Source organism: Streptomyces sp. NPDC032745 (assembly GCF_055579465.1).
The window spans coordinates 205384-259265 of the sequence record NZ_JBVING010000015.1; the positions used below are offsets into that span (position 1 = coordinate 205384).

The window sequence follows — 53882 nt, forward strand, 5'->3', positions numbered from 1 at the left end:
AGGAGCGCAGCCGGGTGGTCTCCATCGCCGACTACGAGGCCGCGGCCAAGGGTGCGCACCAGCTGTGGGTGCGCCCGGACACCGCCGACCTGACGTTCCTCGCGGAACTGGCCGACGCGGGGAAGCTCACGGTCAACGTGGAGCACGCACTGCCGCTCGCCGAGGCGGCCAAGGCCTGGGAACTCAGCGCGGCGGGCCGTACGCGCGGCAAGATCGTCCTGACGGTCTGACACCCGGCCGCGGCGGAACGCACGGGTGTGCCCCGGAGCAGCGGGCTCCGCAGGCACACCCGCGTTCAGGAGGTGATCGGCGGCGCCGTCGGGCCCAGCGGCGGGCCGATCGCCCGCAGCGCCCCGGGCGTGCGCCCCTCCCCCCAGCCGATCTCGCGCCGGTAGCTGCCGAGCAGCCCCCTGCGCACCAGCCCCGCCTCGTCCCGTACGGCCGTCTCCTCCGGCATGGGCCGGGTCAGCGGCGCCACGAACAGCGCGTCCACCGGGCAGTTGGCTTCGCACAGGAAGCAGGTCTGGCAGTCCTCCTGGCGCGCGAGCAGCGGAATCCCCTCGGGGCCCCGTTCGAACACATCGGTGGGACAGACCTCCACGCACTTGTCGCAGGCGATGCAGCGCTGCGCCGAGACCAGTTCGATCACGCCCTCACCCCGGCCTTCGGGGCCGGCCTGGTCCACACCCGGTCCAGGCCGCCCACCAGGATCCGGTGGTGCAGCCGGGGGTCCTGGTCCGGATGGTCGAGGCGCCTGGCCATCCCGCGGGTCTCCGGCCGGGCCAGCGCAGCCGCGTACATCCATCGCGCGTGCGCCGTCATCGCTGCCGCCTGCCGGGCCTTGACCAGGTCCGCGCCCTCTCCGTGCAGCCCCGCCCGCAGCTCGGCCCAGCCCGCGTCGAGCGCCCGCAGCGACGCGGCCAGCCGGTCACCGCGGCGCAGGTAGTTCTTGTCGTACGGGAGGACCTCCTGCTGTACGAGTTCCACGGCCGCCCGGTGGCCGGCGGCCGCGTCCGGACGCCCCGTCGGGCGCAGGCCCGCTCCGCCCGCTCCGGTGACGGGCCGGCAGGCCGCCCGGCCCGAGCCGATGGAACGGGCGTGGGCGGCGGCGCCGGCTCCCGCCCAGCTTCCCGAGGAGATCGCCCAGGCGGCGTTGTGGCTGCCGCCTCCGGTGAAACCCCCGCAGATCTCCTCGCGGGTGGCCGCGTCCCCTGCGGCGTACAGGCCGGGCACGCCGGTGGCGCAGTCGTCGCCGGTGATCCGGATGCCGCCGGTGCCGCGCACGGTGCCCTCGGCCAGCAGCGTCACCGCGAAGCGGTCGGTGAAGGGGTCGATGCCGAGCCGGTCGAAGGTGAGGAAGAAGTTGGGCTGCGCGCGGCGCATCGCCGTCCGCGCCGCGTCGTCGGCGCGGTCGAGGCGCGCATACACCCTGGCGCCTTCGAGGAGCGTGCGGGCGATGACCGAGCGGCCGCCCTGGCTGGCTGCGCCTTCCAGCACACTGCCGTCCTCCTGGTAGAAGGTGGCGAAGGAGTAGAACGCGGTCTTGGTGACCGAGGTGCCCTCGGGGGCGATGCCGTAGGCGTTGGAGAACTCCATGCCGGAGAGCTCCGCGCCCGCCTCGGCGGCGAAGAGGGCGCCGTCGCCGGTGTTGGTGTTGGTGCCGAGCGCCCCGCTGAGGAAGGCGCAGCCGCCGGTGGCGAGCACGACCGCCCCGGCCCGGACGCGGTAGTGCTCGCGGGCCTGGCGGCGGTAGCCGGCGGCTCCTGCGACCGCGCCGTCCGCGTCGGTGAGGAGCTCGGTGACCGGGCTGTGGTCGAGGATGCGGACTCCGGCGCGGCGGATCCGGATGCGCATCCGCCGCATGTACTCGGGGCCCTGGAGGCCGCCCCGGAGCGGCCGCCCGTCGGGGCCGGTGGGGAACGGGTACCGGCCGTCGGTGGCCAGCTCGTTCATCCGCGCGTACGTCTCGTCGAGGACGCGGGCCATCCAGCGGCGGTCGGCGAGGTACCCGCCGAGGCCTTCGCGGCTCGCCATGGCGGCCTCGCGGGCGGCGGGTTCGGGGGGTACGTACCAGACACCGGTGCCGCCGGCGGCCGTCGCACCGCTCGTACCGCAGTAGCCCTTGTCGGCGAGGACGACACGGGCCCCGGCCCGGGCCGCCCCGAGGGCGGCCCAGGCGGCGGCGGGTCCGCCGCCGACGACGAGGACGTCGGTGGCGAGGTCCGTCACGAGGCGGCCTCCGCATACCGGTTCGCCGGGCGCGGGAGGCCGTAGTTCTCGCGCAGGGTCGTGCCGGTGTACTCCGTACGGAACAGGCCGCGCTCCTGCAGGATCGGCACGACGTGGTCGACGAAGGCGGTCAGCCCGGTCGGCAGGACGGGCGCCATGATGTTGAAGCCGTCGGCGGCGCCCTGCGTGAACCACTCCTCCAGCTGGTCGGCGATCTGCTCGGGCGTGCCGGCGAAGACGCGGTGGCCGCGGCCGGCGCCGAGGCGTGCGATCAGCTCGCGCAGGGTGAGGCCGTCGCGGCGGGCCAGTTCGGCGACGAGGGTGAAGCGGCTCTTGTTGCCGTTGATGTCCCGCTCCTCGGGGAGCTCGGGCAGCGGGCCGTCGAGGGGGTGGCCGGTGAGGTCGGTGCCGAGCATGCCGGAGAGCTGGGCGAGCCCGTACTCCGGCACCTGGAGGTCGGTGAGCTCCTGCTCCAGGGCCTTCGCCTCGGCCTCGGTGGAACCGATGACGGGTGCGATGCCGGGGAGGACGAGCAGGTCGGACCCGGTGCGGCCGTACTTGGCGAGGCGCGACTTGAGGTCCTTGTAGAAGGTCTGCCCGTCGGCGAGGGTCTGCTGGGCGGTGAAGACGGCCTCGGCGTACTGGGCGGCGAACTCCTTGCCGTCCTCGGAGGACCCGGCCTGCACGAGGAGCGGGTGGCCCTGCGGCGAGCGGGGCACGTTGAGCGGGCCGGCGACGCCGAAGTACGTGCCGCGGTGGGCGGCGGGGTGCAGCTTGTCGGTGTCGGCGTAGATGCCGCGCTCCTTGTCGAGGACGATCGCATCGTCCTCCCAGCTGTCCCAGAGCTTGGTCGCGACGTCGAGGAACTCGCGGGCGCGGTCGTAGCGGAGGCTGTGCTCGAGGTGCTCGTCCTGGCCGAAGTTGCGGGCCTCGTCGACGGTGCCGGAGGTGACGATGTTCCAGCCGGCGCGGCCGTTGCTGATGTGGTCGAGGGAGGCGAACTTTCGGGCGAGGTGGAACGGCTCGTTGAAGGTGGTGGAGACGGTGGCGATGAGCCCGATGTGCTCGGTGACGGCGGCGATGGCGGAGAGCAGGGTGAGCGGCTCGAACCCGCCGAGGGCGTTGTAGCGGGCCTTGCCCCAGAGGGCCAGCCCGTCGGCGAAGAAGATCGAGTCGAGCCGCCCGCGCTCGGCGGTCCGCGCCAGCTCCTGGAAGTACCGCAGGTCGGTGACCCGCTCGGGGCTGCTGCCGGGGTGCCGCCAGGCGGCGTCGTGGTGCCCGGCGTTCATGAGGAAGGCGTTGAGGTGGAGGGTCCGGGGTGCGGTCATGGTTCTGTTCCTCGGGTCGGGGAGACGGATGCACGGCGGGGCGGGGGCCGAGGCCGGGCGGGGCCGGCCGGGGCCGGGCTGGCGAGGGCGGGGCCGGGCTGGCGAGGGCGGGGCCGGGCTGGTGAGGGCGTCAGGCTGCCGGAACGCGCCAGAGGCTGAGACGGCGTTCGACCGTGACCAGGAGCTGGTTGAAGCCCACGCCGATGGCGGAGATGGTGACGATGCCCGCGTACATCTGCGGGATCGCGAAGTTGTACTGCGAGGCGTTGATCAGATAGCCGAGGCCCGCCTTGGCGCCGATCATCTCGGCCGCCACGAGGACCAGGATCGAGACGGCTCCGGCCAGCCGGATGCCGGTGAACACGGCCGGTACGGAGGCCGGGAGGATCACCTTCTGGAACAGGCGGGGCGTGGAGAGGTCCATCGACCGCGCGAGCCGGATCAGGGTGGGATCGGCGTTGCGGACCGCGCTGATGGTGTTGAGCAGCACGGGCCAGACGCAGGCGTAGACGACGATCGACACCTTCGAGGTCTCGCCGATGCCGAGGAGCAGCACGAAGACCGGGAGCAGCGCGAGGGCGGCGGTGTTGCGGAAGACCTCCAGCAGGGGCCCGAGGAAATCGGCGAGGGGCCGGTACCAGCCGATGAGCAGTCCGAGCGGGACGGCGACGGCCACGGCGATCCCGAAGCCGCCGAAGGAGCGGATCAGGCTGGCCTGGGCGTGTTCGGCGAGCTGGCCGTCGCCGGCCAGCTCCCACCAGGCCACCGCCACCTCGCTGACGGGCGGCAGGAAGGTGGCGTCGACCAGGCCGGCCCGGGGGGCGATCTCCCAGAGGGCGATCAGGGCGAGGATCGCGGCGCTGCGGAGGCCGATGGCCTTCAGCACCCGTACGACGGCCCGCGCACCGGTCGCGGCACGGGCGCGGCCGGAAGCCTGGGCGTTCCGGGCCGGAGCCTTCTGGGCCGGAGCCTTCTGGGCCGAGGCCTTTCGGGCCGGAGCACCGGCCGCGGCCGGGTCGGTCCCGGTGGTGGACCCGGTGGTGGACTCGGAAGTGGCCGGGGCGAGCCCCGCGGCGCCCCCCGGCACGGCCGCCGCCTTGCGGGTCGCAGCGCCCGCCCGAGCGGGTTCGTCCGGGGCCGTGAGGCCTGCCGCGGCCAGGGCGGTGGTGTCGGTTCCGGTGGTCATGCTGCTGCCGCCTCCTTCTCCAGTTGCTGGGCTCGGGCCACCTCGTCGTGGAGGAGGTTCCAGATCTCGTGCCGGTAGCGGGCGAACTCCGGGCTGGACCTCAGGGCCTCGCCCACCAGTCCGTCGCTGTCGGCGAAGGAGACCGGGACGACCTCCTTGACCCGGCCGGGCCGGGAGGTCATGACGGCCACCCGCTGCCCGAGGTAGACGGCTTCCTCGATGCCGTGCGTGATGAACACGACCGTCTTGCCGGTGCGCTGCCAGATGCGGCGCAGCTCGTCCTGGAGCGATTCGCGGGTCTGCGCGTCCAGCGCCGCGAAGGGCTCGTCCATCAGCAGCACGTCCGGGTCGTACGCGAGCGAGCGGGCGATCGCGACCCGCTGGCGCATGCCGCCGGACAGCTGGTGCGGGTGCCGGTCCTCGAACCCGGTCAGTCCGACCAGGTCCAGGAACTCCCGGGCGCGGGCGGCCCGCTGCCGGCGCGGCACGCCGGTGGCCTCCAGGCCGAACTCGACGTTTCCCTGGGCAGTCCGCCACGGCAGCAACGCGTACTGCTGGAAGACGGTGCCCCGGTCCAGGCCCGGCCCGGTGACCGGCTTGCCGTCCAGCAGGATCCGCCCCTCCGTCGGCTTCGACAGCCCACCGAGGAGGTCCAGGAGGGTGGACTTGCCGCAGCCGCTGGGGCCGACGACGACGAGGAACTCGCCGCTGCCGATCTCCAGGTCGATGCCGTCGAGGGCGGTGAAGTCCCCGAACGCCTTGTGCACTCCCTCGAACACGATCTTCGCCATTGCGGCCGTCACCCCTTTCCGTATGCGTTGAACTCGTTGGTGTAGAGGTCGGACGGCTTGAACTGGCCCTGCTTGATCTCGCCGCGCTCGCCGAGCCAGTCGAGCCAGAGCTGGAACTCCTTGTCGGGTATCCGGCCGCCGGTCTCCGCGATCCCGTAGGAGCGCCAGTACTGCAGGGCGGCGGTGTCCTCGTTGCGGCCGCGCTTCTTGACGATCTCGGTCATCCGGGCGACGGCCTCCTCGCGCGGGGTGGTGCGGGACCACTCGATGGCCTTGGCCACGCCCGTCACGAAGGTCCGTACGGTGTCCGGGTTCTGCTTGATGAAGCGCTCGGTCATGATGTAGGTGCCCGCACTGAACGGGCCGAGCAGATCCACATCGGTGAACAGCGGGCGGATGCCGCCGGAGGCGACCGCCTTGTCGCGCAGGATGCCGGTGAGCACCCCGACCTCGATCTGCTTCGCCCGCAGCGCCTGTTCGGTGTTGACGGGCGGTACGACCAGGGCCTCGACCTTGGCCGCGTCCGCCTTGGAGAAGCCGTTGCGGCTGAGGTAGGTGTCGAGCAGCGCCTGGTAGTGGGCGCCCAGGGTGTTCATGCCGACCTTCTTGCCGATCAGGTCCCGGGCGGAGCGGATCGGGCTGTCCTCCAGGACGAAGTAGCCGGCGTAGGAGTACTGGTCCGAGCCGTAGGAGGAGATGACCGCCTTGATCGGCGCCTTCCCGGCGGCGAGCTTGATGACCGCGCCGTTGAAGGCGCTGCCGAAGTGGGTCTGGCCGGTGGCGGCGGACTGGATGTCCTGCGGGCCGCTGATGGTGTTGCCGACCCATTCGAGTTTGACGTCCTCGAAGTAGCCCAGGTCGGCGGCGAGTTCGGGGAGCGTGACCGCGCCGACGGCCCCCTGGTACTTCAGGGTCTTGATCTGCGAGCCGGAGCCGGAGCCGGAACCGCCGCCGGTGGCGGTGGCCGTGCCGCAGCTCACCGCGGCCGCCGAGATGCCGAGCAGGGTGAGGAACTGGCGTCGGGAGGTGCGCGTGGAGGTGAAGGCTGCGGGCATGGCTGTTCCTTGTCCGGTGTGCGGGATCGCGTGGTCGGGGGTGTCGTTACGGGGCGGTCGCGAGCGCGGCACGGGCGACGGAGACCGCGGTGTCCAGCGCCTCGGCGAACTCGTCCACGGCCTGGAAGAGGTCCAGCTCCGCGTCGGGCCGCAGCCGGTCGGGGCCGGCCCCGCGCTCCACGGAGGAGTCCAGGACGAACCGCCCGGCGGTGACGTGCCGGGCGCCGAGGGCGGCGAGCACCGGGCGCAGGGCGTAGTCGAGGGTCAGGACATGGGCGAGGCTGCCGCCGGTGGCGATCGGCAGAACCGTTTTGCCGGCCAGCCCGTCCTGCGGGAGCAGATCGAGGAAGGCCTTGAGCAGGCCGGTGTACGAGGCCTTGTAGACCGGGGTCGCGACGATGATCCCGTCGGCCTCGGCGACGGCTTCGAGGGCCCGGCGGATCTCCGGCTCACCGCGGCGGGCGGAGAGGAGGTCGGCGGCGGGGAGCTCCCGTACGGCGAGGTGGGCGGTGTCGTACCCGGCGTGGGAGAGGCGGCGCAGGACGTGGTCGGCGACGACGGCGGTACGGGAGTGCGGGGAGGGGCTGCCGGAGAGGGCGAGCAGGGTGGGCACGGGGCCTCCTTGGGGCGTCGTACGAGGGGGCGGGCTGGGTGGGTCAGGCGCGGGCGGATGCGCCGGAGGGGATGCCGAAGGACGGGTCGGGCACTATCTCCGGGCTGATCAGGCGGGACGGGACCCCGTCCGGGCCGACCGGGACCTCTCCGTCCACCGTCACGCGGCGCAGGGTGCGCTCGTGCTCGTCGGAGTCGTCGACGCCGTAGTGCTGGGTGGCCCGGTTGTCCCAGATCGCGACGTCGCCGACCCGCCACTGCCAGCGGACGGTGTTCTCCGGGCTCTCGATGTGCGCCTGGAAGAGGTCGAGCAGGGCACGGGAGTCGCGGCCGGTGAGGCCCTTGATCCGCTGGACGAAGTTGCCGAGGAGCAGCGTGCGTTCGCCGGTCTCGGGGTGGACGCGGACCACGGGGTGCTCGGTGAGGAACTCGGTGGAGGTGAACACGTCGCGGTACTGGGCCAGCGCCTCGGGGAGGGCGTCGGGCTTGAGGGCGGCGTAGTCGTACGCGTTGGAGTGCTCGGCGCGCAGGCCGTCGGCGAGGCTGCGCAGCGGCTCCGGGAGGTTGGCGTAGGCGGTGGCGGTGTTGGCCCACAGGGTGTTGCCGCCGTACGGGGGGATCGTGACGGCACGGAGGATGGAGAAGGCGGGGTAGGCGGGGACGAAGGTGACGTCGGTGTGCCACTGGTTGGCGCGGGCGCCGTGGTGGGAGTCGATGCCGAGGGCGTAACGGCCGTCGGCGGAGGGGACGGTGGGGTGGGCGACGGGCGTGCCGAGGAGTTGGGCGAAGGCTTCGTGGCCGGCCTCGTCGAGGTGGTCCTGGTCGCGGAAGAAGACGACCTTGTGGGCGAGGAGCGCGGCGCGGATCTCGGCGACGGCATCGGCGTCGAGCTCGCCGCCGAGCCGCACACCGCCGATCTCGGCGCCGATCCGGCCGCCGATCCGGGTGACGGTGGGCTGGGTGTGGAGGGCCGTGCTCATGGGGACTCCCTGGGGTCTGTTTCCGCAGCGGAAGGAACGGAAGTACGGGTACGGGTACGTCTCGGCGCAGGGCCGCCGGGCCGGCCGCGCGCCGGGGCAACCGGAGGACGGGACGGGACCGGGGTCGGCCGTAGGGCGGAAGGAAGGGGGACGGGGTGGGCCGGGGACGGGACGGACCGATGGGCGGGACGGACCGGTGGACGGGACGGACCGGTGGGAGGGGTCGGCCTCGGGCCGGTCGGGTCCGCAGCCGGGCGGCCCACGGCAGGGGTGACCAGGGCCTGTTGGCTCGGGTCGTGAGGTCTGCCGGAGGCCGTCGGCCGGAGCAGGGTCAGGTTCGGGACGGGTCGGCTTCGGGACGGGTCGGCCGGAACCGGATGGCCGCGGCGGTACCGGCCGGAGGCCGGCCGGCCGGAGGACCGTGGGGCAGGGCAGGCCGGGAGGCTGCTCACCCCGGGTCCCCCGAAGGCCGGTCGGCAGGAGGCCTGGCGGCGGTCTTCGTTCGGGGTCCGGGGTGGCCGGAAACCGAAGGCCTCGGTCGGGGCCGGGTCGGCCCGGGACCGAGCGGTCTTCGGGCGGGGCCGGGCCGGCCGGGCGGGGGGCCGGGTTGGTCGGGGCGGCGCCTAGGCGCGGCGCGGGGCCGGACAGCGGCCCGGACACGAACCCGGCGCGGTACAGGAGCCGGGAGTGTGGAGCCGCGGGGCGGGAAGCTCGAACGCGGACATGGCTCGGAGCCTGTCAGCGGCTCCAGCAGGGGTCAACCCCCGCCCGGCCTGCCGCAGAGACCCCCGCCCGACCCTCCCGGCCACCCCGGCACGCCCAACCTGACCTGGCCCTATGCCGTCCCGGGAACACGCCGCACGACAATCCCGAACGGCCGAAAACCGTGGCCGGATTTCATGCCCCTGCAACGCGACCGCCACGCATGCGCGCGGGGCGCTCTTTCGTGCCCCCTCCCGTCTCACATGAGAGGGCGAGATCACATGCTGTCGTTATAGTCGTTCCCAAGGTGACCCCCCTAGCATTCGAGCCATGACGGTCCTGCCTGATGACGGGCTCTCCTTGGCCGCCGAGTTCCCTGACGCGACGCATGAGCAGTGGCAGCGCCTGGTAGAGGGCGTTCTACGCAAGTCCGGCAAGGATGTATCCGGCGATGCTGCAGAAGACGCGTTGTCCACAAAGCTCGAGGACGGGCTCACCACCCGCCCGCTGTACACCGCGCCCGAAACGGCCGACGAAACCGGTTTCCCCGGGTTCGCGCCGTTCGTCCGGGGCGGCAGCCCCGCCGGCGGTGCCGCCGGCGGCTGGGACGTGCGCCAGCGGTACCTCGGCAGTGATCCCGCCCGGGTGAACGAGGCCGTTCTCACCGACCTCGAGAACGGGGTCACCTCCGTCTGGCTGTCCCTGGGCGGACCCGGCGGACTCCCGGTCGACGCGCTCCCGCGCGCCCTCGACGGCGTCTACCTCGACCTGGCCCCCGTCTCCCTGGACGCCGGAGCCGCATACGCCGACGCCGCCCGCGCCCTGCTGAGCCTGTACGCCGAGCGCGGGGTGGCCCCCGAGGCCGCCCGTGCGAGCCTCGGCGCCGACCCGCTCGGCCACGAGGCCCGTACGGGTGAGGTCCTGGACCTGGCCGGCGCCGTCGGACTCGCCCGGGACGCAGCCGCGCACTGGCCCGGCGTCCGCGCCCTTGCCGTCGACGCCCTGCCGTACCACGAGGCCGGCGGCAGCGCAGCCGAAGAGCTCGGCCTGTCACTGGCGACCGGCGTCGCCTACCTCCGCGCCCTCACCGAAGCCGGCAACGGCAGCAGTGCCCTCGGCGTCCAAGCCGCCCTCGGCCAGCTCGAGTTCCGCTACGCCGCGACCGCCGACCAGTTCCTCACCATCGCGAAGTTCCGCGCCGCCCGCCGCCTGTGGGCCCGGATCGCCGAGGCCTGCGGGGCCCCCGACGCCGGCGCCCAGCGCCAGCACGCCGTCACCTCGCCGGTGATGATGACCCGCCGCGACCCGTGGGTGAACATGCTGCGCACCACCGTCGCCTGCATGGCGGCGGGCGTGGGCGGGGCGGACTCGGTCACCGTGCTCCCCTTCGACCACGAGCTGGGCCTGCCGGACGCCTTCGCGCGCCGCATCTCCCGCAACACCTCCACCATCCTGCTGGAGGAGTCGCACCTGGCCCGCGTCATCGACCCGGCCGGCGGCTCGTACTACGTCGAGCAGCTCACCGACGAACTCGCGCACGCCGCCTGGGAGTTCTTCCAGACGATCGAGAAGGCCGGCGGCCTGGCCGCCGCCCTGCGCTCCGGGCTGGTCGCCGACCGGCTCGCCGCGACCTGGGCCGAGCGTTCCAAGAAGCTCGCCAAGCGCCGCGAACCCATCACGGGAGTCAGCGAGTTCCCGCTGCTCTCGGAGAAGCCCCTCGACCGCGAGCCCGCCCCGGCGGGTCCCACCGGCGGGCTGCCCCGCGTACGGCGCGACGAGGCGTACGAGGCGCTGCGCTCCCGCAGCGACGCACACCTGGCCGCGACCGGGAACCGCCCGCGGATCTTCCTCGCCGCGCTGGGTCCGGCGGCCGCGCACACCGCGCGTGCCACCTTCGCCGCGAACCTGTTCCAGGCGGGCGGCATCGAGGCGGTCCACGACCCGGTGTCGGTGGACGCGGCGACGGCCGCCGCGGCGTACGCCGCGAGCGGCGCGGACGGCATGGCCGTGCTGTGCTCCAGCGACGCGCTGTACGAGGAGCAGGCCGAGGCGGTGGCCGAGGCCCTGCGCGCGGCCGGTGCGACGACCGTGTTCCTCGCGGGCAAGCCCGGCACGTCGGCCGGCGCCGTGGACGAGTACGTCTTCGCCGGCTGCGATGCGGTCGCCGTGCTGTCCTCCGTACTCGACCGGATGGGAGTGTCCTCGTGAGCGGCACCGCAATCCCCGATTTCTCCGCCCTCGCTCTGGGCGGCGCCTCCGCGGCCGGGTCCGAGGACCAGTGGCGTGCGGCGGTGAAGGAGTCCACCGGGACCGCCGCCGGCGACCTGCTGTGGGAGACCCCCGAGGGCATCGGTGTGAAGCCGCTGTACACCGGGCGCGACCTGGAGGGCCTGGACTTCCTGCGGACCTACCCGGGCATGGCCCCGTACCTGCGCGGCCCGTACCCGACCATGTACGTCAACCAGCCCTGGACGATCCGCCAGTACGCGGGCTTCTCCACGGCCGAGGAGTCGAACGCCTTCTACCGGCGCAACCTCGCGGCCGGCCAGAAGGGCCTGTCGATCGCCTTCGACCTGCCCACGCACCGCGGCTACGACAGCGACCACCCGCGCGTCACGGGCGACGTCGGCATGGCGGGCGTGGCGATCGACTCGATCTACGACATGCGGCAGCTCTTCGACGGCATCCCGCTGGACAAGATGACGGTGTCGATGACGATGAACGGCGCGGTGCTGCCGGTCCTCGCGCTGTACATCGTGGCGGCGGAGGAGCAGGGCGTCTCCCCCGAGAAGCTCGCCGGGACCATCCAGAACGACATCCTCAAAGAGTTCATGGTCCGCAACACCTACATCTATCCGCCCAAGCCCTCGATGCGGATCATCTCCGACATCTTCTCGTTCACCTCGCAGAAGATGCCGCGGTACAACTCCATCTCGATCTCCGGGTACCACATCCAGGAGGCCGGGGCCACGGCCGACCTGGAGCTCGCGTACACCCTCGCGGACGGCGTGGAGTACCTGCGCGCCGGGCAGGCCGTCGGGCTGAACGTGGACGCCTTCGCGCCGCGCCTGTCGTTCTTCTGGGCGATCGGCATGAACTTCTTCATGGAGGTCGCGAAGCTGCGCGCCGCGCGGCTGCTGTGGGCGCGGCTCGTCAAGCAGTTCGACCCGCAGAACGCCAAGTCGCTGTCGCTGCGCACCCATTCGCAGACCTCCGGCTGGTCGCTGACGGCGCAGGACGTCTTCAACAACGTGACGCGTACGTGCATCGAGGCGATGGCGGCGACCCAGGGGCACACCCAGTCGCTGCACACCAACGCCCTCGACGAGGCGCTCGCACTGCCGACGGACTTTTCGGCGCGCATCGCCCGCAACACCCAGCTCCTGCTCCAGCAGGAGTCGGGGACCTGCCGGTCGATCGACCCGTGGGGCGGCAGCGCGTACGTCGAGAAGCTGACGTACGACCTGGCGCGCCGGGCCTGGCAGCACATCCAGGAGGTCGAGGCGGCCGGCGGCATGGCGCAGGCGATCGACGCGGGCATCCCGAAGCTGCGCGTGGAGGAGGCCGCGGCCCGTACGCAGGCGCGGATCGACTCGGGGCGCCAGCCGGTGATCGGCGTGAACAAGTACCGGGTGGCGAACGACGAGCAGATCGACGTGCTCAAGGTCGACAACTCCTCGGTGCGCACGCAGCAGATCGAGAAGTTGCGGCGGCTGCGCGAGGAGCGCGACGAGGCGGTCACGCAGGACGCGCTGCGGGCGCTGACGAACGCGGCCGAGCGGGGCGCCGGGCAGGGCATGGAGGGCAACCTCCTCGCGCTGGCGGTGGACGCGGCGCGGGCCAAGGCGACCGTGGGTGAGATCTCGGACGCACTCGAGAAGGTGTACGGGCGGCACGCGAGCCAGATCCGTACGATCTCGGGTGTGTACCGCACCGAAGCAGGCGAGTCCCCGAACGTGGAGCGCACCCGTGCGCTGGTCGACCGGTTCGAGGAGGCGGAGGGCCGCCGGCCGCGTGTGCTGGTCGCCAAGATGGGCCAGGACGGCCACGACCGCGGCCAGAAGGTCATCGCGACCGCCTTCGCCGACCTGGGCTTCGACGTGGACGTCGGCCCGCTGTTCCAGACCCCGGCGGAGGTGGCCCGCCAGGCCGTCGAGGCGGACGTCCACGTGGTGGGCGTGTCGTCACTGGCGGCCGGCCACCTGACCCTCGTACCGGCGCTGCGCGAGCAGTTGGCGGACGAGGGGCGCGAGGACATCATGATCGTGGTGGGCGGGGTGATCCCGCCGGCCGACGTACCGACGCTGCTGGAGATGGGTGCTGCGGCGGTGTTCCCGCCCGGCACGGTGATCCCGGACGCGGCCCACGACCTGGTGACGCGGCTGGCCGCGGATCTGGGCCACGAGCTGTAGGCGCGGCGGATGCCTCCGAAGATCGACATCGAGGCCTACGCGAAGGGGGTGCTCGACGGGAAGCGTGCGTTCATCGCGCGCGCGATCACGCTCGTCGAGTCCACCCTGCCCGCTCACCGGGCTCTCGCACAGGGGTTGTTGACGGAGCTGCTGCCCCACTCGGGGCGGGCCCGCCGGATCGGCATCAGCGGGGTCCCGGGCGTCGGCAAGTCCACGTTCATCGACGCGTTCGGCACGATGCTGACGGGGCTGGGCCACCGGGTCGCGGTCCTGGCCGTGGACCCGTCCTCCACCCGGACGGGCGGCTCGATCCTGGGTGACAAGACCCGGATGGAGCGGCTGGCGGTCGACCCCTCGGCCTTCGTCCGGCCGTCCCCCTCGGCGGGGACGCTGGGCGGGGTCGCCAAGGCCACGCGGGAGTCGATGATCGTGATGGAGGCGGCGGGCTACGACGTGGTCCTCGTCGAGACGGTCGGCGTGGGCCAGTCGGAGACCACGGTCGCGGGCATGGTCGACTCCTTCCTCCTCCTCTCCCTGGCCCGTACGGGGGATCAGCTCCAGGGCATCAAGAAGGGCGTCCTGGAGCTGGCGGACGTCCTCGCGGTGAACAAGGCGGACGGCCCGCACGAGCGCGACGCGAAGGCGGCGGCACGGGAGCTGTCGGGCGCGCTGCGCCTGATGCACCCCGCCGACGCGGCGTGGACGCCGCCGGTGCTGACGTGCAGCGCTCGGGAGTCGGCGGGTCTGGACGAGGTGTGGAACCGGCTGGAGCAGCACCGGCGGCTGCTGGACGCGGGGGGCCGGCTGGCGGCCAAGCGGGCGGCGCAGCAGGTGGAGTGGACCTGGTCGATGGTCCGCGACGAGCTCCTGGAGCGGCTGCGCGCCAGCCCGTCCGTCCGGGACCTGGCCCCGGGCCTGGAGGCCGCCGTCCGCGCGGGCACCGTCACCCCCACCTCGGCGGCGGACCGGATCCTCTCGGCGTTCGGCCGGGGGTAAGCGGTCTCGGGGACGCGGGGTGCGTTTTTCCGCGTCGTGGAGGCGTGCCCCACTTCCCCGAGACCGCTCAACCGCTGCGCGGGGAGGCGACACCGCGCAGCGGCACCAGGTCGGGGTCAGGCAGTGACCAGGGCGGCCGGGTCCGCCGAGGACAGGGTGCGCTGCAGGACGCGCCCCTGGTCCGCCGGATCCGTGGCAGCCAGCAGCGCCGAGAGGACCGCGATGCGGGCCTGCGGGGCGCGCAGCGTGCCCGTCGGGACCGCTCCCGCCGCAACCAGGTCCACCGCACCGCCGTGGGTGTAGATCTCCGTCACCGGCCCGGCGGCCACCCGCGTGGTCAGCGCCACCAGCACGCCCCGCGCGACGGCGTCCTTCACCGCGTCCACGATCTCCGGCGTGGCGTTGCCCGCGCCCGTGCCGATCAGGACGATGCCCCGCGCCCCCGCCGCGAGCGCCGCGTTCAGGAGCACCGGGTCGCCGTCCGCGTGGTGCATCACCACGTCCACCCGCGGCGGCAGCTCCGGCATCGCGGGCAGCGGCAGCGGCTCCGGGCGCTGCGGTGTGCGCAGCATGGTGACCTTGCCGAAGCCGATCTTCCCGAGGAGCTCGGCGGAGGGGTCGGCGAACGCGTCCAGCGCCACCGCCTGGGTCTTCACCGTGCCACGGGCCGCGTGGACCCGCCCCCCGAAGGCGATCAGTACGCCGAGCCCCCGCGTGCTCGCCGCGGTGAGCAGCGCGTCGTACAGGTTGCCCGGTCCGTCGCCGTCGGCGGTGCCCATGGGGCGCTGGGAGCCGGTGAACACCACGGAGCGTGCGTCGTGGTGGTGGAGGTCGACGAGGAAGGCCGACTCCTCCAGGGTGTCGGTGCCGTGCGTGACGACGATGCCGTCCACGTCCGGGTCGGCGAGCACCTCGTGCACGGTGCGCAGCAGGGTGAGCTGGTGGGCGGTGGTCAGCCGGGGGCTGTTCACGCTGAACAGGTCCACCACCTCGACGGTGATGTCCTCGGGCAGTGGCGCGGTGGCCACGACCTCGCTGCCGTCGGCGTCCGCCGCGAAGCCGGAGCCCTGCCAGCGGCTGGCTATCGTCCCACCGGTGCTGATGACGACGATCCGTCCCATGACCGCGGCCGCCCTTCCCTCGGATCACTCGTACACATGTGCTGAAAGCAGCAATGATACGGACATCTACGCGCAATGCGATTGCTTCTTCGGCCCGGCAGCTGTCCATCGAGTAGGGGATGATTGCGCGATGGACTCGATTGACCGGGATATCTTGCGCGAGCTCCAGGCGGACGGCCGCCTCAGCAACCAGGAGCTCGCCGCGCGCGTGGGCCTGACCCCCTCCCCCTGTATGCGCCGCGTGCGCCAGCTGGAGCAGGACGGGGTGATCCAGGGCTACCGCGCCGTGATCTCCCCCGAGGCGGTGGGCCGCGGCTTCGAGGTGCTCGTCTCGGTGGAGGTGCGTCGCGACCGTGCCGCGGTGGAGGCCTTCGAGACCGCCCTCCAGGACATCCCCGACGTCATCGAGGCCTACCGCCTCTTCGGCAGCCCCGGCTGCCTGCTGCGGATCGCCGTCGCGGACCTGCGCGCGTACGAGCGCCTGTGGATCGAGCAGCTGACGGCCCTCTCGGGTGTCACCGAGGTCAACTCTCAGATCATCATGAAGCGCATCAAGGAACCGACCGGCCTGCCCGTCGAGCGCTGACGCCGACCCGGACGCACCCGAACAAGCGAAGGAAGCAGCACTCCATGGAACCTCTCGGCACCGGCGACCCGGTCCGGCTGGGCCCGTACCGGCTCCTCGGCGTCCTCGGCGCCGGCGGCATGGGCAAGGTCTACTTCGGGCGGGACGACGACGGCCGGACCGCGGCGGTCAAGGTGCTGCTGCCGGAACTCGCGCACGACCCGAACCTCGCCCAGCGGTTCGTCCGCGAGGCGCACACGGCGCAGGCCGTCACCGGTTCCGGTGTGGCCCGCGTCCTGAACGCGATGAGCGAGGACGGCAACCGGCCCTGGATCGCCACCGAGTTCCTGACCGGGCCCACCCTGGACGAAGCCGTCCGCCGGTACGGGCCGTTCGGCGCCGACGGGGTCCGCGCGCTCGCCGCCACCCTCGCCGCCACCCTGCGCGAGATCCACGCCGCGGGACTGGTCCACCGCGACCTGAAGCCGGCCAACATCGTGCTCACCTCGGGCGGGCCGCGGGTCATCGACTTCGGCATCGCCCGCCCCGAGCACGGGCTGACGCTCACCACCACCGGGCAGGTCCCGGCCACCCCCGGCTACGGCGCCCCCGAGCAGGTGCTCGGCCGGCGCGTGGGTCCCGCCGCGGACGTCTTCTCGCTGGGCGCGGTGCTCGCGTACGCGGCGACCGGGCAGCGCGCCTTCGACGGAACGCACGTGGCCGCCGTGCAGTACGAGGTGGTGCACGGCGAGGCCCAACTCGCTGGCGTCCCTGACGAGTTGCGACATCTCATAGCGCCCTGTCTCGCCAAGGACCCCGAACTGCGCCCGGCCCCCGAGCAGATCGCGGGCGCCTTCGCACCGCCGCGCGGAGCGGACCGCGTCTGGCGTACGGGGCCGCTCGCCCAGGACATCGCGCGCCGCGGGAGCGAGGCCGAGCGGCAGGCCGCCACGGTGATCGGCCAGGGGCCCGGAGCCGGAGCCGGACCGACCCGCAGGCGGGTGCTGCGCGCCTCCCTGGCGGCCGGCGGTGCGCTGGCCGCCACGGGCGGCGCGACGGGCGCCTGGTGGCTGATGCGCGACGGCTCCCTGCCTCCAGCCGGAACGGCCCGCAGCGCACAGCCCCTGTCCCAGCTCTCCACGCAGTCCGGCACGCCTCCGGACCCCCTGTGGGGGCCGCTGCCGGTGGCGGCGCAGGCGGTGGACGGTGTGGTCACCACCCCGCTCCCCCTGCTCGACGTGGTCCTCTTCGCCGCGAAGGAGGGCGGGGTGGCGGCCCGGCTGACGGCCGACGGCAAGGAGAAGTGGCGGCTGCCCGGCACCGTCCCCGCGGCCGGCCTGGTCGCCCTGCCCGGCAACCGGTTCGTCACCGGCGGTCCCGGTGGGGGGCTGCTGTGTTTCGAAGCCTCCACCAGCAAGCGGCTGTGGACGGTCGCCGCCGACACCAACCGCATCCTGGCCGCGGACGCGTCGGCCGTGTACCTGGTGACCCGGGACGGGCGGTTGCGCGCCGTGGACACCACCACCCGCAAGGTCCGCTGGACCGTACCGCTGCCGCAGAACGCCCTGCGGGCGCCCGGCTCGCAGGCCCCGCCCGGCGCACGGGCCACGGCCGGCCCGGACCGGCTCGTGGTCTGCGGCGCCGACGGCACCGTCATCGCCGTCGACACCGCGACGGGCGGCACCGTCTGGGAGGTCGTCAGCCAGGCGCGGTCCGCCGTGCAGCCGCTCGTCGTGGGGGATTCGGTGTACCTCGGCGGCCGGACCCTGAAGGGGCTGAACATCAGGACGGGCACCGAGCTGTGGGACCCGACCGAGGCGAAGGAGCCCCCGAAGGAGGACAGCGGCGGCTGGGGGCCGCCGGTCCGGTACGGCGAGTCCCTGTGGGCCATGGACGGTACGGCGCTGAGCCAGGCACGGCTCGCGAGCGGAGTGCCCACCCCGTACGGCCTCGCCGTCCACGGCCCGTTGCCGCACATCCCGCCCGTGGTGCAGGCCCGTACGGTCTTCGCCGTCGAGGGCGAGGGGCAGGGCGTCTCGGCCTATTCCGCCTTCGGCGGCAAGCGGTACTGGACCTGGTCGCCCGAGTCGCGCGGGGTCTGGGCGATGGCCGGCGCCGGGAACCGCCTGTTCACCGTCAACAGCTGGAAGCTGACCGCCCTGCCGGTCGTGGACTGACGATCGCCTAGGCTCGGGGCTCGGGCCGAACGACCGAACCGGGGAGACCGCACGCATGGAACGGCTACGGCAGGACGACCCCCCGCACATCGGGCCGTTCACGACCCTGGCGCGGCTCGATGCGGAATCCGCCGAGCGCTCCGTCCCCGAACGCCGCTACCTCGCGCGCAGCGCCGACGGGGAGCGCACCGTCCTCGTCGGCGTACCGCGGGTCGGCGCCGATCCCTCCCGGTGGGCGGTCGAGGCCGAGGGCGCCCGGCGGCTGCGGCTGCCGCTGTTCCTCGACGTCGCCGAGGTCGGCGGCACGGCGGGCTTCCCCTGGTACGCGGTCCCGTACACGCCGATGCTGCCGCTGCCGGCGGTGCTCGCCGCGTACGGCGGTCCGCTGCCCGAGGACGTCGTACGCGGGCTCGGCGCCGCCCTCGCGGAGGGGCTCGCCGCCGCGCACGCCCAGGGGGTGGCGCACGCGGGGCTGTCGCCGGCCGCCGTGCTGCTCACCCCCGGCGGGCCGGTGCTGTCGTGCTTCGGCGCCGTGCGGGCCGCCGCTCCCGACGGGGTGCACCGGGCCGGGCTGCCGGGTCTCGACCCGGGCTGCCTGGCTCCGGAACAGGCCTCGGGCGCAGCCCCCGGGCCGGGCGGGGACGTCTTCGCGCTGGGGTCCGTACTGGCCTACGCGTCGACCGGCCACACGGTGCCCGAGCAGAGCGAACTGCCGCGAGGACTGCGCGGGTTGGTGGGGGCGTGCCTGGCGCGCGATCCCGCGGACCGGCCCCGGTCGGCCGGGGAGCTGCTGCGCGGGCTGGCCGCACCGGCGCGGGTCCCGGACCCGCGGCTGCCGCCCTCCCCCGGGCCCGCCACGGCCCTCGACGGCGCCGCTCCCCCGGTCGTGCTGCCGGGCCGCGTCGTCGCCGCGCTCGCCGCCCAGTCCGCGTGGCTGCTCGCCGCCGGACTCCCCGCGGTGCAGCAGCCGTTCACGTCGTCCGCGTCACCCGAGTCACCCGCGTCACCCGCGTCACCCCGGAAAGTGCACTGACCCCGATGCCTCACCTCCCGTCCCCGCTCGCACCGCTCACGCACGACGACCCGGAGCACCTCGGTGACCACCGGCTGCTGGCCCGGCTCGGCAGCGGCGGCATGGGCACGGTCTACCTGGCCCGTTCGGCGGGCGGGCGTACGGTCGCGCTCAAGACCGTGCACACCCGGATCGCCGCCGACACCTCCTTCCGCACCCGGTTCCGGCTGGAGTCGGACGCGGCGCGGGTCATCGGCGACCGGTACGGGGCGCGCGTGTTCGGCGCCGACCCGCTGGCGCCGACGCCGTGGCTGGCGACGGAGTACGTGATCGGCCCGCAGCTCGACGAGGCCGTCCGCCTCGGCGGTCCGCTGCCCGAGGCATCGGTCCGGTCGCTCGGCTCCGGTCTCGCCCGGGCCCTGGGCCAGTTGCACCGCTCCGACGTGGTGCACCGCGACCTCAAGCCGTCCAACATCATGGTCACCGCCGCCGGGCCCAAGGTCATCGACTTCGGCATCGCGCGCGCCCTCGGCGACGAGCGGCTGACCAGTACCGGGGCCGCGGCCGGCACCCCCGCCTTCATGTCGCCGGAGCAGGCCGGCGGCCTCGAACACACCCCGGCCGGCGATGTGTTCGCGCTGGCGGGCGTCCTGGTCTTCGCGGCCACCGGGCACGCCCCGTTCGGCGGCGGCCAGGCCGCGGACCTGCTCTACCGGGTGCGGTACGCGGAGGCGGACCTCGGCGGCGTCCCGGCCGCACTGGCACCGCTGCTGGCCCGCTGCCTGAGCAAGGACCCCGCCCTGCGGCCGGGCACCGACGAGCTGGCGGAACTCCTCTCCCCCGGCGAGGCCACCGTCTTCGCCGACGGGCTGCCGCAGCCGGTCCTCGCGGACATCGCCCGGCGCGCGGCGGCGGTGTGGCAGGCGCCGCCGGCCCGGCTCGCGGCGCCCGCCGAGGAGCCGGAGACCGCCGCTGCGGCGCAGACCGGCATGTCACGGCGCCGGCTCCTGACGCTGAGCGGCGGCGCCGCGGCCGCCGGGGCCGTACTGGCTGCGGGCGGCGGCTGGTGGGCCTGGCGCAGCAGCCGGCCGACCGGCGCCGCGAAGAAGAACCCCGTCCTCCAGCCGCCGCCCGACCCGCTGTGGTGGGTCGACGCGGCGATCCCCCCGGTCCTCCCCGAGCCGCTGTGCGTGGGCGATGCCCTGGTCACGGTCATGGGCATCACGGTCGAGGCCGTCAACTCGGGGACCGGCTCGAGCGTGACGGAGTTCCTCGGGTACGCGGACCGCTGGCGGGTCGGCACCGACGGCAAGGTCCTGTACGGACTCGGGAGGCGGGACGCCGGCACCGCACCCGACAAGGCGGTCTCGGTCTCCGTGCTGCCCATGGAGTACGTGGAACCCGGCAAGGACGCGCCGCCGCGCCTTCGCCTGCCCGCGTACGACGGCGCCCACCCCCTGACCCAGATCCTGGGCGCGAGCGGGGACACGGTGTTCCTGCACGCGAAGTCCGCGGGCGGCGAGCAGTGGTCGGTGGTGGCCGCGAGCCTGACCTCCGGCAAGGAGCTGTGGCGCCGGCCGGCGGCGGGCCCCACCGCGCACCAGGTCAAGCTGGAGCATCCAGCCGTGGTCCGGCTCAAGGCCGTGCGCGGCGGGGTGCTGCTGTGGCAGCGCGCCGAACTCGGCGACGACCTGCAGGTCTCCCTCCACGACGCGGCGAACGGCACCGAACGCTGGTCCGCGACCCTGGCGGCGCCGGGCGCGACCCCGGACCAGCCGGCCACGGACGACGACCACGTCTACCTCGGCGCGGCCACGGTCCAGGCCCTGCGCCTCTCGGACGGCAAACCCGCCTGGTCCTTCGGCGAGGGCCGCGACGTGGGCCCGGTCGCGGGCAAGCGCCGCTACGGCATCCCGACGGTCCGGGACGGCGTGGTCTACGCCGTCGAGGGCACCCACGGCATCGTCGCTCTGGACGCCCGCACCGGAGCCGAACGCTGGCGCGAGACCACCCCGAAGAATTCCGCCGCTCAGGAGCCCGCTCCCCACCGCGACATGGCCCCGGTGGTCACGCCCCACCACGTCTACACCCTGGACGCGCTGGGCGTCCGTGCCCTCGACCTCGCCACCCGGCGCCCGGTCTGGCGGTACGAGACCAAGGCGACCACGCTGACCGCGGACCCGTCCGGAACCCGGCTCCACGTCCGCGAGGAACGCAGGATGACGGCCCTCCCGGCCGACTGACGGCGCGGACCGTCACCCTCGGGTCAGAACACCGCCGGCCCACCGCCACCGACCGGGCGGCGGGCCTCCGGCGGGAAGGAGGGGCACAGATCGAGCTTGGCCCCGGCCAGGTCGATGCCGTCGATGGCGTTGAACCGCTCCATCAGCGCGTGGCGCAGCGGCTCGCCGTCGAACGGCGGGCGGCGCTCGAGACGCTGGAAGACCACCTCCGCGGCACAAGAAGCGCCGCGAACAGCAGCTCCGGTGGGGTGGCCAAGCGTCAGACGAGCGTCACGGCCTGGGCGCCGGAAATCCATCTGCCCCGTCATCGAGCCAGGTCGGACAGCAGTACGTCGAGGACTGCCTCCTCCTCGATACGGACGGCCAGTTCCTCAAGTACGTCGGGCAGCCACGGGTCCCAGGAGGCTTCGGCCCGTCATCCGGTGAGGGGCGGGCTGGCCAGGTGGGTGATTGCCGCGGCGCGGTAGTCGGCCGTCGTGTAGCGCCAAGCTGATGCCCGCTCCGGGACGTGATCCACGTCCTGTTCTAGGATTGCGATGACCATCTCAGCGGCCCGCCGGGCTTCCGCTCCACTTCTGTGGAACCGAAGGACATGCCCCCACCCGCACGAGCTACTTCGTGCTGCCTGGGGGAATTTCCTTGCTGTTCCGTGAGTCCGCGGCGTCGTTGGCCAACCGCACCCACCTTGAAGGACGGCTGGCGGAGCTCCTGACCGAGAACTTCCTGCACAAGCACCGCCACCGGCCCCAGCCGTCTGAGGTGCGCTCCTGGGAGCGGAGCATTCCGGCGCTCACGAACGCACTGATCGAAGCCGGGCTCGGCGAGGTCGAGATGATGCTGGAGTACGGGCTCCCCCTGACCAGCAAGCGCGCGGACGTGATACTCGCAGGCGTGCATCCGGCCACCGGCGGACCGTCGTACGTGGTGGTCGAACTCAAGCAGTGGAGCAGCGCCTACCCGGAGGACGGCGATCCGCTGCGGTGTCGCATCGACGCGTACCCGAGGCCCGTCCTCAACCCGATCGAGCAGGTACGGGGCTACTGCGACTACCTGGTGTCGTTCAACGGGACGCTGGAGCAGGCACCGGAGTCGATCGCCGGAGTGGCATACCTGCACAACGCGACCGAGTTCGGGGTAGCGGGATTGCGGGCCGTCACGGAAGACCGTCGGGGCCGGATGTTCACCGGTGAGCAGCGCGGCGCTTTCCTCGACTACCTGCGCTCGATGCTGGCACCGAAGCCCGGCGCCGAAGCGGCCGACGCCCTGCTCCAGGGCAAGGTAAGGCCGTCCAAGCAGCTGATGGCCGTCGCTGCCGAAGAGGTACGCAACCGGGAGCAGTTCGTGCTGCTTGGCGAGCAGCGACTCGCCTACGAGATCGTGATGTCCGCGGTCAGGAAGGCCCGGCGGTCCAACCACAAGCAGGTGGTCGTGGTGGCCGGCGGTCCGGGCTCCGGCAAGAGCGTGATCGCCCTGTCCCTGCTCGGCGATCTGTACCGGCGCGGCGTGCCCGCGCTGCACGCCACCGGATCGCAGTCGTTCACCAAGACCATGCGCAAGGTCGCGGGAGCCCGCAAGCCTGAGGTGCAGAAGCTCTTCCGCTACTTCAACAGCTTCATGGAGGCCGAGCCCAACGACCTGGACGTACTCGTCTGCGACGAGGCACACCGACTCCGAAAGACCTCCGCCAGCCGATACACCAGCGCCGCCCTGCGTACCGGCCGCCCGCAGGTGGTGGAGCTGATGGACGCTGCCCGGGTCCCGGTGTTCCTGTTGGACCAGCACCAGGTAGTGCGCCCGGGCGAGATGGGCACCGTGGACGAGATCCGGGAAGCGGCGGCCGAGCAGGGGCTGGAGTGCACGGTGGTGGAGCTGGACAGCCAGTTCCGGTGCGGTGGCAGCGACGCGTACCTGCGTTGGGTGACAAGCCTGCTCGGGCTGCAAGGCGACGGGCCCACCGAGTGGGAGCCCGACGACAAGGTCCAGCTGCTGACGGCGGACAGCCCGCAGGAGTTGGAGGAATTCCTGGCCGCGCAACGCGCCCAGGACTACGAGGCCCGGCTGTCGGCAGGCTACTGCTGGAAATGGACGACGAAGATCACTCCGAACATGACGGAGCTGCCCGCCGACGTGGTCATCGGCGAGTGGGCGAAGCCGTGGAACCTGGCCGGAGACCGTTCCCTGCTCGGCGCGCCACCGGCACCGCTCTGGGCCACCGATCCCGCAGGTTTCGGACAGGTCGGGTGTGTGTACACGGCGCAGGGCTTCGAGTATGACTGGTCGGGCGTGATCATGGGCCCGGACCTCGTCTGGCGGACCGACCGCTGGGTGGTGGACCGCACCGCATCCAAGGACCCCTCCTTCACCAAGGCCACCCCGGACGAGGACGTCGACCGTCTGGTCCGCAACACCTACAAGGTGCTGCTGACCCGGGGCATGATCGGAACGATCGTCTACTCGACGGATCCGGAGACCCGCGAGAAGCTCCGCTCGCTGATTCCCCCTTGCGCGACCTGATCTCGGCATGTTTGCGCCAATGAACAGCTGGTTCCGGAAAACCGTGCGATAGGCGGGTTTGCCCTCGATATCCTCACGGGTTCGTGCCCGGCGCACGAAATGACCAGGGGGACAGTACACATGAACACCATGCACGCGGATCCGGCCGGCTACCGCATCTCCATCGTCGACGAGGACCCGCTGCGTGCTCGCCGTGAAGTACGCGAGCTCCTCGCCGCGATCGGTGATGTGGACCCTCTGGCCGCTCTCGACGTCCCCGGTCAGCGGACCGCGGCCCGAGAAACCGACAAGGGCGGCCCGGTCACCGACCTCATCGGGCTGGTGTTCAGCGGAGGCTCCCTGGTCGCCGCGGGCGTGCAGGTCTGGCTGGCCCGTGTGCCGCAGCGGACCGTCGTGGTCACCCGCCCGGACGGGGCGACCCTGCGCATCTCCGGCAAGGAGGCACGCGCCGATGACGAGCAGATCGCACGGTTCCTCGACGGAGACGTGCGGAACAGCGACGGCGACGAGGGCGGGCCGGGCGCCGAATGAGCGAGAACGACCGGTACGCCGTCCTCATCGGCGTATCCACGTACGACCACGACCGCTACCACGATCTGCCGCCGGTCCGGGCCGACCTGCACTACATGCAGGCGGTCCTGGAGAGCACGGAGATCGGCATGTACAACGACTGCGCCATGGTCGCGGAACCCACCCGCGCCGAGATGCTGCACGCCATCGAGGCGTTTCTGGAGGAGCGGCAACCCAGCGAGACGGCGTTGCTGTACTTCAGCGGGCACGGGGAGTTCTGCGAGGCCGACAACCAGCTGTACTTCCTCACCCGGGACGCCGACCCGGATGACCTGCCGGGCACGGCCGTCTCCGCGGAGTTCCTGGAGCGGATGCTCCAGTCCTGCCGCGCCTCATCGAAGGTCGTGCTGCTGGACTGCTGCTCCAGCGGCTCCGTCGTCCAGGGGTGGACGGCCAAGGGTGCGACGGACGCGGGAGACCGGCCTTCGCCCAGCACCCTGCTGCGGCCGACCGGCGTCTACTTCATCACCGCCTCCGACGCGCTCCAGGCGGCCTCCGCCATGGCCCCGGTCGGATCGTCCCTCGGCACCTCCCGGTTCACCGGGGAGATCGTGGAAGGGCTGCGCACCGGCCGGATCAAGGAGAACGGCGGCTGGGTCACGCCGGACGACCTCTTCGAGTACCTGACCTCCCAGATGGTGCGGCACGGTGTGCCCGAGGAACAGCGACCGACCAAATCGACGATCCGCGCGACGCACAGTCTGCCCTTCGCGCGCTCCGTGGCCCGGCCCGTCCACCTCCAGCCCCCGCCCCGCGACGCCGGCCAGGCCGCACAAGGCTCCCCCGCTTTACTCAAGGCGCGAGAGCTGGCCGCGCGGGACGCTCACGACGGTGTGGAGTGGCAGCGGCTGCTGCGCTATTACGTGCACTGTCTGACCGCACAGGCCGAGGCCGGAACGCTGCCCGACCGGGACAAGGGGCGCGACTCCGCCTACTTCCTCCTGGGACGGGGCCCCGAGACGATCCAGTCCGGCCTGGGGTCGTCCTTCCCCGCCCCCGCGCAGCTACCGAAGCCCAAGAGCAACGGTGCTCAGGCGAACACCGATGCGCTGCAGGAGTACTGGTACGGATATCCCGCCATCACTCTCCCCGAGCGGGGCGGAGCCGGCCGACGACGGGCAGCGGTGCGGCTCGCGCCGCTGCTCATCCAGCCGATGGAACTCGCTCCGGACGAGAACGGCCGGGACCTGCTCCGCCCGAGCGGAGTGCCCTCCCTGCACACGGGTGTGATCACGGAGCTGCTGGGGGACGACGAAGCCGCCGATCTGCTGGCCCGCTGGCAGCCGACCTGGCAGGAGGGCAACGACAGCCAGATGGTGCGTGCCGTAAGGGAGTTGCTCACCGAGCTGGGTGTCCCGGAGCTGGAGCCACTCGACCTGTCCGCGCTGAGCGAGCAGTCGGTGATGCAGTCCCTGCGTCCCGGAGCCCACAACGCCGCCGTACTCCTGGCGCCCACGGGTGTGGAGCGCATCGCCACGCAAGCCCTGGTGGACAACCTCCTCCAGATGTCGGCCCGTACGGGACACATCCCCGGTACGGCCCTGGACGCGCTCCTGATGGGAGGGGATCCCGGCGCCGTTCTCGATGGGCCCGAGACCGTGGTCGCGCCTGGACCGTGCAACGAGAGCCAGCAGCTGGTCATCACGTCGGCGATGTCACGCCCTCTCACCGTCGCCACCGGGCCGCCCGGTACCGGAAAGAGCGAGGTCGTGACCGCCGTCGTCACCACCGCCGTCGCTGCCGGCCAGTCCGTGCTCGTCGCCTCCACCAACAACGAGGCGGTCGACGTCGTCGCCGAGCGCTGTGACGCCATCTCGCCGGGGCTGCTCATGCGGACGGGTAACGCCGCGGCCCTGGAGCGCGAGGCCGCGAAGCTGGAGCGGCTGCTCTCCGAGCCCGGCGAGACGCCGCTGCGCGGCTCGGCGACCGTGGCGGGAGAGCTGCGCAACCGCCAGGCGGTGGCAGCCGCACGGCGGGCGGAGGCAGCCGGGCTGGTCGGTGAGGAGGCACAACTCCTGGATCTGCTCCGCGAGCGCGCCGAGCGGGCGGGCAGCCTCGTAATGCCGGTGGAACTGCTGGAACGGGCCTGGGCGGGCGACGGGCCTCCTCCTCTCGCCCGTTGGCAGGAGCGGGCCCGGAAGGCCGCCGCGGCGGGTTGGTTCTCGTTCGGCCGGTGGCGCAGGGGGCGGGCCCTGTCCGCACTCGTCGCCTCTCAAGCCACCGATCCGGCGTACCCGTGGCCGGCATGGGCCGCCGAGCGGCCCGCCTCGCCCGAGCTGCTCGACGCTCTGGCCGATGCGGCGTCCGTGGAACGAGCCCTGCGGGAGCTCGTACCCGAGCACCTCGCCCGCGACGAGGAAGAGCTGAAGCGGGCGCGGCTGGAGAGCGCGGCCGGACTGTCGGAAGCCTCGGGCGAGCTGTCCCGGGCCGTGGCCGCCGAGGCCATGTCGCGCGGGCGCTCACTGATGAGCCAGCGGCTGCAGGCCCTGCGCCAACGCTCCGGCTTCCAGAAGAGCCAGCGGAATCTGATGGCCCACATCAAGGGGTGGGCCATCAGCACTCACTCGGTGCGCCAGCTCGAGCTGACCCCGAAGCTCTTCGACCTCGTGGTGATCGACGAGGCGAGCCAGTGCTCGATCCCGGCGATCCTGCCGCTGCTGTTCCGCGCGAAGCGTGCGCTGATCATCGGCGACCCGATGCAGCTCGGCCACATTCCGGGCATCTCTCCCGAGCAGGAGCGGCAGGCCTGGGTCCGCTCGGGTCTGAGCGCGGCGCTCCTGGAAGACCACCGGCTCGCCTACCACGTCTACTCCTCGTACCACGCGGCAGCACAGCACGGTGAGGCGGCGCTGCTCCTGGACGAGCACTACCGGTGCCACCCGGCGATCGCGGACGTGGTCAACGGCTACTGCTACGCGGGCCAGTTGCAGGTTCTCACCGATGTCCGCAGGCAGGTGCCGGCGCTCGATCCGGTCGGGTCCGCGGATCCGGCGCCGGTCCTGGGCTGGGTGGACGTACCGGACGGCGAGTCCGCGCGAGGGAGCGATGGGCAGTCCTGGCGCAATACGGCCGAGGCCCGAGCCGTACGGGCCACGGTGGACGAGCTGCTCGCCCGGCTGCCCGAGCACGCCACCGTCGGGGTGGTGACGCCGTTCAGGGCCCAGAAAGAGTCGCTGGCACGCATCTGGGCGGACGACGACCGGGTACGGGTGGGCACCGTGCACGCCTTCCAGGGCGGGCAGCGGGACGTCATGGTGCTCAGCCCGGTGGCGACGAGGAACACCCCGCCACGGACGGCGCACTGGGTGGCGAGCCAGGTCAATCTGTGGAACGTGGCGATCACCCGGGCGAAGTCGCAGCTGGTCACCGTGGGCAGCCACGCCTTCTGGCAAGGGCAGGCGGGACTGCCTGCCCTGCTCGCCGAGCGGTCCTCCCTGTTGAGTGCGGTCGCACACGGCACCGCGGATCCTGACGTCAGGCCCGTGACAGCGCCGGCGACAACGGCGTCCAGGTTCCGCGAGGAACTCGCGGACCGGATTCAGCAGCACCTCGCCGCACGGGGCGTCACCGACCTGGAACGGGCCGCGCCGGTCGGCGGGCACACCGTGGACCTGCTCTTCACCGTGGGCGGCGCGAACACCGCGGTACTGATCGACACCGGCCCGCAGCACGGCCAGGACCCCGCACGGCACCTGCGCCTCACCCACGCGCGCAGCGACCTCCTGGTCGGGCTGCCGTCCGGCGGCCTGGGAGCGAAGGCCGGCCCGGTGGAACGCACGGTGCGGGTGCCGGCCTGGCGGATCTTCGCCGGAGACAGGGGGCTGGAGCCACTGTTCGGCATGGGACCCACTCATGCAGCGCAGGGAGTCCGGTAACCCTTCCGGGGGAACCGATTCCCTCCGTGCCCGCTTCCTCACGGCTGCCCCTGATGTCGGGCTCCGCCATTAGGATCGCTGCGGACACAACTGATCCACGAAGCGGGGGCAGCACATGCGGGAAGGCCGGTGGACCACGGTCACCGAGTCCGAGTTCGATCACGAACGCCGCGGTCTGGAGTCCATCCGCGAGAAGCTGCCGGACTCCGACCCGTGGCGGGCGTGGTCGAACTTCACCTTCACCGCGAACACGGGGCACGTACGGGAGGTCGACCTCCTCGTCATCGCCCCCGGCGGGGTCTGCGTCATCGAGCTCAAGAACTGGCACGGCTCGCTGACCAGCGAAAACGGCACCTGGGTACAGACCACCCCGAACGGTCACCGCCGCCCGCACGGCAACCCGCTGCACCTGGTCAACAAGAAGGCCAAAGAACTCGCCGGGCTGCTCGGCCAGAACGGCAAGCGCGTCTGGGTCGGCGAGGCCGTCTGCTTCACCGACGACGGACTGCGCATCCGCCTCCCCGCCCACGACGAGAACGGCGTCTACACCATCGCCGAACTGGTCGAGATGCTGAAGCAGCCGCCGCGCGACGAGCGTCGGCGGATCACCGCGGTCGACTCCCGCGAGATCAAGGCCGCCCTGGAGCGGGTCGGCATCCGCCGCAGCGACGCCGAGTACAAGGTGGGCCCGTACCAGCTGGAGCGCAAGTCCTTCGACTCCGGCCCGACCTGGGCCGACTACCTGGCCACCCACAGTGAACTGCCCGAGGCCGCCCGTGTCCGTATCTACCTGCGCGAGCGCGGCTCCGACGCCACGATCCGGCAGTCCGTGGAGGGCGCCGCCCGCCGGGAAGCCGCGGTACTGCGCCGCTTTCGCCACCCCGGCGTGGTCCAGCTCAAGCAGTACGACCCGTCCGGACACTCCGCGGGCCCGGCGCTGATCTTCGACTACCACCCGCAGACCCTCCGCCTGGACGACTACCTGCTGCAGTACGGGGACAAGCTCGACATCCTCGGCCGCATGACGCTGGTCCGCCAGCTCGCCGAGACGATGCGCTCCGCGCACTCCAGGAGAGCGTCGCAGTATCCGCCCCGGTGAGGACAGAGGTCGAGATCGTTCCCGTCGGTGAGTCGGACCGTTCCGAGTGGAGCCGCCCCTACCGCGCGATGCGTCTCGGGGAGCTGTACGAGCTCCGGCGTGTCCTGGGCAGGGAGACGGGGCTCGGCGACATCGACTTGCGCGAGCCCGAGGCGATCGGTCTGGTGGCGGAGTTGGCACGTCACGTCATCTCGGTGGAGGGACCCGTCGAGGAGGAGGTGCTAATCGGCAGGGTGCGGGAGGCCTGGGATCTCGATCGCGCAGGGCAAATCGTGCAGGCCAGTATCCGCAAGGCACTAAAGCGGTTGGGAAACAAGAACCTGGCAGTGCAGGCGGGAACGGTGTGGGACACACCGGACCGTGAAGTGACAACGGCTCGTACCCCGAGTGCGGACTTCGAGCGCAAGAAGGTCTCGCACGTTCCCCCACCCGAGCGGCAGGTAGCACTGCTGGGCGTTCTCTCCGAGTCTCCTGGGCTACGCCGTGAGGAACTCGCCAGAGAGACCGCTCGGTTCTTCGGATGGCTGCGTCTGGGAGCCGACATTCGGGCCGCCTTCGACCAAGACATCGAGGCGCTCATCGCACGGAACGCGGTCGAAGAGGGACCTTCGGGTTTGGTGCCCATGGAGGGCCGCTAGCTGAGGCGTTGGCGGTGCGCCGACTCTCACGGCTGAGGTCCCGGCGCGAGACTCATGGCACACCCTGCGTTTGCTCAACGGCCAACATCTGGGTGGGCTTGTTCTTTGACGGACATCTGGGATCAGGGGCTTCAGCCCCGCAAGGATGATGTTCATCATGGCGAGCGTACGGAAGAAGAGGCCGTGCCCTCGCCGCTCGTTCACGCCGGAGTTCAAGACCGAGATCGTCGATCTGTGCCGGCGTGGGGACCGCTGTCTCGGTCAGGTCGCCAAGGATTTCGACCTGACCGAGACAGCGGTCCGCGACTGGGTCCGCCAGACCCAGGTCGACGCCGGCGAGAGGACGGTCTGACCGGCAGTGAACGCGAGGAGCTGGAGGCTTTGCGGCGTGAGAACCGCAGGCTGCGGGAGGACGTGAAGGTCCGCAAGCGTGCGACGGATTTCTTCGCGACGGAGACCCGGTGAACGCGCACCGGTTCACCGATTTGTACGCCCGCAGCAACGGCACCCACGGTGCCCCACGCGTCCACGCCGCCCTGAAACGCGGCGGCACCTCCCTGCTAACGGCCGCCGTAGGCCCGGAGCCCTTTCCGTTGCCACATCAGGGCTGTCCGCTGCCGGACCGTCGCTGCCATGTGCGTGGCGCTCGTGGCAATGACCAGTCGGAACTCGGCATGGCCGGACTCACAGTTCAGGTCAGGCGTCGTCGCGGATCGGCTCCAGGATCGCGACGCACTCCATGTGGTGCGTCATCGAAATCAGGTTCGACCGAAACAGGTGGAAGAAAATTGCAGGTCAGGTCCCTGCGGGCCTACCTCCGAGGTGAGGAGCGTGCGCTATGGGCGCTACGTGCGGCGTCGTGACGCTGGTCGCAACACTCCGATACCAGCCAATGACGCATGCGCGTGCCCGGCGACACGAGACCTGGAGGTGACAGAGAACGCGGCCCCGGGGAAAAGACCCAAGACCTGCGCAGGCTGGCCCACAACAAACACGTCCGCCCAGCAGGACTGGTCTCAGCACCAGCTACGCGTCCGTCGTGGTCCCGAACCGTACGGGATCCTTCGGGCCTGGCAAGACGGGCAGCTCACGCAGGGCATGGAATCGGAAGGTGGTGGTCCACGAGAGCTGCTCGGCGGGAGACGCAAGCTGGATACGGGGAAGCCTGCGCAGCAGGGTGCCGAGGGCGAGAGAGACCTGCATGCGGGCCAGAGGCGCGCCCAGACAGTAGTGGAGCCCGTGCCCAAGGGCGAGGTGGCCCTGATCCGGACGGGCGATGTCGAATTCCTCGGCCGCGGAGTACCGGGCGGGGTCCCGGTGGGCGGAGGCCAGCAGGAAGAGTACGGTGTCCCCCGCCGGAATCCACACCCCGCCGATCTCCATCTTCTCCGTGGCGAAACGACGGATGGCGGTCTGGTTGGGATGGGCGTACCGGAACAGTTCCTCGACCGCCTGCGGCAGCATATCGGGGCGGCTCCGCAGGGCGGCCAGCTGATCGGGGTGCGTCAGGAGGGTGAACAGGCCGTTGCTGATCATGTGCTGGACGTTCTCGCTGCCGGCCATGAGGATGAGGAAGGCCAGGGAGACAAGCTCGTTCTCCGTGAGCCGGTCCTCCGCGTCGCGCGCCGCGATCAGGCTGGAGAGGATGTCGTCGCCCGGATCGCTACGCCGTCGAGCGACGAGGTCGATGAGGTAGCGGTGGATGTGCCCGATCGCATCCCTGAGGCTCTCGTGGCCGGACGGGGCCAGCATGGTGGCGACCCAGCCGGAAAACCGTTCCTGTTCGACTTGCGGGACAACGAAGAGGTCCCCGATGACCTTCAGGGGCAACGGCTTGGCGAATTCGGCGACCACATCGACACGGCCTTCGCGGTCGATCCGCTCCGCCACCCGGTCGAGGAGGGCATCGACCGCGCTCTGGAGGCTGTCCCGCAGCCCCTCGACATGTCGGGGGGTGAATCCCTGGGACACGAGGCGACGAAGCCGCAGGTGATCCTCCGCGTCAATGTTCAGGAGGTTCTCATCGAGCGCCGGAGGAAGGGAGAAACCCTTGAAGCCAGCCCCGGAATGGCGCTTGTTGACCGACAGCCGGGAGTCGGCAAGCCCGCTGCGGACATCAGCCTCACGGGTGACCAGCCACACGGGCGAGCCGTCGGGGAGCGCGACCCGGTGCACGGCCCGCTCCTCGCGGAGCCGTGTGTACACGGCTTGGGGATCGGTCTCGAAATCCTGCCCGAACGGCTGCGGAAGGGCGGTTACTTCGGTGGTGCGAGTCATACGGTTTCCTTGTGCGCGGTGCGGGAGGTGGTGAAGTCAGCGGCGGATCCACGAATGCCGGGTGAGGACATGGCACGGGCCAACTGACACAGGAAGGCGAGTTCGGCGGCGAGATCGCCGGGCGCGGCGGCCACCGGTGTGTCCAGAGCCTGCTCCGGCGGCCGACCATTGCGCTTGGCCTCGATGGCCGCCCTCAGCTGTGCGGCTTCCACGGCAGCGGCCAGCTCCTCACCGCGCAGACCCGCCCCCTCGGCCTCGGCTCGGGAGGCCTCGGCCACGCGGGGATCCATCCAGGTGCGCAGCGCCCATTGGGCGTCACGGATCTCGATGACCAGACGGTAGAGGCGAGTCCGCCGGTCCATGGTGGGGCTGACCGGAATCACCGGCTCAGGAACCTGTTCGGTGACGGTCCGGTGGAGGGCGGTCAGGAGGCGATGGGCCCGCCGGTCCCTCAGCCGGTTGCCGACGGAGGTGAGATGAGGTCCCCAGTCGGGCAGGATCCACCCCACCGTCTGGACGACGACGGCAATGGCCACGCCGAGCTGGGCGGCCGGCTCCCAGGCGTGACCGGTGTTCCCGAACTGTCCCGCGACGATGTCTGCGGCGCGTGCTCCCGAGTACACCAGCGCAAACGGCAGGGTGAAGGCCACCATTCGCAGTCCTCGGCGCAGCCACGCGGAGGGAGCGATCTTGGAGTACCGCCAGCCCATCACACCGATTTCCACCTGGTTCGCCGTGAATGCGGCCAGGTAAACGATGAGGTAGGCGGGTGTGTACTTGGCATGCGTGACGGCGAAGTCGTTCGGCGACTCGCCATGGGCGGCCGCTGCGGCGAACAGCACCATCATCGCGATCAGCACCGACGCCAGGGCCGCGAACCTGGGTATCGCCTTGCGGCGCGCGACTTCGGGGCCGTACGCGAGGTGCAGTAGTACCAGCTGCTGGCAGGCGGTCATGCTGATGACGCAGCTCTGGGTGAGGAGGCCCGAGAAGTCGACCACCCCGACGAACTCGCTGGTCGCCACCCAGACAGACGGCGTGGAAACGGTGAAGATGACGAAGAGGAAGAAGAAGTTGGCGACCAGGGCGAACTGCGTGACGGACCGTTCGGTCTTCAGGACGCGGGCCTTGTAGAGCAGCGCCAGCAGCGCAACCGTCGAACAGATCGGGTACAGAAGGCTATTCATGCTCCCTCCCCGATCTCGGTGACTCGAGCGTGGCCAGCCGCTCGACTATCTCCCGCACGTCCGGCGGGACCTCCCAGGTGCGCTCCACGGTCCAGGTGCCGATGCTCTGCCCTATGAGTGAGCCCACCATTTCGGCCTCGATCTCCGCCTCGGAGTTCGAGTGTTCACGTCCCATGACCCGGCGCACCAGGTCGGGATCGAGTGAAGGCATGAGGAGGGAGGCTGCGCCGGTCAGGGCAGGCGAGGCCTCGTGGTCGCAGACGACATGGCCGATCTCATGAAGGATCACCTGCTGTTGGTGCACGGGTACGAGGCGCTCTTCGACGAAGATGTAGTCATTGGCCTGGGTGGAAACCCAGAGACCGTGCGGACTGGCGGGCGGCAGACTGAGAGAGACCACTCGCACGGATCGCTGACGCAGGCCGCCGATGTGGTCGCAAAGCTCCTCGATGGTCAGCTGACTATTGAGGGGCAGGCCCAGGCAGCGCACACGCTCTTCGAAACTCCTGTCCGGACGGGTGGGAAAACGGGATGCGGAACCTAGTCTCCAACGCACCACGATCACGGAGTGGCAGCAGTGGAAGGTACCCTGTCTTCGCTCACGATGCCTCCTGAATGATCATCATACGAATCATTCCAACATGGCGGTCAGGTAACATCCAGACGGTTTCGAGTCAGCCGTTCGCCTGTCAAGCACTAGAACGCGTCAATTCTCTTTCTGTTCGGATTCAGGCTCCGTCGGCGACAGTCCTTCAAGTTCACGCACTCGCTCGATCACGTCGTTGATGGACTTCAGACTCTTCTGCGACAGACCGACGGTACGCAGCGCTACCCTCTGGACCTGCGCGTCCCGCAGGGCCATCAGGAGCGCCAGCTCCGCATTGACCGTGTCGGTGACCTGGTCGTCGAAGAAGTAGGTGGGCGGGATTCCGAAGAACTTGGCGAGCCCCTCCAGGTGCTTCAGCGTGGGGTTGTCTCGCTGCCCCTTGCGCAGCAGCCATATGTAGCTGCCGGAGATGGGGACGCCCGCCGCGGTGATCGCACGTGCCGCTTCCTCATTCGTGTAGGGACCACGGCCAGCCGGGACCATGGTGGAGAACAGGGTGTTCAGCTTGTGGGACAAGCTGTCGGTGGTCCCGGGGTCAGGTTCTGTCACGGCCGCGTGCCTCCATCGTCGGAAGTACACCTTAACCGCTGCACCGGCCCGAAACCCGACGGATCAACCGGCCTCATCGGTCAGGGGCGCCTTGACCGACAGCAGTGACGGGGGAGCGTATCCGGGGCTGTTCATCAGCAGATCGGCGAGCCGGTCGAAGGCGCCCCCGGCGTCCTCCGCCAGCCCATCGAGCGGCCGCCCCAGGCGCCGAAGCACCAGGGCCAGTACGCCCTCCACCCAGGCCGGTTCCGCCCATGGAGGAGACTCGGCCGGGTGGCCGGGCACCGGCCCCGGCCGCGTGGATCCGCTCAGCCACAGGTGGAGCGCGGCCGCGCCTGCGAAGCACAGTTCGTATCGCTCCGCGAGATCGAATGCCGACTGCGGAACGTCCCGGGGAGCCGGGGGGTGCGCGGCCATCGCCCGGTGCACCTCGTCGACAGCCTCCAGGAGCGCTCCGGCCAGCGCGGTGAGCCCGGGCGCCGACCCCGGACCCCCACGCTGCCGTACCGCGGCGACCGCATCGGGCAGTGTCTGCACGATGCTGCAGCCGCGGCCCGAGATCACCCGCAGACGTTCGGGGTCGAAGGGGGGCACCCCGTCCGCGAGGGACACCGTCGCGGTGACGGCGTCACGGTCCCCTCGGCCGCCCTCGTACGCGCGGGCAAGGATCCGGAAATGCTCGATGAGCCTGCTGCGGTTGACCGGCGTGCTGCCGTCGAAGATCGCGACGATCCTGTGGTCGCGCTCCAGTTTGGCGAACGCCCCGTCCTCGTGGATCTCGCTCAGGAAGCTCCGCACGCCCATCAGCTCGGCCAGCTGTTCCAGCATCTCCTGCACGACGGTGGGCACGAACGCCTTGGCCACCGCCGAGACCACGCCCATCTCGCCGGTCAGGGTGTGCACGGCCCGGGCTGCCACGACACTCACCGCTTCCGCCGCCAGCACGGTAGCCATGGCTTCGCCGAGTATCCTGCGAACACGTGGCAGGTCCGCGAGGTCGCGGCCGAAGAGACGACGCCCGGCAGCGAAGTCGGCGGCGAGCCTCAGTCCGTGGTCGGCGGCGCCGAGCGAGAGCGCGGCACACATGGTCCGCGTCAGCTGGAGCGACTTGACCACGGTCTCCAGGCCGGACCCGGCCTCCCCGATCAGCGAGGAGCCGTCGACCCGGGCGTCGTCGAACGCGATCCCGCTGATGTCCGCGCCCCGGATGCCATGGGTGGGGATCTTGGGCAGGGCGCGGTACGAACCTGGTGCCAGCCGCCGTTTGTCCACCAGGAACAGGCTGAATCCGCGAGGCCCGCCCTCGGGGGCGGTACGCGCGAGCACACAGATCAGTCGGCTCCGTGTGGCGTTGTTGATCAGCCACTTCTCCCCGTCCAGACGCCACTGCCCCGGGGTGCCCTCGTCCGGTCTGGCCGACAGATCTCCGGCCAGCAGGTCACTGCCGCGCCCCTGTTCGGTGAGGGCCCATGAGACCACGGCGCCCCCTTGGACCTCGGCCGCGAGCCGGGCCGCCTGGTCGTGGTCGCCCGCGATCCAGGTCGGCACCGAACCCAGGAAGGTCTTGCCGTGCGCCACGGCGACCGTCAGGTCGTGGCGGGCCACGGTCCGGAGCAGCTGAAGGAGTTCGCTGTGGTCCACCAGCATGCCCCCGTGCCGAGAGTCCACGTAGAACCCGTGCAGCCCGAACCGGTCGAGCGCGGCGCACGCCTCGGCGGGGAACCGCTCCTCGCGGTCGAGGCCGGCCAGCACCGAGGACGAGAACGGGTGTCCGTCTCCGTCCGGCTGCTGCAGCAGGCGATCCAGTTCCAGGACAGGGTGGTTCGGCACTTCGGTGACCCCGCTTCATGTGGCTCGTCGGTGCTGAGGTGAGGGCGTGTGTCAGGGCAGGACGGAGGCGAGCCTCGGCGTGGCCTCGGACAGCAGCGCGTCCGTGGTCCCCGCGAGGAACATCTCCCGCATCTCCAGGCGCTGGATCTTCCCGCTGGTGGTCCTGCGGACCGCACCCCGGCGCAGCAGCTGGACGCCGGCCGCGTGAACTCCGAACTCCCGTGACAGCGTTCTGCGCACAGCCGAGGCGAGAGCTGTCAGTTGCTCTCGGGGCGGCCGTCCGCGGACCTCGTGGAGAACGACCAGCACGTCCTCGTCATCGCCGTCGTCCTTGAGCGTAACCGTGAAGGCGGCGCCGAAGAGGCCTGTCAGTTCGGGGTGTGAGTCCCTGAGCCCGTACTCGATGTCCTGCGGGTAGAGGTTCCGGCCGCGCAGGATCAGCGTCTCCTTGATGCGGCCGGTGATGAACAGCTCACCGTTCTGGAGCGTCCCGAGGTCCCCGGTGCGCAGGAATTCCTGTTCGCCGTCGGCCAGTTGGGCCCGGAAGGAGCGGTTGGTCGCCTCCGGGTTGTTCCAGTAGCCCTGGGAGATACTCGGCCCGCGCAGCCAGATCTCGCCGATCCGGCCGTCCGGCAGCGCGTGCAGGGTGTCGGGGTCCACGATGCGCAGGTCGCTGTCGTGGGCGCTGCCGCATCCGACGAGTTCGCGCCAGGGCCCGTCACCGGTCGCCATCTCGAACGTGCCCTGTGCCAGCAGCTTTTCGTCGACCCGGCGGATGACCGGCTCCCGACGGCCGCTGCCGGAGACGAAGACGGTGGCCTCGGCCATTCCGTAGCAGGGGTTGAGTGCGTCGCTGCGCAGTCCGGCCGGCGCGAAGCGCTTCGCGAACGCCGTGATCGTCCCGGCCCGGACCGGCTCGGAGCCGTTGCAGGCGAAGAGCCAGCGGGACAGGTCCAGGTTCTTCATCTGGTCGTCGGTGACCTGCCTCGTGCACAGCTCGAAGGCGAAGTTGGGCCCTGCTGACCAGGTCAGGTCCCATTCGTCGACCATGCGCAGCCACCAGTGGGGGCGCTTGATGAATGTGGTGGGGCTCATCAGGACACAGGAGCCGCCCAGCAGGAGCGGAGGGACGAGGATCCCCATGAGTCCCATGTCGTGGTAGTGCGGGATCCACGACCCGAAGCGGCTCCCGTCGTCCAGCCCGAACGTCTCCTGGAGGCTGGTGACGTTGTCCAGCAGGTTCCCGTGCGTGACGGTGACGCCCTTGGGGTCGCCGGTCGAGCCGGAGGTGTACTGGAGGAGCGCCAGGCTGTCGCGGTCGAGGGAGGGCCGGGTCCACTCGGCGTCCGCAGCGAGCGTATCGCCGTCGGTGGACAGGCATTCCAGTGGCGGCAGGTCCGCGGAACCGGCCCAGTCCAGTACGTCGGGAAGGGAATCGCGGTCGGTGAGGACCATGGCAACGCTCGCGTCGGCGGCGATGGCCGTGACCCTGCGCCTCTGGTTGCTCAGGCGGCCCGGCAGCGGTGCGGGGACGGCCACGACACCCGCGTACAGGCATCCGGTGAACGCCGCGGCGAACTGGATTCCCTCGGGATAGAGGAGAAGGACGCGGTCGCCCGGCTCGCAGCTCCGGCGCAGCGTCGCGGCGATGGCCCTGGCGCGGGCGTCGAGTGCCGCGTACGTCAGCGTCTCGTGACCTTGTTCGGAGTCCATGTCCGACAGGTACGTGACGGCGTCACGGTCGGCGTGCAGGGCTGCATTCGCCCGGATCGCCTCGAAAAGACTGGTGAACTTGCTTAAGGATGACGCCACGACATAAACCTCTCCCCCTGATTGGCCATGTAGCGTGGTAATCGAGCGTCGGCATCCAGGGCATTCTCCGTCGGGGTCCGTGGACCCAAATACCCCGGCATCGCTCGAACTGTTCTCGCGGTGTCGCGGGCTACTGCGCCGCGACCATGTGGAACCGGAAGTCGATCTCGCCGGACCGACACTAACTCTCCGCCGAAGCATCGTCAACACCAGTTGATGGCGCGTGCGAGTTGTTCAACTCACACACCTGCAACACCGGTTGACCTGGAGATCCTTGCATCGGCGCGCCACCCCGGAAGATCTTGACAAGCCGTCAATCGGCTTCCTACAGTCGGCGCGGCCTTGGTGGCGCTGCACACCCGGTGCACTCCTGCCAGTCCGATTCGGGGGCGGAATGACCAATTCAGCGATCCAAGTAGCTGGTCTGAGCAAGACCTACGACGGTGCGGAACCAGCCCTGTCCGACGTCAGCATCGAGGTGGCCGAGGGTGAAGTTCTCGGCCTTCTCGGACACAATGGCGCCGGCAAGACAACCCTGGTGAACATCCTTTCCACATTGTTGCCGCCGAGTTCCGGTTCGGCTTCGGTGGCTGGATTCGACGTGGTGCGCGAAAGCCGGAGCGTGCGCAGCAGGATCGGGCTGACCGGTCAATTCGCCTCGGTGGAACTGAAGCTGTCGGGCATGGACAACCTCGTCCTGATCGGCCGCCTGATGGGCGCCTCCCGCAAGCAAGCTGCGGAGCGGGCCGTCGAGCTCCTGGAGGCCTTCGGACTCACCCACGCGGCACGGCAGCAGGCCCGCTCGTACTCCGGCGGCATGCGCCGGCGCCTCGACCTCGCGCTCAGCCTGGTCGGGCGCCCGCAGGTCGTCTTCCTCGACGAGCCTTCCACCGGCCTCGACCCCGCCAGCAGGCTCGCGCTGTGGGACACCGTGGAGAAGCTGGTCGCCTCGGGCACGTCGGTGCTGCTCACCACGCAGTACCTGGAGGAGGCGGAACGGCTGGCCCACCGCGTGGCCGTCCTCTCCGGGGGGCGGGTCGTCACCTCGGGAACCGCCGCGCAGCTGAAGGCACGGCTGGGCGTACGCACCGCCCAGCTGCGGGTGCGTGACGCCGCCGGCCTGCCGCTCGTCACCGCGGCGCTACGGGCCGCCGGACTGTCGGCGACGGAGGACCTCCCCGAGGTCACGGTGAGCACGCCCGTCGATTCCTACGGCGATCTCGCGCAGGTGGTGCGCGCCGTGGAGTCCGTCGAGGCGTCCGTCGCCGAAGTGTCCCTCGCGGAGCCTTCGTTGAACGACGTGTACCTGGCACTGGCGCAGAACCAGGTCCCGTCCGCCTGAGCATCCGCGCTACTCGGGGGCGGTCGGACCGGTCGGTCCGGCCCGCCCCCGAGTGCACGAACCGGTCAGTCGGACATCGCGACCAGGACGCGCCGGTCCCCTGTGAAGGGGCGCCGGCCGTGACCGACCGCGACGTTGTCGACGACCATCAGGTCACCTCGGACCCAGTTGACGTCCACCGCCTTCTCCAGCCCCCGATCGCGCACCTGGAGCACGTACGCATCGGGAATGGGGCTGCCGTCGGCGAAGGTGACGGACTGGGGCAGTTCCTCCGGCGGCAGGATCTGAGCGAGTTCCAGAGCGGTCTCGTCACCGAGAGCGGCCGGGTGGAACTGGTCGGACTGGTTGAACCAGACCTCCGTGCCCGTGACGGGGTGCGGGATGCTGGAGGGCCTGATCTGGCTGACGATGCGCAGGCCGCCGTCCGCCGTCCACTTCCAGTCGGTCTCTCCCGCGTCGAGGAAGGACTCCACCGTCTCGCGGTCCTCGGTCTCGAAGGTCTGCTGCCAGCTCCTGCCGAGTCCGAGGCCGTCGTGAAGGTTCTGCGAGTAGCGGATTCCGGGCGCGAAGGCCTCCCGGACCTCGTCGTCCAGGGAGTCCAGCCAGAGGCCTCCGTCGACGACCGGGGTGGCGCCGCCGGAGCCGGGGGTGGTGGCGCAGTAGAAGAGGAGCCGGGTCGGCCACTGATGGCTGTACGACAGCTCGTTGTGCATCGAGATGGTCAGTTCCTGCGGGTACTCCGTGGAGGTGTATACGTTGCCCCCCACCTTGGTCCGCGGTGACGTACCGTGCATGTAGGCCAGCCGGTTCGGCAGGAGCAGGTCCATGACCGTCTCGATCTCCTGCTCGTCCACCTGGAAGCCGCGGAAGACCATGACCTTCTCCCGCGCGAGCACTTCCGCGAAATCGCTCATGCCGGACACGAGCTCGGCCAGCCCCTCGGCATCGGGCCGTACGCCCTCCGGGCCGAGCTCCAGCGGCTTCCAGTCACTCTGTACGCTCACCACGAAATCTCCTCTCCTGTCCCACTCTCAAAGAACCTGACCAGACTCTTGTTCACGGCCTCCGGCGCCTCCAGATAGCCGTAGTGACCGCAGTCCGGAATCACTTCGAACGTCGCGCAAGGGATCCGGTCCGCCACTTCCCTGCCCAGATGGGCGGGCGTGATCCGGTCGTCCGCGAAGGCGATGACATGGCAGGGCCGGCTGATCGCTTCATACTGCCGCAGCCGGTCGGGCATGGCCGAGAAGCCGAGCTGGATCCGGTCGCCGACGCGTACTTTGGGCGTCATCTCGAAGAGGTCGAGCCAATCGCTCACCGACTCCTGGTCGTTGAGCGTCCGGGGCGAAAGGTTCAGCATCGCCCGTACTGCCGCCTCGTAGCGCGGCGGGAGCGTCACACCCGATTCGTACAGGTCGATCTCGCCCTGTGCGAGCTTCCCGCGCACGGCGTCCGTACGGCCTCGCGTAGCCATCAGTACTGCTTTGTCCACCAGGTCGGGCCGGGCGAGGGCCAGTTCCTGCGCGACCTGCGCGCCGAGCGAGGTGCCGACGAGCAGGCAGCGCCCGAGCTCGAGGGCTTCGATCAGCGCGGCCGTGTCGCCCACCATGTCCTCGACGGTGAAGCCGCCGGGACACTCGTCGCTCGGCTTGATCCCCCTGTTGTCCAGGGTGATGACGCGGTAGCCGCGGGAGACCAGCGCCGGCACCTGATGGAGATGCCACACACGGCCACTGCTTCCACTGCCCATCAGCATGACGACGGGCTGACCCGAGCCCTGGTCCTCGTAGTTCAGGCGGATTCCGTTCACCGCGATCAAGGGCACGACAACACCTCCCCCAGTCCTGGCAGACGAGCCAGTCGATGGATCGGACTCAGTGAATTCGCAGCGATCATACTCATATTGAAGTAGAACGGTGTTGCTTCACACATCAGTTGATGTGACGTCGGCCGGCAGGTCCGCCTGCGCGTGCACGACGATCGACCCGCCCCACGGGGGTAGGGGCGGGTCGATCGGGCTCAGCTGTCGGACTCAGCGATGCCGGGCCCCATTGGCGATCAGCAGCGGCTTCAGAGCCGGTTGTGTCCGCAGACGCGACACGACCATCAGACCCGGCTTGGTCAGCGCCATCAGCACCAGGGGGGCGACGGCCGCACCCCAGGCGAACCCGGCGACGACGTCGTGGAAGTAGTGCACTCCGAGGAAACTGCGGGAGAGCGCCGTCAGTACGGCCACGGGCAGGGCGAACCAGAAGGCCGTACGCCACACCAGGAGCAAGGTGAAGGCCGCACCTGCCGCGATGGCGGAGTGGTTGCTCGGGAAGGACCAGTCCCCCGGTTCCGGGCATTCGGCGATCGGCGACGCCCCACGGACCGCCCGGCAGGGCCGTTCCTCCTGGATCCAGGTCTTCAGGATCTCACTCAGGAAGTACGCCACACCGGTGGCGACGGGTGCGAGCAGCGCTAGCGTCATCACGCGGTCGGAACCCCGCCGGGCGCGCCACCAGGCCCCGAGGAACAGGGCCAGCAGGATGAGGATGCCGCCCTCGGTCCCGAGCTCCGCCAAGTGCTGGAACCACGACGGAGTATCGGCGGCGAACTCGGTGATGTCCTTGTAGAGATCACCTCCGAGATCGGATCCGGCATCGGCGGTCACGAGTAGTGCGGTAGTCACGGTCGGGCCTCCCCAGCCTTCGCGGTGTTGTTCATGAACACCAAATTACGAAGCGGCGAGCTTTCGAACATTGCACGAAGGGCAGGGCGCAACCCAACCTTCGTCCAGTACCAAAACCACAACGAATCCCCCGATTCCCCCCAAAGTGAAGATCCACTACTCCCAATCTCGCTCGACCTGGCGCCGTCGGGGCGGCTATCGTGCCGAAGTCGTCCCTGCCGCCGCACTCCGTAGCGCTGCCAGGGGCCGGTTCTCCCAAAGGTGCCGGACCGTCGGATCTCGCCATTCCGTCCGTGTCAGCGCACCCGAGTGGTGCGGGAGAAAGGGATGACCCATGCCTGCCCACATGTTCCGAACGCTCGGCTCGATGGAGTTCCTGGTCGACGGGGACCGGGTGGAACTCGGAGGAGTCAAAAGGAAGTTGCTCCTGGGAGCCTTCCTCCTCCATGCCAACCAGCCCCTGACCACGCGCAAACTCTTCGCCGCCCTCTGGGAGTCACCACCGACTTCGGGAATGGCGAACCTCTACACGTACCTGTCCGCCCTGCGCCGCGTCCTGACCATCGATGGCGGAGCCGGTGCCGCGCCCAGGAGTCTGCTCGTCCGCGAAGCGGGCGGACACCGGCTGCAGGTCCGGACGGGCGAGGTCGACCTCCTCATGTTCAGCAAACACGCCCGGCGCGGTCACGAACTCCTGGCCGAGGGACGGCTGGAGGAAGCCGCCGAGCAACTCGGCGCGGCTGACGCCCTGTGGCAGGGCAGCCCGCTCGAAGGTCTGGCGACGGCCCGCTGGATGCACGCGGAGATCAGGCGCTGGGAGGAGGCGCGGACCACTCAGCTCAAGGACTGGATAGAGGCCCGTCTGATGCTGGGCCAGCACCACATGCTCACCGCCGAGCTGCGCGCCCATCTGGAAATCCACCCGCTCTCCGAGGCTTTGTGGGGACAGCTGATGCTGGCCCTGTACCGCTCGGACCGGCAGGGCGAAGCGCTCGGCGCCTTCACCGAGGCCCGGTCTCGGCTGGCTTCGGAGCTCGGGGTGGAGCCGAGCCCGCCGCTGCGCGAACTCCATCATGCGATCCTCACCCAGAGCAGCACCCTCGACCTGGAGCCGCCCCGGTCCCGGCTGGAGCTGCACGGACCCCGCACCGGTCGGCACGAGTTCAGGGTGCCCAACCAACTACCTACCGATCCAGTGCACTTCACCGGCCGCAAGGGCGAGGCCGACCGACTGTCCGCAGCACTGGCCGAAGCCTCGGAAGGTGCCGACGGGCAGCCGGCCGGGCTGGCGGTGATCACCGGTCCGCCCGGATCGGGCAAGACCGCCCTGGCCCTGCACGTGGCACACCGGGTCCGCGACCACTTCCCCGACGGGCAGCTCTTCCTGAAACTGCCCGGTCCCGGCTCCGGCACCGGGGACGTCACACGCGTCCTGAAGGATCTCCTGGTGATGCTGGGCGCCGACCGGGCGCTGCTCCCGGTGTGCGTCGAGCAGCTGTCGGCGCACTACCGGATGCGGCTGGCCGATCTGCGCGTGCTGGTGGTCGTCGACGACGTCGCCGGATCCGAGCAGGTACGACACCTGCTACCGGGCACGGCGGGCAGCCTGGTCCTGGCGACCAGCCGGCTGCGGCTGACGGCACTCGACAGCACCTGCACCGCATCGCTCGGGCCACTGTCCGAGGAGGAGTCGCTGAGCCTGCTCAGCAGGCTGGTGGGTCCGGGCCGGCTGGACGCGGACCCCAGGGCCGCCCGCTTCATCGTCGGCGCATGTGAGCACCTGCCGCTCGCGATCCGGATCGCGGGGGCCCGGATCGCACTGCGGCCGGACCAGCCGCTGAGCGCGTTCGCCGAGCGTCTGCTCCATTCCGGCAGCTCTCTGGGCGAGTTCGTGCACGACGGCCTGGACCTGCGGGCCTCCTTCAACGCCAGTTTCCGGGCCCTGGATCCGTTGGCCGCGGACGCCTTCAGCCGACTGGGTCGAATGGGCGGGGAGGTGGTCGACGTGGCGGCCGTGGCCGCGCTGACCGGGCGGGATCAGGTGGAGGCGGACCACGCGCTGGAGCACCTGATCGCCGGCAACCTGCTGCAACCAGTACGCGGTGTGGCGGGCAGCCGGCCGGCCTACCGCTTGTCCGGGCTGCTCGGGGCGTACGCCCGGGAGCTCGACGTACCGCCGCCCGCGCCCAGAGCCGCGCGGACGGCACCCCCGCGCCGCGTGGCGACGCGGATCGCCCACTGACCCGAAAGGACGGTTCACAGTGATCAAAGTACTCGTGGCCGCCGACGAACCCCTGACCCGTGCGGGCGTGAAGGCCGTCGTGACCGCCGATCCGCAGATCGAGGTGGTCGCCGAGGCCGCCGACGGGCAGGAGGCGGTCGAACGGGCGCTGGCCTTCCGGCCCGATGTGGCTCTGATCGACGTACGGCTGCCGTTCCCCGGCACGGTCTCGGCAACCACGGCGCTGCGCCGGGCGGCCCCGGGAACCGCCGTGGTCATGCTGACCAACTACAGCGAGGACGAGGCACTGGCCCACGCATTGGCGGACGGGGCCAGCGGATTCCTTCTGAAGACCGGTGATCCCCGCGAGTTGCTGACCGGCGTGCGTGCCGTGGCGACCGGCGCCGCCTATCTCGCCCCCGAGGTGACCAAGCAGGTCATCGCCGAGCTGGACCTCCGTACGTGGGGTCAGCGCGCCCGGCGCACCTCCCGCGCGCGCAGCCGGGCACAGGCACTGTCGGACCGGCAGCTGGAGGTGCTGTCTCTCCTGGGCAACGGGCTCTCGAACGCAGAGATCGGGCGACGCCTCCACGTGGTCGAGGGTACGGTCAAGAGCTATGTGAGCTCGGTCCTGTTGGGGCTGGGGGTGCGCAACCGCGTACAGGCGGCGATCCTCGCCTACGAGGCGGGCCTGGTGGAGCAGTTCGACTGACCTGCGCACGCCCCACGGCCGGCATATGGACTGCATGTGGATGCCGCATGGACGGCCGTTTGTAGGATCGAATCCATTCCCCGGGACCTGGTGCCCGCAGGGCGGCCCACTCGCGCCGTCGTGCCGTGGCCGGGCCTCGCTGTCCTGATTCCCGTTCCCGCTCGCCACCCGACCCTTCGCAGTCAAGAAGAGGAACCATGTCGACGAGCAGTGGCGCCGCGCGCGTCGTGATCAAGATCGGTACGTCCTCGCTGGTGACCGACGGTGCGCTGTCGATCGCCAAGGCTGACGCCCTCACCGAGGTGGTCGTACGGCTGCGGGGCGAAGGCCTGCGGCCCGTACTGGTCACGTCCGGCGCCATCGCCCTGGGCCGGTCCGTACTGCCGGAGGCCGCACAAACATTGCCCAGCGAACGCCAGTTGGCCGCGGCCGTAGGCCAGGGGCCGCTGTTCGAGTCGCTCCGTGCACGGCTGGCTGCCCGCGACCTGACGGCCGCGCAGTTCCTGTTCACGCCGTACGACCTGTTCGATCCGGTGCACCGGGGAAGCCTCACCGGGGCACTTGAGCAGGCTCTCGACACCGGGCTCGTCCCGGTGGTGAACGAGAACGACGCGGTCGCGGTCCGTAACAACGACGTGCTGGCCGCTCTGGTCAGCGCGGCCCTGCGGGCCCGGCTGCTCCTTCTCCTCACCGATGTTCCGGGCGTGTTCGACGCCGATCCCCGGCGTAGCCCCGATGCCCGGCGGATCGGCGTGCTGCCCGCCATGACCACCGAGGTGGAACGGCTCGCCGCCGACCCGACCGCCGGCCCCGGCAGCGGCGGCATGCCCGCCAAGCTCTGCGCCGCGTGGATCGCCACCCGCGCCGGAGTGCCGGCGGTGATCGCTGCCGCGGACGAACCGGATGCCGCGCTGCGCGCGGTGCGCGGGGAGGACGTGGGTACCCGCATCCACGCCGGCCCGGTCGAGAAGGAGCCCGATCTGCGCAGGTTGTGGTGGGCGTTCTCCGAACCGTCGCGCGGCCGGCTCCTCTGCCACGCGTCGGCCGAGCGGACGGTGTCCGACGGCGGCCCCTTGCTGCTGCGGCAGGTGCGCCGGGCTGGCGGCGAGGTACGGGTGGGTTCCGTTGTCGACCTCGTCACCGAACGGTCCGGCGTCATTGCCCGGGGCCGTGTCAGCGGGGCCGTTCCCGCGACTCTCCTTTCGTCCGGCGCCGGTGCGCCGGAGCAGGGCGGCCTCGAAACCATTCTCGATCAGCACTCATACATCAGCCTTATGGAGGTCCAGTAGATGACCAGCACCGTCACCGAGGTGTGCCGCCGGGCCCGCGCGGCTTCCCCCGCGCTCCGCGCGCTGAGCACCGACACCAAGAACCGGGTGCTGCATGACATGGCGGACGCGATCGACGGTTCGCGAGAGGAGCTGAAGGCCGCCAACGCCCTGGACGTGGAAGCGGCACGGGCGTCGGGCACGTCCGCGACGCTGGTGGACCGTCTCACACTGACGGACTCGCGCATATCCGGGATGGCGCAGGCCATCCGGACCATCATCGCCCTGCCCGACCCGGTCGGACAGGTGGTCAAGGGCGATACCCGCCCCAATGGCCTGCTGGTGGAGCAGGTGCGGGAGCCGCTCGGCGTGGTCGCCGTCATCTACGAGGCGCGTCCGAACGTCACCTCGGATGTCGCTGCGCTCTGTCTGAAGTCGGGCAACGCCGCGGTCCTGCGGGGCTCCTCCATCGCCATGCACACCAATTCCGCCATCGCCGGCGTCCTCACCCGGGTCCTCGAAACCCATGACGACGTGCCCACCGACTCGGTACAGCTGATCCGCGACTCCTCCCGGGAAGCGGCTCTGGAGCTGCTGACCGCGAAGGAGTACGTCGATCTCCTGGTGCCGCGCGGCGGCCAGGGCCTGATCAGGACGGTCGAAGAGCACGCGACCGTGCCCACGGTCATCGACGGGGACGGCAACTGCCATGTCTATGTCGACGCCTCGGCGGACCTCGCGATGGCGACGGACATCGTCGTCAACGGCAAGACGTCCAGGCCGAGCGTGTGCAACGCGGTGGAGACCCTCCTGGTCCACGAGGAGCTGGCGGCGGGCTGGCTGCCCAAGGTTCTGGACGAACTGCGGGACCTCGGTGTGGCGGTCCGCGGCTGTGCGCGTACGCGCGAGGCGTGGCCGGCGGCCGATCCGGCGCAGGAGAGCGACTGGGGCACCGAGTACCTCGACCTGACCCTTGCCGTCCGGGTGGTGTCCGGCCTGGACGAGGCGATCGACCACATCGACCGCTGGGGCACGCGCAACGCCGAGGCGGTCGTGGCCCAGGACATCGCGGTGGCCCAGCGCTTCGCGCGTGCCATCGACTCCGGCAGCGTCTTCGTCAACACCTCGACGCGGTTCTCCGACGGTGGCGAGTTCGGCTACGGCGTCGAGATCGGTGTGTCCACTCAGAAGCTGCACGCCCGTGGGCCCATGGGCCTCGAATCCCTTACCTGTGTGAAGAACGTCGTCTGGGGCAGCGGGCAGATCCGCGTCCTGTGAACGAGCCGCACGCCTCACCCCTCATCCATGAGCGCGCGAGCGACGAGAGGTCTTGAGATGCCGATACGCAGTCATGCAGCGTTACTGGACACCGTGTCCGAGGCCTCCTCGGTCAGACTCAACAACAGAGTCTACGAGTTGCAGGCGCGGGACGCCGACGTGATCACCCTCTCCCTGGGAGAGGCCTTCTTCGACCTTCCCGTTCCGTCGTTCGCCGATCTGCCACCGACGAGGATCCACCACTACTCGCACTCGCGCGGCCTGCCGCTGCTGCGCGAGAAGCTGGCCAAGTACTACCAGGGGCTGAGCGGGGCCCCCACTGATCCCGAACGCGAGATCCTGGTCACGGCGGGTTCGAAGGCCGCTCTCTTCATGACCCTGACCGCCCTGATCGAGCCGGGCGACGAGGTGATCATCCCGGAGCCGCTGTGGGTGAGTTACCCGGACCAGGTGCGGCTGTGCCGCGGGGTGCCCGTGCTCACCCCCTGGTACGAATCGGTGGAGGACATCGCTTCGTACATCACCCCCCGCACCCGCGCGATCATCGTCAACAACCCCCACAACCCTTCCGGCCGCCGACTGGGCCGCGCAGAACTGATGCGGCTGCACGAGCTGGCGGACCGGCACGGCGTGTACCTGCTGGCGGACGAGGCGTACAACGAGTTCGTACCCCAGCCGGACGATTTCGTCTCCTGCCTCGCTTTCGACCCGGACAAGGAACACACGGTCGTCTGCAATTCCATGTCGAAGAACTACGGCATCTCAGGATGGCGCATCGGCTATCTGATTGCCAACCCTCGGCTCGTCGACCAGATCCTCAAGCTGCAGCAGCACATATTCACGTGCCCGCCGACGATTCTCAGCTACTACCTGGCCGAGCATTTCGAGACGGTACTGGAACACACCCGCCCACAGATCCAGCGGGTGGTGGAGCTGCGCAACCGGCTCGCCGCAGAACTCCTCGATGACGGCGTCTCATGCCTTCCCGGCGATTCGACCTTCTACCTTTTCGCGCCACTGGGCGAATCCAGACTGGGCTCCGAGGAATTCGCGGAGGAACTGCTGCACAGGAACAAGGTGAGCGTGGTACCGGGGATCGGGTACGGGGCGTCGTGCGACCGCTTCGTCAGGATCTCCGTCGGAGCCGAGAGCGAGGAGCGGCTGCGGCGCGGGATCTCCGCGGTCGGGATGCTGATCGAGGCCACCCGGTGAAATGGCCGGTCGCGTTCGTCGGCTGCGGCAGGATCACCCGTGCGATGGTGGGCGGGCTGGTGGCCGCCGGCCACCAGCCCGCCCTGCTCCGGGGCGTTTCCCGTACCGGGGCGGGGGCACTGGCGTTGCGCGAGGAGTTCGGCGTCTCCATGGCGGGGACGACGGCGGAGGCCGTGGACGGCGCGTCGGTGATCGTCCTGGCCGTGCACCCCCACGAGACGGAAGAGGCCCTCGCCGGTCTGTCCGGCCTGGTCACGGCCGGCCAGGTGGTGGTCTCCGTGGTCGCGTCCTGCCGCTCGGAGGTCGTGGCGGCGGCGCTGCCCGGGGTGCCCGTCATCCGTGCGGTACCCAATGTGGCGGTCGCCGTGCGCGACGGAGTCACCGTGCTGGCCGCCGGTCCGGGTGGCCGCCCGGACGGGCTGGACCTCGGCCGGCAGCTGTTCGAACCGCTGGGACAGGTCCTCGTCGTGGACGAGGCGCAGCTGGAGGTGGTCAGTGCGGTCTCCGGGGCCGGGCCGGCTCTCGTCGCCCGGTTCACGCAGAGCCTGGCCGGGGCCGCGGTCGGCCAGGGGCTGCCACCGGAGACCGCGCAGGTGCTCGCGGCACAGGCGGTCCGGGGGACGGGCGCGCTGCTGTGCGCTGCGGGTATGACCGCCGAGGCGGTCGTGGAGTCGGTGTCCTCGCCGCACGGGATGACGGAGGCGGCGCTCCTCACCCTGGAGGAGCATCGCCTGGACACCGCTGTGGAGGCCGGCGTGCAGGCAGCGGTCGCGCTGTCCCTGGGGCGGATGCTCACCGCCTCTCGCAACTGACCCGGCTCTCTGCTCACGCGCAAGATGCCCGTCGGGCCGGAACGTCGTCGACGTTCCGGCCCGACGGGCATCTTGCGCGTGCGGTGTGACGGGGCAGGAAACCGCTGAGGCCACCGGCAGGGGAGCCGGTGGCCTCAGCGGATGGCCGGATGGCCGGGGCAGCAGTCCCAGGTGTCAGTTCACTGCCTCAAGGGTCCCGCGGCCTGCAGCCAGCCCGGGGTTGTCGCTCTCTTCGAGCACCCGGTTGTGTTCGTCCACGAAGACCACGTGCGGCTTGACCTCCGCCGCCCGGTCCTCCGGCACCAGGCCGTAACCGATCACGATGACGAGGTCGCCGGTGTGGACCAGCCGGGCCGCAGCCCCGTTGACCTTCACCATCCCCGAGCCCGGCTCTCCCTCGATGACATAGGTCTCGAAGCGGTTGCCGTTGTTGATGTCGACAATGTGGACCAGCTCGTTGGGGAGCAGGTCGGCGGCGGCCATCAGCACCGGGTCGAGCGTCAGCGATCCGACGTAGTTCAGGTCTGCCTGCGTGACCGTGGCCCGGTGGATCTTGGACTTGAGCATCGTACGAAACATCGGGCAGTCCTCAGGAGCTCTGGTCGGACGAGCCCGCTGCGCCGTCCATGGCGGCGACCAGGCTCTTGGGCCGCATGTCCGTCCAGTTCTCGTTGATGTAGTCCAGGCAGGTCTGCCGGTCGGTCTCCTGGACCACGACGTTCCAGCCCTCGGGAACCTCCACGAACGAAGGCCACAGCGAGTGCTGTCCTTCGTCATTGACCAGGACTAGGTACTTGCCGTCGACGTCCTCGAACGGGTTGGCCATTTCCTCAAACCCCCTACTTGGGCCGGTCATGAACGGTCTGCGCGGTGCGTCCGGCAGATCGCTCAGGACTCGGCATTCACTGAGTGCAACTTCTTTGCAAGGATGCGGCCTATCTGGGCCACCGGAGCCGACTCCGTCATCATGCCCTCGTGCTCGGCATCTACATCGTAGTTTTCGAACCGGCCATCGACAAAGGGCTTCCAGGAATCAATCCTGCGCCTTTTCCGCTGCTCTTCGGAAGCCCGCGACGCAGTGAAGAACAGCACATCGCCACGGTACCCGTCCGGAGTGAATTCCTGCATGATGCGGACGTTGTTGACGTACACGTCCTTCACCCCGAGGATCTCGTCCTCCTCCAGGTATGCGAGCGACCTGTTCTCATGGCGCAGGAACTCCCGGTAGCGCTCCATCGGGAACCTGTCCTCGACGAGTTCGTCCATCTCGAACTCGAACCCGGCAGCGCGCAGCGTGCCCGCCACGATCTCGGCGTCGTCACGGCCGGGGGCCAGCGGATCCCGCACGGTGGGCGGGTAGGTGTCGAGCAGCACGAGCAGCTCCACTTCGTCGCCGTCCTGCTGGAGGCGGGAGGCGATCGCGTGGGCGACATGCCCCCCGAACGACCAGCCGAGGATCCGGTACGGACCCGTCGGCTGCACCTCCCTCATGCGGTCCACGTAGTCCGCCGCCATGTCAGCCACCGAGTCCGCCACTTGTCCGGCTCCCCGCCTGACTCCCCGCGCCTGCAGCGCGTACACGGGCGTCCCGTCGAGGTGGGCGAGCAGTCCGGCGTAGCACCAGCCCAGGCCGGCTGCCGGATGAACGCAGAAGAGCGGTCGCTGCGCGCCGTGTTCACGCAGCGGCAGCAATGTGGCGAACGAGTCCTGGGCCTGCCGGGCGTCGATCTCCAACGCCAGTCTGGCCACCGTCGGCGCCGCGAAGACGCTGCGCAGACCCAGCTCCACGCCCAGCGCGGAGCGGATCCTGCCGACCAGTCTCGCCACGAGCAGCGAATGGCCGCCCAGCGTGAAGAAGTCGTCGTCGACGCCGACGTCCGGCACGCCGAGGACTTCCGCGAACACCCGGCACAGCGCCTCCTCCCGGGGGCCGTGGGGGCCGCGTCCGGCTGCCGGCACATCGGGTACGGGGAGTGCCCGGCGATCCAGCTTCCCGTTCGGGTTCAGCGGCAGCCGCTCCAGGGCCACGAACCCGCCCGGCACCATGTAGTCGGGCAGCAGTTCGGCCAACCGGGCGCGCAGGGCGCCCGGTTCGGGAACGACCTCGCTGCCGGCCGGGACCACGTAGGCCACCAGCCGCTTGTCCCCGGGGCGGTCCTCGCGCAGGACGACTGCGGCGGTGGACACCTCGGGCAGAGCAGCCAGGGCCGCTTCCACCTCTCCCGGTTCGATCCGGAATCCGCGGAGCTTGATCTGTCCGTCGACGCGGCCGAGAAAGTCCAGCTGCCCGTCCGACCGCCTGCGGACCAGGTCTCCGCTCCGGTACATCCGCTCCCCCGGCTCGCCGAACGGGCAAGCGACGAAGCGTTCGCCGGTCAGGTCCGGGCGGCTCCAGTAACCGCGCGCCAGGCCCGTCCCGCTGACGTACAGCTCGCCCGTCACCCCTGTGGGCACCGGCCGCAGCGCGGAGTCGAGTACGTACAGCCGGGCGTTCGTCACGGTGACGCCGATCGGCGCGGTGGCAGGCCAGTCGACCGGATCCACCGGAAGGGTTGCCCCCGTGGCGGCGTGGGTCTCGCTCGGCCCGTAGTGGTTGTGGAGGCGAGCGGCGGGGTGCCGGGCGAAGAACTCCCGCACCGCCGGGTTGAGAGCGAGGGCCTCGCCTGCCTGGGCCACGTGCCTCAGGTCCGGAAGGTGAGCGTCCTGCTCGGCCGCCGCTTGGGCGAGCGCCTCGATGAGCAGGTTCGGGGCGTGGAGCTCTTCGATCCGGTGGCGCCGTAGCCACGGAACGAGCGCCTGCGGATCACGCCGTACCTCCTCGGGGCAGGCCACGAGCCGTTTGCCGTTCAGGAGGGCGGAGAGGACCTCGTGGATGGAGACGTCGAAGCTGATGGCCGAGAACTGCGCGACGGCCGCGGCCGGCCGTGACGGCATCACCTGCTCGTGCCAGCCGACCAGATTGATCATGGCGGCGACCGGCATGACCACGCCCTTGGGTCGCCCGGTCGAGCCCGACGTGTACATCATGTAGACGGGGTGTTCCGGCCTCAGTCCGAGGGCCGGCAGGTCTGCCGCCGACTCGCGGCCGCAGTCCGCGACGGTTTCCGCACGGTCCAGAACGAGCAGCGGTGCGCCGCACTCCGGCAGCGCGTCCGCCACGGCGGCCACGGTCACCACCACGGCGGGCCGGGCGTCCCGGAGCATGTAGCCGATGCGGTCGGCCGGATAGTCCGGGTCCACCGGAACGTAGGCGGCGCCCGTCTTGAGGACCGCGAGCAGTGCGACCACCAGGTCCGCCGAGCGCGGCAGGGCGAGCGCGACGAAACGCTCCGGCCCCACCCCCCGCTCGATGAGGACCCTGGTGAGCCGGTTGGCACGCTCGTTGACCTGTGCGTAGGTCAACGTCTCCACGCCCGCTTCGACCGCTACGGCTTGCGGGGTGCGACGCACCTGGGCTTGGAACAGCTCGGGGAGTGTGGCGTCCGGCATGGGGCGGGCGGCACCGCTCCACTCGGCTCGCAGCCGGGTGTGCTCTGCGGGCAGCAGCGGGTCGATCAGCCCGATCGGCTGTGCCGGGGCGCGGGTCAGGGCGGTCAGTACGCGCAGGAAACGGTCGACGAGGGCCTCGGCGGTCGGACGCTCGAACAGGTCCGCGCTGTACTCGACGACCGCCTTGATGCCCGCCCTCCCGGGCACGTCGGCAAAGGCGAAGAGCAGGTCGAAGCGGGAAACGCCGGACCCGGTCGGCTCCGGCGCGACGGTCAGCCCTCCGGGGAGCCGCTCGCCTTCCGGCCGCCGTTCGAACGCGGTGTGCTGCTCAGTGTTGTTGAACGCGAGCATGGTCTGGAAGAGGGGGTGGCGGGACATGGACCGGGTGGGGTTCAGCACCTCTACGAGGCGTTCGAAGGGCACGTCCTGATGGGCGTACGCCGCGAGGGCGTTCTCCCGGACCCGGGCGATCAGCTCACGGAACGTCGGATTGCCCGACAGGTCCGT

The 53882-nt window shown here is 70.8% G+C and carries 42 protein-coding genes and 1 pseudogene (1 of these 43 running past the window's edge); 21 read left to right on the forward strand and 22 right to left on the reverse strand.

The genetic code is table 11. The annotated features are described in order from the left end of the window. On the forward strand, positions 1-230 hold the final stretch of the coding sequence (locus ACZ5WG_RS31800) for an NADP-dependent oxidoreductase (protein ID WP_468727731.1). 691 nt of this gene lie to the left of the window's left edge; 230 of the gene's 921 nt are visible here — the last part of the coding sequence; its start codon lies off the left edge, out of view; the stop codon is at positions 228-230. A 65-nt stretch (positions 231-295) separates the two neighbouring features. On the opposite strand, the gene ACZ5WG_RS31805 is transcribed toward ACZ5WG_RS31800, so the two are convergent. The 8 genes from ACZ5WG_RS31805 to ACZ5WG_RS31840 form a co-directional block, all read right to left on the reverse strand. Beyond that, positions 296-649, reverse strand: coding sequence for a 4Fe-4S dicluster domain-containing protein (locus tag ACZ5WG_RS31805; RefSeq protein WP_053788525.1), 354 nt, complete (start codon positions 647-649; stop codon positions 296-298). Then, a complete protein-coding gene (locus tag ACZ5WG_RS31810; protein ID WP_468727733.1) occupies positions 646-2229 on the reverse strand; it encodes an FAD-binding protein in 1584 nt (527 codons plus the stop codon). Before ACZ5WG_RS31810 ends, ACZ5WG_RS31805 begins: the two co-directional genes overlap by 4 nt. Then, positions 2226-3557, reverse strand: a complete 1332-nt coding sequence (locus ACZ5WG_RS31815) for an LLM class flavin-dependent oxidoreductase (protein ID WP_468727734.1) — start codon at positions 3555-3557, stop codon at positions 2226-2228. Before ACZ5WG_RS31815 ends, ACZ5WG_RS31810 begins: the two co-directional genes overlap by 4 nt. 130 nt (positions 3558-3687) lie before the next feature. Continuing rightward, complete coding sequence (locus tag ACZ5WG_RS31820) at positions 3688-4743, reverse strand: ABC transporter permease (RefSeq protein ID WP_468727735.1); 1056 nt, start codon at positions 4741-4743, stop codon at positions 3688-3690. Further along, entirely contained in the window at positions 4740-5534 is a 795-nt protein-coding gene (locus ACZ5WG_RS31825; RefSeq protein WP_468727737.1) for an ABC transporter ATP-binding protein, read from the reverse strand. Before ACZ5WG_RS31825 ends, ACZ5WG_RS31820 begins: the two co-directional genes overlap by 4 nt. A gap of 8 nt (positions 5535-5542) precedes the next feature. Next, positions 5543-6589: an ABC transporter substrate-binding protein gene (locus tag ACZ5WG_RS31830; RefSeq protein WP_468727738.1), complete on the reverse strand. Its 1047-nt coding sequence runs from the start codon at positions 6587-6589 to the stop codon at positions 5543-5545. A gap of 46 nt (positions 6590-6635) precedes the next feature. Further along, on the reverse strand, positions 6636-7202 hold the full coding sequence (gene ssuE / locus ACZ5WG_RS31835; protein WP_468727739.1) for an NADPH-dependent FMN reductase: 567 nt from the start codon (positions 7200-7202) through the stop codon (positions 6636-6638). A gap of 43 nt (positions 7203-7245) precedes the next feature. After that, entirely contained in the window at positions 7246-8181 is a 936-nt protein-coding gene (locus tag ACZ5WG_RS31840) for a TauD/TfdA dioxygenase family protein (protein WP_468727741.1), read from the reverse strand. 1032 nt (positions 8182-9213) lie between these two features. Between ACZ5WG_RS31840 and ACZ5WG_RS31845 the strand changes: the two genes are divergently transcribed. From ACZ5WG_RS31845 to meaB, 3 genes are read left to right on the forward strand one after another with little or no spacing between them, the layout of a single operon-like run. Beyond that, positions 9214-11091: a methylmalonyl-CoA mutase family protein gene (locus ACZ5WG_RS31845; RefSeq protein WP_468727742.1), complete on the forward strand. Its 1878-nt coding sequence runs from the start codon at positions 9214-9216 to the stop codon at positions 11089-11091. Continuing rightward, complete coding sequence (scpA, locus tag ACZ5WG_RS31850) at positions 11088-13295, forward strand: methylmalonyl-CoA mutase (protein ID WP_468727743.1); 2208 nt, start codon at positions 11088-11090, stop codon at positions 13293-13295. The genes ACZ5WG_RS31845 and scpA overlap by 4 nt, the downstream gene beginning before the upstream one ends. A gap of 9 nt (positions 13296-13304) precedes the next feature. After that, the gene (gene meaB / locus ACZ5WG_RS31855; RefSeq protein ID WP_468727744.1) at positions 13305-14291 is read left to right on the forward strand and encodes a methylmalonyl Co-A mutase-associated GTPase MeaB; all 987 of its coding nucleotides are present in this window, start codon (positions 13305-13307) and stop codon (positions 14289-14291) included. A gap of 116 nt (positions 14292-14407) precedes the next feature. On the opposite strand, the gene ACZ5WG_RS31860 is transcribed toward meaB, so the two are convergent. After that, entirely contained in the window at positions 14408-15412 is a 1005-nt protein-coding gene (locus ACZ5WG_RS31860) for an asparaginase (protein ID WP_468727745.1), read from the reverse strand. Between the two features lie 130 nt (positions 15413-15542). Here ACZ5WG_RS31860 and ACZ5WG_RS31865 point away from each other — a divergent pair, with 130 nt between their 5' ends. From ACZ5WG_RS31865 to ACZ5WG_RS31880, 4 genes are read left to right on the forward strand one after another with little or no spacing between them, the layout of a single operon-like run. Continuing rightward, a complete protein-coding gene (locus tag ACZ5WG_RS31865) occupies positions 15543-15998 on the forward strand; it encodes an Lrp/AsnC family transcriptional regulator (RefSeq protein WP_266634069.1) in 456 nt (151 codons plus the stop codon). Positions 15999-16042: 44 nt separating this feature from the next. Beyond that, entirely contained in the window at positions 16043-18154 is a 2112-nt protein-coding gene (locus tag ACZ5WG_RS31870) for a protein kinase domain-containing protein (protein WP_468727746.1), read from the forward strand. A 55-nt stretch (positions 18155-18209) separates the two neighbouring features. Continuing rightward, on the forward strand, positions 18210-19187 hold the full coding sequence (locus ACZ5WG_RS31875) for a protein kinase family protein (RefSeq protein ID WP_468727748.1): 978 nt from the start codon (positions 18210-18212) through the stop codon (positions 19185-19187). Positions 19188-19192: 5 nt separating this feature from the next. Beyond that, positions 19193-21409, forward strand: a complete 2217-nt coding sequence (locus ACZ5WG_RS31880; protein WP_468727750.1) for a protein kinase domain-containing protein — start codon at positions 19193-19195, stop codon at positions 21407-21409. Positions 21410-21432: 23 nt separating this feature from the next. Here ACZ5WG_RS31880 and ACZ5WG_RS31885 read toward each other — a convergent pair whose 3' ends face one another. Beyond that, positions 21433-21615 (reverse strand): hypothetical protein, encoded by a 183-nt coding sequence (locus tag ACZ5WG_RS31885; RefSeq protein ID WP_468727751.1) that lies wholly within the window; start codon positions 21613-21615, stop codon positions 21433-21435. Between the two features lie 433 nt (positions 21616-22048). Between ACZ5WG_RS31885 and ACZ5WG_RS31890 the strand changes: the two genes are divergently transcribed. From ACZ5WG_RS31890 to ACZ5WG_RS31915, 6 genes and pseudogenes are all read left to right on the forward strand, one after another. Further along, on the forward strand, positions 22049-23923 hold the full coding sequence (locus tag ACZ5WG_RS31890; protein ID WP_468727752.1) for a DNA/RNA helicase domain-containing protein: 1875 nt from the start codon (positions 22049-22051) through the stop codon (positions 23921-23923). Between the two features lie 120 nt (positions 23924-24043). Then, entirely contained in the window at positions 24044-24454 is a 411-nt protein-coding gene (locus ACZ5WG_RS31895; RefSeq protein ID WP_468727753.1) for an effector-associated constant component EACC1, read from the forward strand. Continuing rightward, positions 24451-28368, forward strand: a complete 3918-nt coding sequence (locus ACZ5WG_RS31900; RefSeq protein WP_468727754.1) for a caspase, EACC1-associated type — start codon at positions 24451-24453, stop codon at positions 28366-28368. The genes ACZ5WG_RS31895 and ACZ5WG_RS31900 overlap by 4 nt, the downstream gene beginning before the upstream one ends. Positions 28369-28483: 115 nt before the next feature. Beyond that, positions 28484-29443: pseudogene (locus tag ACZ5WG_RS31905) on the forward strand (NERD domain-containing protein); the annotation flags it as partial. A gap of 20 nt (positions 29444-29463) precedes the next feature. Beyond that, on the forward strand, positions 29464-30105 hold the full coding sequence (locus ACZ5WG_RS31910; protein WP_468727755.1) for a DUF3320 domain-containing protein: 642 nt from the start codon (positions 29464-29466) through the stop codon (positions 30103-30105). Between the two features lie 157 nt (positions 30106-30262). Continuing rightward, positions 30263-30457: a transposase gene (locus ACZ5WG_RS31915; protein WP_468727756.1), complete on the forward strand. Its 195-nt coding sequence runs from the start codon at positions 30263-30265 to the stop codon at positions 30455-30457. Between the two features lie 674 nt (positions 30458-31131). Here the strand turns inward: ACZ5WG_RS31915 and ACZ5WG_RS31920 are convergent. From ACZ5WG_RS31920 to ACZ5WG_RS31945, 6 genes are all read right to left on the reverse strand, one after another. Beyond that, entirely contained in the window at positions 31132-32280 is a 1149-nt protein-coding gene (locus tag ACZ5WG_RS31920) for a cytochrome P450 family protein (RefSeq protein ID WP_468727757.1), read from the reverse strand. A 98-nt stretch (positions 32281-32378) separates the two neighbouring features. Next, positions 32379-33569, reverse strand: a complete 1191-nt coding sequence (locus ACZ5WG_RS31925) for an MAB_1171c family putative transporter (RefSeq protein WP_468727759.1) — start codon at positions 33567-33569, stop codon at positions 32379-32381. Beyond that, positions 33562-34134: an ImmA/IrrE family metallo-endopeptidase gene (locus ACZ5WG_RS31930; RefSeq protein ID WP_468727760.1), complete on the reverse strand. Its 573-nt coding sequence runs from the start codon at positions 34132-34134 to the stop codon at positions 33562-33564. The genes ACZ5WG_RS31925 and ACZ5WG_RS31930 overlap by 8 nt, the downstream gene beginning before the upstream one ends. A gap of 141 nt (positions 34135-34275) precedes the next feature. Continuing rightward, on the reverse strand, positions 34276-34725 hold the full coding sequence (locus tag ACZ5WG_RS31935) for an XRE family transcriptional regulator (protein ID WP_468727762.1): 450 nt from the start codon (positions 34723-34725) through the stop codon (positions 34276-34278). 63 nt (positions 34726-34788) lie between these two features. Further along, positions 34789-36555 carry an acyl-CoA dehydrogenase family protein gene (locus ACZ5WG_RS31940; RefSeq protein WP_468727763.1) on the reverse strand — a complete coding sequence of 589 codons (1767 nt, stop codon included), beginning with the start codon at positions 36553-36555 and terminating at the stop codon, positions 34789-34791. 51 nt (positions 36556-36606) lie between these two features. Continuing rightward, positions 36607-38367 (reverse strand): fatty acyl-AMP ligase, encoded by a 1761-nt coding sequence (locus ACZ5WG_RS31945; protein ID WP_468727764.1) that lies wholly within the window; start codon positions 38365-38367, stop codon positions 36607-36609. A gap of 394 nt (positions 38368-38761) precedes the next feature. Between ACZ5WG_RS31945 and ACZ5WG_RS31950 the strand changes: the two genes are divergently transcribed. Further along, positions 38762-39709 (forward strand): ATP-binding cassette domain-containing protein, encoded by a 948-nt coding sequence (locus tag ACZ5WG_RS31950; RefSeq protein WP_468727765.1) that lies wholly within the window; start codon positions 38762-38764, stop codon positions 39707-39709. Positions 39710-39774: 65 nt separating this feature from the next. On the opposite strand, the gene ACZ5WG_RS31955 is transcribed toward ACZ5WG_RS31950, so the two are convergent. The 3 genes from ACZ5WG_RS31955 to ACZ5WG_RS31965 form a co-directional block, all read right to left on the reverse strand. Next, positions 39775-40713: a TauD/TfdA family dioxygenase gene (locus ACZ5WG_RS31955; RefSeq protein WP_468727766.1), complete on the reverse strand. Its 939-nt coding sequence runs from the start codon at positions 40711-40713 to the stop codon at positions 39775-39777. After that, positions 40710-41534 (reverse strand): alpha/beta fold hydrolase, encoded by an 825-nt coding sequence (locus ACZ5WG_RS31960; protein WP_468727767.1) that lies wholly within the window; start codon positions 41532-41534, stop codon positions 40710-40712. Before ACZ5WG_RS31960 ends, ACZ5WG_RS31955 begins: the two co-directional genes overlap by 4 nt. Before the next feature lie 207 nt (positions 41535-41741). Beyond that, the gene (locus ACZ5WG_RS31965; RefSeq protein ID WP_468727768.1) at positions 41742-42383 is read right to left on the reverse strand and encodes a phosphatase PAP2 family protein; all 642 of its coding nucleotides are present in this window, start codon (positions 42381-42383) and stop codon (positions 41742-41744) included. 334 nt (positions 42384-42717) lie between these two features. On the opposite strand from ACZ5WG_RS31965, the gene ACZ5WG_RS31970 reads away from it, so the two are divergent. The 6 genes from ACZ5WG_RS31970 (at position 42718) to ACZ5WG_RS31995 (ending at position 49886) form a co-directional block, all read left to right on the forward strand. After that, positions 42718-44625, forward strand: coding sequence for an AfsR/SARP family transcriptional regulator (locus ACZ5WG_RS31970; RefSeq protein WP_468727770.1), 1908 nt, complete (start codon positions 42718-42720; stop codon positions 44623-44625). A gap of 19 nt (positions 44626-44644) precedes the next feature. Continuing rightward, positions 44645-45316, forward strand: coding sequence for a response regulator (locus ACZ5WG_RS31975; protein WP_468727772.1), 672 nt, complete (start codon positions 44645-44647; stop codon positions 45314-45316). A 197-nt stretch (positions 45317-45513) separates the two neighbouring features. Then, positions 45514-46605 carry a glutamate 5-kinase gene (proB, locus tag ACZ5WG_RS31980; protein WP_468727773.1) on the forward strand — a complete coding sequence of 364 codons (1092 nt, stop codon included), beginning with the start codon at positions 45514-45516 and terminating at the stop codon, positions 46603-46605. Then, positions 46606-47862 carry a glutamate-5-semialdehyde dehydrogenase gene (locus ACZ5WG_RS31985; protein ID WP_468727774.1) on the forward strand — a complete coding sequence of 419 codons (1257 nt, stop codon included), beginning with the start codon at positions 46606-46608 and terminating at the stop codon, positions 47860-47862. It abuts the gene before it with no gap. Between the two features lie 57 nt (positions 47863-47919). Continuing rightward, on the forward strand, positions 47920-49074 hold the full coding sequence (locus ACZ5WG_RS31990) for a pyridoxal phosphate-dependent aminotransferase (protein ID WP_468727775.1): 1155 nt from the start codon (positions 47920-47922) through the stop codon (positions 49072-49074). Beyond that, positions 49071-49886 carry a pyrroline-5-carboxylate reductase family protein gene (locus ACZ5WG_RS31995; RefSeq protein WP_468727776.1) on the forward strand — a complete coding sequence of 272 codons (816 nt, stop codon included), beginning with the start codon at positions 49071-49073 and terminating at the stop codon, positions 49884-49886. Before ACZ5WG_RS31990 ends, ACZ5WG_RS31995 begins: the two co-directional genes overlap by 4 nt. 174 nt (positions 49887-50060) lie before the next feature. On the opposite strand, the gene panD is transcribed toward ACZ5WG_RS31995, so the two are convergent. The 3 genes from panD to ACZ5WG_RS32010 all read right to left on the reverse strand — a co-directional run. Continuing rightward, positions 50061-50465, reverse strand: a complete 405-nt coding sequence (gene panD, locus ACZ5WG_RS32000) for an aspartate 1-decarboxylase (RefSeq protein ID WP_327745266.1) — start codon at positions 50463-50465, stop codon at positions 50061-50063. Positions 50466-50475: 10 nt separating this feature from the next. Then, a complete protein-coding gene (locus tag ACZ5WG_RS32005; RefSeq protein WP_468727777.1) occupies positions 50476-50712 on the reverse strand; it encodes an MbtH family protein in 237 nt (78 codons plus the stop codon). Between the two features lie 62 nt (positions 50713-50774). Further along, positions 50775-53882 (reverse strand): non-ribosomal peptide synthetase (locus ACZ5WG_RS32010; RefSeq protein WP_468727779.1); only part of this gene is annotated, 3108 nt, incomplete at its 5' end.

What these genes read in the sequence shown, in the direction of transcription:
- ACZ5WG_RS31875 (WP_468727748.1), top strand. Translation starts at nt 18,210, where the DNA reads ATGGAACGGCTACGGCAGGACGACCCCCCGCACATCGGGCCGTTCACG.
- ACZ5WG_RS31880 (WP_468727750.1), top strand. Translation starts at nt 19,193, where the DNA reads ATGCCTCACCTCCCGTCCCCGCTCGCACCGCTCACGCACGACGACCCG.
- ACZ5WG_RS31950 (WP_468727765.1), top strand. Translation starts at nt 38,762, where the DNA reads ATGACCAATTCAGCGATCCAAGTAGCTGGTCTGAGCAAGACCTACGAC.
- proB (WP_468727773.1), top strand. Translation starts at nt 45,514, where the DNA reads ATGTCGACGAGCAGTGGCGCCGCGCGCGTCGTGATCAAGATCGGTACG.
- ACZ5WG_RS31925 (WP_468727759.1), bottom strand. Translation starts at nt 33,569, where the DNA reads ATGAATAGCCTTCTGTACCCGATCTGTTCGACGGTTGCGCTGCTGGCG.
- ACZ5WG_RS31825 (WP_468727737.1), bottom strand. Translation starts at nt 5,534, where the DNA reads ATGGCGAAGATCGTGTTCGAGGGAGTGCACAAGGCGTTCGGGGACTTC.
- ACZ5WG_RS31820 (WP_468727735.1), bottom strand. Translation starts at nt 4,743, where the DNA reads ATGACCACCGGAACCGACACCACCGCCCTGGCCGCGGCAGGCCTCACG.
- ACZ5WG_RS31830 (WP_468727738.1), bottom strand. Translation starts at nt 6,589, where the DNA reads ATGCCCGCAGCCTTCACCTCCACGCGCACCTCCCGACGCCAGTTCCTC.
- ACZ5WG_RS31815 (WP_468727734.1), bottom strand. Translation starts at nt 3,557, where the DNA reads ATGACCGCACCCCGGACCCTCCACCTCAACGCCTTCCTCATGAACGCC.
- ACZ5WG_RS31970 (WP_468727770.1), top strand. Translation starts at nt 42,718, where the DNA reads ATGCCTGCCCACATGTTCCGAACGCTCGGCTCGATGGAGTTCCTGGTC.
- ACZ5WG_RS31900 (WP_468727754.1), top strand. Translation starts at nt 24,451, where the DNA reads ATGAGCGAGAACGACCGGTACGCCGTCCTCATCGGCGTATCCACGTAC.
- ACZ5WG_RS31915 (WP_468727756.1), top strand. Translation starts at nt 30,263, where the DNA reads ATGGCGAGCGTACGGAAGAAGAGGCCGTGCCCTCGCCGCTCGTTCACG.
- ACZ5WG_RS31865 (WP_266634069.1), top strand. Translation starts at nt 15,543, where the DNA reads ATGGACTCGATTGACCGGGATATCTTGCGCGAGCTCCAGGCGGACGGC.
- ACZ5WG_RS31840 (WP_468727741.1), bottom strand. Translation starts at nt 8,181, where the DNA reads ATGAGCACGGCCCTCCACACCCAGCCCACCGTCACCCGGATCGGCGGC.
- ACZ5WG_RS31860 (WP_468727745.1), bottom strand. Translation starts at nt 15,412, where the DNA reads ATGGGACGGATCGTCGTCATCAGCACCGGTGGGACGATAGCCAGCCGC.
- ACZ5WG_RS31990 (WP_468727775.1), top strand. Translation starts at nt 47,920, where the DNA reads ATGCCGATACGCAGTCATGCAGCGTTACTGGACACCGTGTCCGAGGCC.
- ACZ5WG_RS31895 (WP_468727753.1), top strand. Translation starts at nt 24,044, where the DNA reads ATGAACACCATGCACGCGGATCCGGCCGGCTACCGCATCTCCATCGTC.
- ACZ5WG_RS31870 (WP_468727746.1), top strand. Translation starts at nt 16,043, where the DNA reads ATGGAACCTCTCGGCACCGGCGACCCGGTCCGGCTGGGCCCGTACCGG.
- ACZ5WG_RS31845 (WP_468727742.1), top strand. Translation starts at nt 9,214, where the DNA reads ATGACGGTCCTGCCTGATGACGGGCTCTCCTTGGCCGCCGAGTTCCCT.
- ACZ5WG_RS31985 (WP_468727774.1), top strand. Translation starts at nt 46,606, where the DNA reads ATGACCAGCACCGTCACCGAGGTGTGCCGCCGGGCCCGCGCGGCTTCC.
- meaB (WP_468727744.1), top strand. Translation starts at nt 13,305, where the DNA reads ATGCCTCCGAAGATCGACATCGAGGCCTACGCGAAGGGGGTGCTCGAC.
- ACZ5WG_RS32005 (WP_468727777.1), bottom strand. Translation starts at nt 50,712, where the DNA reads ATGGCCAACCCGTTCGAGGACGTCGACGGCAAGTACCTAGTCCTGGTC.
- panD (WP_327745266.1), bottom strand. Translation starts at nt 50,465, where the DNA reads ATGTTTCGTACGATGCTCAAGTCCAAGATCCACCGGGCCACGGTCACG.